Origin of the sequence: Streptomyces lomondensis (genome assembly GCF_014651035.1) — a bacterium.
Lineage (GTDB): Bacteria > Actinomycetota > Actinomycetes > Streptomycetales > Streptomycetaceae > Streptomyces > Streptomyces lomondensis.
The window spans coordinates 515161-572831 of sequence record NZ_BMWC01000001.1 but is presented as its reverse complement, the minus strand read 5'-3'; the positions used below and the strand labels follow the sequence as shown (position 1 = coordinate 572831).

The following is a 57671-nucleotide window of genomic DNA, read 5'->3' as shown; positions in this document are numbered from 1 at the left end:
CGTTACGGGTGGACGATGCGCCCTTCTTGTGTGCCATCTCTCCTCAGTCCCTTACTTCGCAGCCGCGGGGATCTCAGTGACCTTGATCGCCGTGTACTGCTGGCGGTGGCCCTGACGACGGCGGTAACCGGTCTTGTTCTTGTAGCGCAGAATGTCGATCTTCTGGCCCTTGTGGTGGTCCACGACCTCGGCCTGGACCTTGATGCCGGCCAGCACCCACGGGTCGCTGGTCACGGCGTCGCCGTCGACAACGAGCAGGGTCGAGAGCTCGACCGTGTCGCCAACCTTGGCAGTGGAAATCTTGTCAACCTCAACGATGTCGCCGACAGCAACCTTGTGCTGGCGACCACCGCTGCGCACGATGGCGTACACGCGGAACTCACTCTCTCGCTCGGGAAACGGCACCCCCGCAGGCCAGCCGCCCGACAGAGCGGGCGGCCTCTCCTGGGCGCCCGGCGCCCGGAGGATGAGGTTTACGGGGATGTGGCGTGCCAGTCGACACGCCGACGGTCAAGGTTACGGGGCCGCGACCGAGGGGGTCAAACCGAGCCGGGCCCCTGACCTGTGCGCCCGGTCACGCCGGGCGCAGTCCGGGGCGTACGCGTGGGTCGCGCACGCCCCGGCAGGCGTCGTACGGGTCAGTCCTCGTCGGTGGAGGCCGAGACGGAGGAGAGCGTCTGCTCGGCCGCCGCGGTCTTCTTCGACGTGGTCTTCTTGGCGGCCGTCTTGGTGGTCTTCGCCGCCTTCTTGGCCGTCGTCTTCTTGGCCGCGGTCTTCTTCGCCGCGGTCTTCTTGGTGGCGGCCTTCTTCGCCGTGGCCTTCTTGGCCGTCTTGCGGGCCGTCTTCTTGGCCGGGGCCGACTCCTCGGAGGCCTCGCCCGCCTCGGCGGCCGGAGCACCGTCCTGCGAAGGCTCCTCCGGGGCGGCCGACGGGACGACCACGACGGCCGCCTCCTCGGACGCGGTGGGCGCGGTGGGCTTGCGCACGGCACGGCGCCGCGGACGGGCCGGGGCGGCGCTCTCGGCGGGCGCCTCGGCAGCCTCGGCCTGCTCGGCCCTGACCTCGGCCTGCTCGGCCGGAGCCTCCTCGGGCTTCGGCTCGGACACCGCGGGCGCGGTCTCGGAAACCGTCACCACAGCCGCCTCCGCCCCCGCCGGGGAACCGGCCGGCGCGGTGACCTTGCGCGTCGCCCGCCGACGGCCACGGCCCTTGGGCGCGGCCTCCTCGGCGGCCGGGGCCCCGTCGCCGGCGGCGGCGCGGGCCGCGGCCTCGACCACCGGGTCCTCGACGGCCATCGGCTCGGCCTGCGCCTGGGCGGCCGGCTCCGGCTGCACCGGACGGGCCACCTCCTGCGCGACCGTGACGTCCTGAGCCGTGGGCACCTCGGCCTGCTCGGCCCTGTCCCTGCGCTGCTCGGCCGCCTCACCGCGCGGCGCACCCGCCGGAGCCGACGCCCGCCGGCTCGCCCGGCGCCGCGTCCGCCCGCGGGTGGCCGCGGCCTCCGCCTCGGCGGCGCTGCTGTACAGCTCCTCGTCGGGCTCGAAGGCCGGCTCGGGCAGTGCGATCGGCTCGGCGATCTCGGCGCCGACCTCGGCCTCGGTCTCGGCCTCCTGCTCGGCGGTCTCGACGGCGGCCTCGTGCACGTGCGGCTGCTCGGCGGCACCGGCACGCGCCCGCTTCTTGCGCTTGCCGCCGCCACCGACCGAGGTCGGCTGCTCCATGTGCACGATGACACCGCGGCCGTTGCAGTGGACGCAGGTCTCGGAGAAGGACTCCAGCAGGCCCTGCCCGACCCGCTTGCGGGTCATCTGCACGAGCCCCAGCGAGGTCACCTCGGCGACCTGGTGCTTCGTACGGTCCCGGCCCAGGCATTCGAGCAGGCGCCGCAGCACCAGGTCACGGTTGGACTCCAGCACCATGTCGATGAAGTCGATGACGATGATGCCGCCGAGGTCGCGCAGCCGCAGCTGGCGCACGATCTCCTCGGCCGCCTCCAGGTTGTTCCTGGTGACGGTCTCCTCGAGGTTGCCGCCCTGGCCGGTGAACTTGCCGGTGTTGACGTCGACGACGACCATCGCCTCGGTCCGGTCGATCACCAGCGAACCGCCGCTGGGCAGCCAGACCTTGCGGTCCAGCGCCTTGGCGAGCTGCTCGTCGATCCGGTACGTGGCGAAGACGTCGACCTCGCTGGTCCACTTCTGGAGCCGCTCGGCGAGGTCCGGCGCGACGTGCGAGACGTACCCGTGGATCGTCGACCACGCCTCGTCGCCGCTGACGACGACCTTGGAGAAGTCCTCGTTGAAGATGTCGCGCACGACCCGGACGGTCATGTCCGGCTCGCCGTACAGCAGCGTCGGCGCGTTGCCGTTCTTGGCCTTCTTCTGGATGTCCTCCCACTGCCCCTGCAGCCGTTCGACGTCCCGGCGCAGCTCGTCCTCGCTCGCACCCTCGGCGGCGGTGCGCACGATGACGCCCGCGTCCTCGGGGACGATCTTCTTGAGGATCGTCTTCAGCCGCGCCCGCTCGGTGTCGGGCAGCTTGCGGCTGATGCCGGTCATCGAGCCCTCGGGCACGTACACGAGGTAGCGGCCGGGCAGGGAGACCTGGCTGGTCAGACGGGCGCCCTTGTGCCCGATGGGGTCCTTCGTCACCTGGACGAGCACGGACTGGCCGGACTTCAGGGCGGACTCGATGCGGCGCGGCCCGTGGGCCATGCCGAGCGCCTCGAAGTTGACCTCACCGGCGTACAGCACCGCGTTGCGGCCCTTGCCGATGTCGATGAAGGCGGCCTCCATCGACGGCAGCACGTTCTGCACCTTGCCGAGGTAGACGTTGCCGACGTACGAGGTCGCCTGCTCCTTGTTGACGTAGTGCTCGACGAGCACGTCGTCCTCGAGGACGCCGATCTGCGTCCGGTCGCCGTTCTGCCGGACGACCATCACGCGCTCGACGGCCTCGCGCCGGGCGAGGAACTCGGCCTCGGTGATGATCGGCACGCGGCGGCGGCCCTGCTCGCGGCCTTCCCGGCGGCGCTGCTTCTTGGCCTCCAGACGGGTCGAGCCCTTGATGGACTGCACCTCGTCGGACGGCTCGGCACCCTTTTCCCGCAGGGGACGGGGCTCGCGGACCTTGACGACCGTGCGCTCCGGGTCGTCTTCGGAGGGCTCGGCCTCGGCGGCGGTGTCACCGGCGCGGCGCCGGCGGCGACGGCGCCGGCGGCTGCTGCTGGAGCCGCCACCGGCCGACTCGTCACGGTCGTCGGCCTCCTCGGCCTCCTCCCGGTCCTCTTCGGTCTGCTCGGCGGTTTCCTCGGCGTCCTGCGCGGCGGCGACGTGCTCGGGCTCGCCGTCCGTGGCCTCGGCGTCGGACTCGGCGGACTCGCCGCGCCGACGGCGGCGGCCGCCCCGGCGACGGCGGCGGCGCGAGCCGGCCCCCTCGGACTCGTCGTGGTCGTCGCCCTCGGCCTGGTCCTCGGCGGACTCCTCGGCCTCCTCCTCCGTCTCGTCGACGGCGGTCTCGGCGGCGGGCGCCTCGGCCTGGGCCTCGGACTCCTCGGCGGCACCTCGGCGGCGGCGTCGGCGGCGCGACCCGGTGGGCTGCTCCTCGCGGACGTCCTCCGCCTGGGCGATCTCCTCCGGCTCTTCGGGCTCCTCGCCCCCGGCCGCCTCGGCGGCGGCCGCGGCAGCGGCCCGCTCGGGGGTCTGGAACTGGGGCTCGGTGAACACGGGCGCCTGGAACAGCGCGACCGCGGGCCGCGCCGGACGCGCCGACGGCTCGCTCTCCCCGGCGGTCGCACCGGCGGCGCGCTGCGCGCGCTGTGCGGACTTCGCTGGCTGAGCAGGCTGCGCGGGCTGTGCCGGCTCGGCGAAGCCACTGGCGGCCCTGCGGACGACCCGCCGGCGCCGACGCGGTGCGGCGTCCTCGGCGGGCTCCTCGGCCTGAGCGGCTTCGGCGGGGGCCTCGGGCGCGGAGGGCGCCTCGGCGGCGGCCTGAGCAGCGGGCGCCACGACCTCAGCGGCCCCAGCGGGCTTCTCGGTCACAGGGGCCTTCGTCTCCTCGGCGGCGATCCCTTCCGCAGCGTCCGCGGGCGCCGCGGCAGGCGCGGACGCCCGGCGCGAGGTACGCCGGCGAGCCCGGCGCGGAGCAGCGTCCTCGGAGGCGTCGGCGGCCTCGGCGGTCTCAGCGCTTTCACCGGCGACGGCCGGCTCGGCGCCGGTCGGCGCGGTCTCCACCGCCTCCGCCTCGGCCGGGGCCGCGGCGGGCGAGGTCACCGTGCGCGTCGCACGACGCCGGGAACGCCGGGGAGCGGCGTCCTCGGACGCCTCGGCGGGGGCGGAGACCTCGGCCTGCTCCGACGCCTCGGAGCCGGCCGGGGCACCAGTGGTCACCGGCACCACCGTCTCGGCGGCCTCGGCGGAGTCCGGAGAACCGGCGGGCGCCGCGGCGCGACGCACCACACGGCGCCGCTTGCGCCCGGCGGGCTCGGGCTCCTCGGCAGCGGCCTCGGAGGTCTCTGCCACCTCTGCGGCGGCTTCCTCCGCGGCGGCTTCCTCGGCCTCCTCCGGCTCGACGAGGTCGGCCGCGAGTTCACCGGGCTCAGCAGCCGGTATGGCCGGCGCGACGGTCTCCGCCGACGCGTCGGACGAGCCACCGGCGGGCGGACCGGCCGGGCGGGATGCGGCACGCCGCCGCCGGCGGGGCGGCAGGGTGTCGCTGGGAGTGTTCTGTTCGGAACCCTCGGTGGGTTCGGTCGGTTCGAGCATGCGGGCTTATCTCCCGTCAGGCTCCCGGGCGCCGCGCCTGGTCCGGCTGTGCCGGTGACGTCCGCGGCTCGCGCTGTGCGCGTCGCCGCCGTCCGGGGCGCGGGCGCCGCACGGGAGCTCTCTGTGTCCTGTCTCGCCGGTTCCGTACGCCGAATGCGTACGGCCTGGCGAAAGTCTTCTGGTCGGTACGCTGCCCGACCCAGGTGGCTCCCGAGTCCGAGGGCGGCGCTACGACGTCCGTCCCTACGCGGAACCTTCCTTACGCCGGCGCCGTCGCGGCGGCAGTCGCTTCGGCCGTTGAGTGGGCCTGAGCTGCCTCGCGGTCGGGCGCGAGCGGGTCGGTCACCGTGCCGGTCTCTTCATCGAACAGCCCCTGCGCCAGCCTGGTCACCGCTGCGGGGACCGGCGGCGCCAGGTCGGCCACGGCGCGGAGACCGGACAGGACGTCGTCGGGTCGTACGGCAGGCGTCACGTGCCGAACAACCAGCCGCAGTATCGCACAGGGCTGGTCGGTCGGCCTATCAGCCTGCGAACTGTGTGTTTCCGTGAGGTCGCCGCTCTCCAGGCTCACGACGGCGGAGCGGGCGTCGAAAGTACGGACGCCGTTCTTGGCGAGGCGCTGGACCTCGACCGTCTCGGCCGCGTTGAAGGCGTCCACCGCTCGGCGGGCCTCCTCCTGCGACACGCCGTCCAGCCGCAGCTCCCACACGGAAGCGGTCAGCCGGTCGGCGAGCCCCGAGGTGCGGGCCTCGACCGCCTCGATGATGTCGAGCCCGGCGGGCAGCGACTCGTCGAGAAGGGCCCTGAGCTGCTCCGGGTCGCGCTGCGCGGTGAGTGCGATCTCCAGGTACTCCGCCTCACTGCCCGTGCCGGTGGGTGCGGCATTGGCGTACGACACCTTCGGGTGCGGTGTGAAGCCCGCCGAGTAGGCCATCGGCACCTCGGCACGGCGCAACGCACGCTCGAAGGCGCGCTGGAAGTCACGGTGGCTGGTGAACCGGAGGCGGCCGCGCTTGGTGTAGCGCAGTCGGATGCGCTGCACCGCGGGTGCGGGCGGCGGGCCTTCGGGCTGTCGCTTGCCCAGTGTCGTTCAGTCCTTCGTGAGAGCGGTCGTACTGCTACCAAGAGTACGTGCCTCGCGGCCCGAAGGTTCCCTCCGGTCGAGCGGCCGAGGCTGCCGGGGCTCTCCGAAGAGCATCCGCCGGAAGTCGGCACGCGCCTGCCGTACGGACTCCCGGGCGGCGGCCAGCGCCTGCCGGGTGGCCCGTCCCACACTGCGGGCGGCCTCGGCAGCGGGCCGCAGGACGGTGTCGCGGACGACGTGTCCGACAGGCGTGAGCACGCTGCGGTACACCCACCGCACCGGTTCGACGAAGATCCACCGGAAGAGGGTGCCCAGGAACCGCCCGACGAAGAGTGAGATGTGCCCGGCGATCCGCCAGGCGTGCCCGAGGGCGTCCCCGATCTCCCGGCCGATGACGGCGAGGACCCGCCCGACCGGCGCGAGGATCCAGCGCCAGAGGGCGAGGGCGGGCAGCACGAGCAGGATCCGGGCGATCCAGTAGAGGGCGATGCCGACACCGGTGACGATCATGCGCACCAGCCACATGAGCCCCTCGCCGCACCAGAGGATCGCGCGTCCGACGGGCGCGAGCACCCACGTGTACAGCCACACGGCGGGGACGACGACGAGGTACCGCACGAGCCACGCCACGGCCGTGTACACGCCGACGCCGATAGCGGCGAGCACGGCGCCGAGCCCCTTCAGGACCCACATCACGGCGTGCCCGACGGGCGTGAGCAGATGCGCGTACACCCAGCCGAAGGCGGCCCCGACACCCCGCGCGACCCAGGCGATCGCGTGCCCCACCGGCGTCAGCACGTACCGGTACAGCCAGACCAGCGGCACGACGACGAGGACGTTCACGAGCCACCCCAGGGCCTGGCCCACCGGCACGACGACGTACCGCCACAGCCCCACGAACGGCCAGACGAACACGGCCCGGGCGAGCCACAGCAGCGCCCGCCCGAGCGGCCGGAACAGCACGTCGTTCAGGAACCGCCCGGCCACGACGAGCGCGTCCCACGCCATCCGCACGGGGACGACCAGCACGAGCACGACGATCCGCACGGGAATCCGGATCGCGACGGCGAGGCACCCCTCGGGCGCCGACGGCTCCCGCCCGACGGACGGCTCAGCCGGTCGCTTGCGCGGCTCGACGCGCGGCTCGGCACCCTCGCGGGGCGGTTTCTGCAGATCCATACCGTCGTAGACGCCTCAGCGGCCCGTTCGGATCCACCACGACTCACGCGCCCGTGACCCGGGCGTGCAGCAGCCGGGGCGACTCCTGGAAACCGCACCGGGCGTACGCGGGAATCGCCCGGGGGCTCGAGTGCACGGTCACCCGTTCGAGACCGAGTTCCCGGGCCCCGTCCAGCACCGCCCGGATGAGCCGCCCGCCCAGCCCGCCGTCACGCGCCTCGGGCACGACGTACACGCATTGCAGATCGCCGGAGGCCCGCCGCGGCGCCCGCGGTGTGGGCACCCGCTGCACCACGGCCAGCCAGGCCATGCCGATGACCACGGCCTCGTCGCGCACGAGCACCATGCAGCGGTGCGACCCGGCGTTCTCGCGCGCCCAGGCGACGAAGTGCCGGACGAAGTCCCCGCGTTCACCGACGGTCTCGCCGCCGCTCTCGACGAGCCACTCCCACCGAAGTGCCGCCACGGCGGCCAGTTCGCCGGGCCGGGCCGGACGGATGCTGATGTTCTCCATCAGGGCATTGTCAAGGCTGCCGGCCTACGACGGCTCCCCCAGCACACATTCCGAACTGGGGGAACCTGGCCGGGCCGGCCCCCCGGGGGAGCGTCACCGAACCGGCCTGTTCAGCGGGTCCCCCCGGGGGCCCACCTCTCACATCCCGGCTGTCACCTCAGTGCGCGTGCCCGCTCGGCGCGGGCGCCGCGTTCTTGACCGTCAGGGGCAGCAGCTTCTTGCCCGTCGGGCCGATCTGGATGTGCGTGTCCATCTGCGGGCACACCCCGCAGTCGAAGCACGGCGTCCACCGGCAGTCCTCGACCTCCGTCTCGTCGAGGGCGTCCTGCCAGTCCTCCCAGAGCCAGTCCTTGTCGAGGCCTGAGTCGAGGTGGTCCCAGGGGAGGACCTCCTCGTAGGTGCGCTCGCGGGTGGTGTACCAGTCGACGTCCACGCCGTACGGCGCGAGGGCCTTGTCGGCGCACGCCATCCAGCGGTCGTACGAGAAGTGCTCGCGCCAGCCGTCGAAGCGGCCGCCGTCGTCGTAGACCGCGCGGATGACCGCGCCGATGCGGCGGTCGCCCCGGGAGAGCAGGCCCTCGACGATGCCGGGCTTGCCGTCGTGGTAGCGGAAGCCGATGGAGCGGCCGTACTTCTTGTCGCCGCGGATCTTGTCGCGGAGCTTGGCCAGGCGGGCGTCCGTCTCCTCGGCGGAGAGCTGCGGGGCCCACTGGAAGGGCGTGTGCGGCTTGGGGACGAAGCCGCCGATCGAGACCGTGCAGCGGATGTCGTTGGACCGGGAGACCTCGCGGCCCTTGGCGATGACCTTCGTCGCCATGTCGGCGATCTGGAGGACATCGTCGTCGGTCTCCGTCGGCAGGCCGCACATGAAGTACAGCTTCACCTGGCGCCAGCCGTTGCCGTACGCCGTGGCGACCGTGCGGATCAGGTCCTCTTCCGAGACCATCTTGTTGATGACCTTGCGGATGCGCTCCGAGCCGCCCTCGGGGGCGAAGGTGAGGCCCGAGCGGCGGCCGTTCCGGGTCAGCTCGTTCGCCAGGTCGATGTTGAAGGCGTCCACACGGGTGGAAGGGAGCGAGAGGCCGATCTTGTCGTCCTCGTAGCGGTCCGCGAGGCCCTTGGCGATGTCGCCGATCTCCGAGTGGTCCGCCGACGACAGGGACAGCAGGCCGACCTCTTCGAAGCCGGTCGCCTTCAGGCCCTGCTCGACCATGTCGCCGATGCCCGTGATGGAGCGCTCGCGGACCGGGCGGGTGATCATGCCGGCCTGGCAGAAGCGGCAGCCGCGGGTGCAGCCGCGGAAGATCTCCACCGACATGCGCTCGTGGACCGTCTCCGCGAGGGGGACGAGGGGCTGCTTGGGGTACGGCCACTCGTCGAGGTCCATCACCGTGTGCTTGGAGACCCGCCACGGGACACCGCTGCGCTTCGGCACGACTCGGGCGATACGGCCGTCCGGCAGGTACTCGACGTCGTAGAAGCCGGGGACGTACACGCCGCCCGTCCTGGCCAGGCGGAAGAGGAGCTCCTCGCGGCCGCCGGGGCGGCCCTCGGCCTTCCAGGCGCGGATGATCGCGGTGATCTCCAGGACGGCCTGCTCGCCGTCGCCGATCACGGCGCAGTCGATGAAGTCCGCGATGGGCTCGGGGTTGAACGCGGCGTGGCCGCCGGCCAGGACGATCGGGGCGTCCGGGCCGCGGTCCTTGGACTCCAGCGGGATGCCGGCCAGGTCCAGGGCGGCCAGCATGTTCGTGTAGCCGAGCTCCGTGGAGAAGGACAGGCCGAGCACGTCGAACGCCTTCACCGGCCGGTGGCTGTCGACCGTGAACTGCGGGACGCCGTGCTCGCGCATCAGCTCCTCCAGGTCCGGCCAGACGCTGTAGGTGCGCTCGGCGAGGACGCCCTGCTGCTCGTTCAGGACCTCGTAGAGGATCATGACGCCCTGGTTGGGCAGGCCGACCTCGTACGCGTCCGGGTACATCAGCGCCCAGCGGACGTCGCAGGAGTCCCAGTCCTTGACCGTGGAGTTGAGCTCTCCGCCGACGTACTGGATCGGCTTCTGCACATGCGGGAGCAGAGCTTCGAGCTGCGGGAACACAGACTCGGCGGCATCGGCAGGCATCTCACGGAACCTTCGTGTGCTGGCAGGGGTGACCATCCAGACTAACGCGCCCGCGGCACCCCTCCGTACGCCCCGGGGCTCACAGGGCCCTCACCCCGCTCCTGATCCCGTCCCAGAACCCGGGCAGCTCGGCCTCCACGCGCGCGGCCCGCTGTTCCTCGCGCTCATGGAGCAGGCCGTAGGTGAAGGCGCTCTCCCCCGCCGCGTGGGCGACGGCGGACAGCTCGCGCAGGGCCTGCCGGGCCATCACGCTGTCCTGGTGCTCGCCGAGCAGGTTCTGGAGCGACTTCATGGACTTGACCATGTTCTTGGCCGGCTTGCCGAGGGCGGATTTGGCGGCTTCCGCTGCGTAGCGGGTGCGCTTGGCCTTCTTGCGGGCCTCGTGCAGCGCGACGTCCCGGTCGGTGCCGGGTTCCAGTTCCAGGGCCTGCCCGACCAGCCCGGCGACCTTGCGGAAGTCCTTCTTCACGGCCTTGGCGATCGTCTTGCCGGGTTTCTCGCCGGCCGGCTTCCGCAGCGGCGGGTGGGCGATCAGCGCGTCCAGGCTGTCGAGCAGGGCGAGGTAGCGGCGGGAGTCCAGGACGCCGATCAGCCGGCCGCGGGCCGTGCTGTGCTCGGCGCTCGACCAGCCGCGCAGGCGCTCCGCCACGGGGCCGCGGACCAGGCCGTCGGGCACCTCGTCGAGGGCCGCCGTCAGCCGTGCCGCCAGCACCTCGCGGTCGCGGTCCAGGCCCAGCTCCCCGGCCAGCCACTTCAGCTCGTCGGCCACCGGGTCGGTGACGGCCCGGTCGAGGATGTCCCCGAACGACTTGAAGGTGCTGCGCAGCCGCCGGGTGGCCACGCGCATGCGGTGCACGGCGTCCTCGGCGTCCCGGCGGACGGCCGGGTCGAACTCGACGATCGCGTCGCGCTGGGTGCTGACGTACGCGAGCACGTGGTCCCCGGCGGTCACCGGGTCCCCGGCGGCCGCGGTGGGACGTCGCTCCTCGGGCGCCGTCTCCGCCAGGGCCCGCGCCAGCTTGGACGCCGACCTCGACGGCCGTACGCCCGCCCTGCGCAGCCGCTTCTCCACCTTGTCGAGGAAGGCCGGGTCGCCCCCGTCGGCGAGCTCGACCTCCATCTCGGTCCACTGGGCCTCGCCCCCGCCGCCCGTGAGCCGCTCGGCGTGCACGGCGTCCACGCTGACCTCGGCGAGCAGCCGGCCCTCGGCGTCGACGAGGTGCCGTACGTCCCGCTCGGAGCGCAGCCGGACCACGGGCAGCAGCTCGCTGTCGCGGACCCGGGAGCGGACCAGCCCGGCGAGGTCGTCGGGCAGGGTGTCGGAGAGCGGGGCGTGGATCTCGTCGCGGACGCCCGGGGCGACCGGGAACTTCAGATGCCAGCCCGCGTCGGAGCCGCCGGTGCGGCGGCGCAGGGTGACGGACGACGCGGCGAGGCGTTCGTCGGCGGTGTCGTAGTAGGTGGCGTCGAGGTGGGCGACGCCCTTGTCCACGACGTCCGCGACACCGGCGACACCAGTCAGGTCGGGAAGCCCGCTGTCCTTCGACTCGTACTTGCGCTCGATCTCACGCTTGGTGTCCGCCATGACCCGAATCTAGTGGGCAGGGGGGCGGGGCGGCAGAGGTGCGCCCCGCCCGATGTTCACGCCGACATCGGTCTCTGCACCCGGATCGACTGCAACAGGCCGACCGCTATCCAGACGGCGAACATCGACGAACCGCCGTACGACACGAACGGCAGCGGCAGGCCGGTGACCGGCATGATGCCGAGCGTCATGCCGATGTTCTCGAACGTCTGGAAGGCGAACCAGGCGACGATCCCGGCGGCGACGATCGTGCCGTACAGGTCGGTGGTCTCGCGGGCGATCCGGCAGGCCCGCCACAGGACGATGCCGAGCAGCAGGATGATCAGGCCGCCGCCGAGGAAGCCGAGCTCCTCCCCTGCCACGGTGAAGACGAAGTCCGTCTGCTGCTCGGGCACGAACTGGCCGGTGGTCTGCGAGCCGTGGAAGAGGCCGGCGCCGGTCAGACCGCCGGAGCCGATGGCGATGCGGGCCTGGTTGGTGTTGTAGCCGACGCCCGCAGGGTCGAGTTCGGGGTTGGCGAAGGCGGCGAAGCGGGCGATCTGGTAGTCGTCGAGCACGCCGAGCTGCCAGACGGTGATCGCGCCGGCGGCTCCCGCGCCCAGCAGGCCGAAGACCCACCGGTTGGTGGCGCCGGAGGCGAGCAGCACACCGAGCACGATGATGACCATGACCATGACCGACCCGAGGTCGGGCATGAGCATCACGATCACCATGGGCACGGCGGCCAGGCCCAGTGCCTGCATGACCGTGCGGTGGTCGGGGTACTGCTTGTCGCCCGCGTCGACCCGGGCCGCCAGCAGCATCGCCATGCCCAGGATGATCGTGACCTTCACGAACTCCGAGGGCTGGAGGGAGAAGCCGCCGGGGAGTTTGATCCAGGAGTGGGCGCCGTTGATGGTGGAGCCGAGCGGGGTGAGCACCAGCAGGATCAGCAGGACCGAGAGGCCGTACAGGATCGGCACGGCCGTGCGCAGGCCGCGGTGGCCGAGCCAGATCGTGCCGGCCATCAGGGCGAGGCCGATGCCGGTGTTCAGCAGGTGCCGGACGAGGAAGTAGTACGGGTCGCCCTGGTTGAGCTCCGTGCGGTTGCGGGTCGCCGAGTAGACGAGGAGCGTGCCGAGCAGCGACAGGGCCGTCGCCGACAGCAGTATCGGCCAGTCGAGCCGCCGGGTGACCGAGTCACGGGCGAGGAGCCGCATCCAGCCGGTGCGCTCGGGCCCGTAGCCGGAGACCTGGAAGCTGTTCACACCGCCGGTCATGTCGGCAACCTCCGGCTTCCCCGCCGGCGCCGCCGCCTTCGGGTGTCACGGTTCTCCGGGGTCGGCGGGGGTGCCGTCGCCGGCTGGAGCGGGTCGGCCGGGGCGTTCGGGTCCTTCTTCTTCGCCTGCTGGTCCTTGGCCGGGTCCTTGGAGATCTTCGGGGAGGCGATGGTGCCGTCCGTCTTGACCTTCGGCAGGGCCTTCTCCGGCGTGGGCAGCAGCGCCTTCTTCGGGTCGATGTCGCCTTCCTCGGAGACGCCGTACAGCGCGTTGTAGATGTTGCGGACGGCGGGGCCCGAGGCGCCGGAGCCCGTACCACCCTGGGAGATCGTCATGACGATCGCGTAGTCCTTGGTGTACGTGGCGAACCAGGAGGTCGTCTGCTTGCCGTAGACCTCGGCCGTACCCGTCTTGGCGTGCATCGGGATCTTGTCCTGCGGCCAGCCGCCGAACCTCCAGGCGGCCGTACCGCGGGTGGCGACTCCCGCGAGGGCATCGCTTATCTCGCTGCGCGTCTTCTGGCTCATCGGCAGCTTGCCGTGCGCCTGGGGCTTGATCGGCGTGACGGTCTTGCCGTCGGCGCTGATGACGGCCTTGCCGACCGAGGGGGTGTACATCGTGCCGCCGTTGGAGATGGCGGCGTAGATGGTGGCCATCTGGATGGGCGTGACGAGCGTGTCGCCCTGGCCGATGGAGTAGTTGACGGAGTCACCGGCGCGCATGCGGTTGCCTTCGAGGCAGTTCTCGTAGGCGATCTTCTCGGCGTAGCTGCCGTTGCGCTTGCCGGTGCGGCACCAGGCGTCCTTGTTGGCCTTCCAGTAGTCCAGCTTCCACTTGCGGTCGGGGACGCGGCCGGTGACCTCGTTGGGCAGGTCGATGCCGGTCTCCTTGCCGAGGCCGAACTGGTGGGCGGTCTTGTAGAACCAGTCGTCGGGGTTCTTCTTGGGCTTGGTGCCGCCGTCCTTCTTCCACTCCTCGTGGGAGAGGCGGTAGAAGACCGTGTCGCAGGAGACCTCCAGGGCGCGGCCGAGGCTGATCGGGCCGTACCCCTTGGACTCGAAGTTCTTGAAGACCTGGCCGCCGATCGAGTACGAGCTGGAGCACTGGTAGGGGCCGTTGAAGGAGTAGCCGGCGTTGACCGCGGCGGCCGTCGGGATGACCTTGAAGATGGAGCCGGGTGCCGACTGGCCCTGGATCGCGCGGTTGAGCAGCGGGTAGTTGGACTTCTTGCCGGTGAGGCGCGCGTAGTCCTTGGCGGAGATGCCGCCCACCCAGGCGTTGGGGTCGTACGTCGGGTTCGAGGCCATGGCGACGACGCGGCCGGTCTTGGCCTCCATGACGACGACGGCGCCGGAGTCCGCCTTGTAGTTGGTGCCGGTGTTCCGGTCGTGCTGCTTGCGGGCCTCCTTCATGGCCTCGTTGAGCTGGTACTCGGCGATCCGCTGGACGCGGGCGTCGATGCTGGTGACGAGGTTGTCGCCGGGGTGGGCCGGGTCGGCCTCGGCCTGGCCGATGACGCGGCCGAGGTTGTCGACCTCGTAGCGCGTGACGCCGGCCTTGCCGCGCAGCTGCTTGTCGTACTGGCGCTCCAGGCCGGAGCGGCCGACCTGGTCGGAGCGCAGGTAGGGCGAGTTGGTGTTCTGCGCCTGCTTGATCTCCTCGTCGGTGACCGGCGAGAGGTAGCCGAGGACCTGGGCGGTGTTGGCCTTGCCCGGGCTCGGGTAGCGGCGCACGGCCTGCGGCTCGGCGGTGATGCCGGGGAAGTCCTCGGCGCGCTCGCGGATCTGGAGGGCCTGCTTGGGGGTGGCCTCGTCGGTGATGGGGATGGGCTGGTAGGGCGAGCCGTTCCAGCAGGGCTGGGGCGTCTTGGCGTCGCACAGCCGGACCTTCTCCTGGACCTCCTTGGGCGTCATGCCCAGGACTCCGGCGAGCTTGGTGAGGACTTCCTTGCCGTCGTCCGGCATCTTCAGCAGGTCCGTGCGGGAGGCGGAGACGACCAGTCGCGTCTCGTTGTCGGCGAGGGCCACCCCGCGCGCGTCCAGGATCGAGCCGCGGACGGCCGGCTGGACGACCTGCTGGACGTGGTTCCCGGACGCCTCCTTGGCGTAGGCCGCGCCCTCACGGATCTGCAGGTACCACAGGCGTCCGCCGAGGGTGAGGAGCAGGGAGAGGACGAGGACCTGGATGACGACGAGCCGGATCTGGACCCGTGGGTTCCGCCCGGTCTCGGGAATGTTGGTCACTGCGGCTGCCTCCCCCTCTCAGTGCGCGTTCGCGTGTGTGATGACGACGGATGATCGACGGGCGGTGACGAGTGATGAACGGTCGGCCCACGAGCCCGCGTTCCGACCGGACCGATCCGTTCGGGTGAATTTCCCTGCGTTCACAGCCGCTTGACCCCCTTGATGCGACCGGCCCGCGCCATCCGGGCCCGGGCCGCCTTCACCCGCAGGCCGTTGCGCTGGCTGCCGATCTTCAGGCCCGTGCCGCCCGAGAGCCAGCCGGAGGAGATGTCGGTGGCCTTGGCGGCGGAGTTGGTCTCGGCGAGCGGATCGTTCTCGGCGCGGCGGGCCAGGGCCATGATTCCCGGCACGACGAACGGGGCGAGCAGCAGGTCGTACAGGGCGGCCGTGAACAGCAGGCTGCCCAGGCCCACATGGCGGGCGGCGGTGTCACCGACGAGGGCGCCGACGCCGGCGTACAGCAGGGTGGAGCCGACCGCGGCGGCGACCACCACGACCATGGGGCCGGTGGCGGACTTCAGTTGGCCCGTCTCCGGCTTCACCAGGCCCGCGAGGTAGCCGATGACGCACAGCACGAGGGCGTACCGCCCGGCCGCGTGGTCGGCGGGCGGGGCCAGGTCGGCGAGCAGGCCCGCGCCGAAGCCGACGAGGGCGCCGCCGACATGCCCGTACACCAGCGCGAGGCCGAGGACGGTGAGCAGCATCAGGTCGGGTACCGCGCCGGGCAGATGGAGGCGGGCGAGGACGCTCACCTGGATCACCAGGGCGACGACGACCAGGGAGGAGGAGAGCAGGATCCGGTTGACGCGCATGAGGTGACAGCTCCTACTGCTCTTGCTGGTTCTGGCCGTCCGCGGGGGCCTCGGCGGACGGCGTCACGGTCACCGTCACCGTCGGCCTGGGGGTCGGCTTGGGCTTGGGCGGGAGCACGGTGTCGCGCGGGTCCTTCTTCGGGGCCTCGACGACGACGCCGACGATGTCGAGCTTGGTGAAGCTCGCGTACGGCGTGACGTAGAGGGTGCGGGTCAGGTCGCCGCCGGAGGGGTCGACGCGGGAGACCACGCCGACGGGCACGCCGGGCACGAACGGCCGGTCGGCCTGCGAGCCGAAGGTGACGAGGCGGTCGCCCTTCTTCACCTCGGCCTTGCCGTTGAGGAGTTCGACGCGCAGCGGGCGGTCGCCCTGCCCGGAGGCGAAGCCCAGTTCGTCGCTGTCCTCCATCCGGGTGCCGACCGTGAAGTCGGGGTCGCTGGCGAGCAGCACCGTCGCGGTGTTGGGCCCGACCGTGGTGACGCGCCCGACCAGCCCGTCCCCGTTCAGGACGGTCATGTCGCGCTTGATGCCGTCGTTGGCGCCGACGTCGATGGTGATGGTCCAGGAGAAGCCCTGCGCCGCTCCTATGGCGATGACCTCGGCGCCCTTGATGCCGTACTGGCCCTGCCCGGCGACCTTCAGCATCTTGTCGAGCTGCTTGAGGCGGCTGCGGGCGCGGTCGTCGCTGCCGAGCCGCGCCTTCAGGGCCGCGTTCTCCTCTTCCAGTACGGCGAGCCGGTCATGCCGCTCGCCGGAGTCACGGATGGCGGAGACCGCGTTGCCGACCGGGTCGACCGCGGCCGACACACCGCTCTCGATCGGGCCGAAGACCGTGGCCGCGGCCTGCCGGGCGCCGTCGACGGGCGAGTCCTCCCCACCGCGGATGTCCACCGTGATCAACGCGAACGCGATGGCGATCAGCAGCACCAGGAGCAGCCGGCTCTCTCGTGTGTCCCTCACGTGCGGCGGCCGTGCCCTTCCTCATCGGAATTCGGGAAGCCCCAGGGAAACCCGAGGGGCTGCTTTGTGGGAGCTTATGCATCTGTATCAACGATCCGCCGTACGAGAGGAGATCGTCCCGTACGGCGGAATCGAAGAGTTACGTCATCTGCGCGGCTGGGCGTCCAGCACCTGCTGGAGCGCCTCGAACTCCTCGACGCACTTACCGGAACCGAGCGCGACGCTGTCCAGGGGGTCCTCGGCGATGTGGATCGGCATGCCGGTCTCCCTGCGCAGCCGCTCGTCCAGACCCCGCAGCAGCGCTCCGCCGCCGGTCAGAACGATTCCTCGGTCCATGATGTCGCCGGACAGCTCCGGCGGGCACTTGTCGAGGGTGGTCTTGACGGCGTCGACGATGGCGTTGACCGGCTCCTCGATCGCCTTGCGGACTTCGGCCGCGGAGATGACGACGGTCTTCGGCAGCCCGGACACCAGGTCCCGGCCGCGGATTTCGGTGTGCTCGTCGGAGTCGAGGTCGTACGCCGAACCGATCGTGATCTTGATTTGTTCGGCCGTGCGTTCGCCCAGCAGGAGGGAGTACTCCTTCTTGATGTGCTGGATGATCGCGTTGTCCAGTTCGTCGCCCGCGACGCGGATGGACTGGGCGGTGACGATGCCGCCGAGGGAGATGACCGCGACCTCCGTCGTGCCGCCGCCGATGTCGACCACCATGTTGCCCGTGGCCTCGTGGACCGGCAGGCCGGAGCCGATGGCCGCGGCCATGGGCTCCTCGATGATGTGCACCTGGCGGGCGCCGGCCTGGGACGACGCCTCGATGACGGCACGGCGCTCGACGCCCGTGATGCCGGAGGGCACGCAGACGACGACCCGCGGACGAGCCAGATACCGCCGCTTGTGGATCTTCAGAATGAAGTAGCGGAGCATCCGCTCGGTGATCTCGAAGTCGGCGATCACGCCGTCCTTCAGCGGACGAACGGCAACGATGTTGCCGGGCGTGCGCCCGATCATCTTCTTCGCTTCGGCGCCGACCGCGAGGATGCCACCGGTGTTGGTGTTGATCGCGACAACGGACGGCTCGTTGAGTACGATCCCGCGACCCCTGACGTACACCAGCGTGTTGGCGGTCCCGAGGTCGACAGCCATGTCACGGCCGATGAACGACATTGAGTTCCCCATCAGGATTCGTCTGGCCTTCCCAGGAGCTTTTGAGGGCATTTCAGGTAGGCAAAGGTGGGTGCTGTGACGTGAAGGCTTCCATCGTAGACGCGCCTTCGCGAACACTGCGGGAGGGTCTCCGCCATTGTCAGCAGATGCCGTGCGGGTTCGCTTCTGGAGACGGGCGTTTGGGGAGCATCGTTCCCTCGATCGCCACGCATATGCCAGAAAAGTCCGGGGGCGGTGCCCCCAGACTTTGCTCGGCGTTCGCCCTTACGCGCGACCCGGGAAGAAAATCTTCACCTCGCGCTCGGCGGACTCCTCGGAGTCGGAGGCGTGGATCAGGTTCTCCCGGACGATCACGCCGTAGTCGCCGCGGATGGAACCGGGCGCCGCGGCGATCGGGTCGGTCGGGCCGGCCAACTGGCGCAGCCCCTCGATGACCCGCTCCCCCTCGACGATCATCGCCACGACCGGGCCGGAGGCCATGAACTCCACCAGCGGCTCGTAGAAGGGCTTGCCCTTGTGCTCGCCGTAGTGCTGCTCCAGCGTGTCCTGGTCCAGGGTGCGCAGTTCCAGCGCGGTGATCGCCCAGCCCGCCTTGCGCTCGATGCGGCTGATGATCTCGCCGGTCAGGCCGCGACGGACGGCGTCGGGCTTGAGGAGGACGAGGGTGCGCTGGCTCACGACGGGCTCCTTGTGCGTAAAGGTTTAGCGGTGAGACGAGGTTACCCGGCGTGTCGGGCCGCCTGTTACGCAGCGTCAGGTGAGGAGGAGCCGGCCTGGGCCGCGAATCTCGCCTTCGCCTCGTCCACCTTCCGCCCGTAGTGCACGGACGCCCACCACAGGGCCGCGAAGATCGCGCCCAGGAAGAACATGGTCGGCACGGCGAAGCCCGACGCGATGAGCGCGATCTGCAGCGCCCAGCCGAGCGCGACCCCGCCCGGGCGCGTCACCAGGCCGCACAGCAGCAGGCACAGGAACATGGCGATGCCGCTGACCGTCCACACGGTCGTCATGGACAGGTCGGGGTCCTTCATGGCGACCAGACCGGCGAATCCGATGACGAAGAACTCGCCGATCAGCGTCGAAGAACAGAGCGTACGCACGGGATCTCAGCCCTTCCCCAGGAGCAGTCGGGCCTCGCCGACGGTGATGACGGAACCGGTGACGAGCACACCGCCGCCCGCGAACTCGCCCTCCTCCTCGGCCAGCGTGATGGCGGCCTCCAGTGCGTCGGGCAGCCGCGGCTCGACCTGGACGCGCTCCTCGCCGAACACCTCGACGGCGATGCCGGCGAGTTCGTCGGCGTCCATCGCGCGGTGGCTGGAGTTCTGCGTGACGACGACCTCGGCGAACACCGGCTCGAAGGCCTCCAGCAGCCCCCGTACGTTCTTGTCGCCGCTCGCGCCGACCACGCCGATGAGGCGGCTGAACTGGAAGGCCTCCCCGATCGCCTCGGCCGCCGCGCGGGCGCCCGCCGGGTTGTGGGCGGCGTCCAGCACGACGGTCGGCGACCGCCGTACGACCTCCAGCCGGCCCGGGGAGGCGACGGCGGCGAAGGCCTTGCGGACCGTGTCCAGGTCCAGCGGATCGGGCCGCTGCGCGCCGACGCCGAAGAACGCCTCGACGGCGGCGAGCGCGACGGCCGCGTTGTGCGCCTGGTGCGCGCCGTGCAGCGGCAGGTACACCTCGGTGTACTCGCCGCCGAGCCCGCGCAGTGTCAGCAGCTGCCCGCCGACGGCCACCTGCCGGTCCACGACCCCGAACTCCAGGCCCTCCCGGGCCACGGTCGCGTCCACCTCGACGGCCTTCTTCAGCAGCACCTGCGCCGCCTCGACCGGCTGCTGCGCCAGGATGACGGTGGCGCCCTGCTTGATGATGCCGGCCTTCTCCGTGGCGATCTCGGCATGCGTGGTGCCGAGCCGGTCGGTGTGGTCGAGGTCGATGGGCGTGACGACGGCGACGTCACCGTCGATCACGTTCGTGGCGTCCCAGGAGCCACCCATGCCGACCTCGACGACGGCGACGTCGGCGGGCGCGTCGGCGAACGCCGCGTACGCCATGCCGGTGAGCACCTCGAAGAAGGACAGCCGGTACTCCTGCGCCGCGTCGACCATCTCCACGTACGGCTTGATGTCCTGGTACGTCTCGATGAACCGCTCGGGCGAGATGGGGGCGCCGTCCAGGCTGATGCGCTCGGTGATCGACTGCACGTGCGGCGAGGTGTAGCGGCCGGTGCGCAGCTCGAAGGCGCCGAGCAGGGCCTCGATCATGCGGGCCGTGGAGGTCTTGCCGTTCGTGCCCGTGATGTGGATCGACGGGTACGACCGCTGCGGCTCACCCAGGACGTCCATCAGCGCGGCGATGCGGCTGACCGAGGGCTCCAGCTTGGTCTCGCCCCAGCGCGTGGCGAGCTCCGCCTCGACCTCGCGCAGGGCCTTGTCCACCTCGGGGTCGGCGGGCCGGGTGGGGATGTCGGCGTCGGGCGGGCCGCCCTGGGTGCGCAGGGTTCGACTACCGGCTTCGATGATCGCGAGGTCGGGGTCGCGGTCGGTTTCGGCCGCGATGATCTCGTCGAAGTCGTTGAGGGGGTCGGGCTGGTCGTCGCTGTGGTCTGGAGGGAGCTCGCTCACGGGGCCAGTCTACGGAGCGGGGGTGACAACGGTGGGGGGTGGTTTGTGTCGTCCGGTGTCTGCGGGCCGGTGGGGGCCGGTCGCGCAGTTCCCCGCGCCCCTGGGGGCGTCGCCCCTGAGCTACGTCTGAGGCCCCCGGGCCTGACAGCACCGGGGGCCTCACACACCGTACGAACCCTTAACCCTGCGGCAGCCTCTCCAGCTGCGCCTGAATCCGGGCGATGTCCTCCTCCGCCTTGGTGAGGCGGGTGCGGATCTTGTCCACGACGTGGTCGGGGGCCTTCGCCAGGAACGCCTCGTTGCCGAGCTTGGCGTTGGCCTGCGCCTTCTCCTTCTCCGCCGCCGCGAGGTCCTTCGCGAGGCGCTTGCGCTCCGCCGCCACGTCGATCGTGCCGGAGAGGTCGAGGGCGACCTCGGCGCCGGCGACCGGGAGGGTCGCGGTGGCCGTGAAGCCGTCGCCCTCGGGCTGGAGGCGCAGGAGCTGGCGGATGGCCGCCTCATGGGGCGCGAACCGCGTGCCGTCCAGGGTCAGCCGGGCCGGGACCCGCTGGCCGGGCTGGAGGCCCTGGTCGGCGCGGAAGCGGCGGACCTCGGTGATGACCGACTGGAGGCTCTCGATCTCGCGCTCGGCGTCGGCGTCCCGGAAGCCACTGTCCTTCGGCCACTCGGCGATGACGACCGACTCGCCGCCGGTGAGCGTGGTCCACAGGGTCTCGGTGACGAACGGGACCACCGGGTGCAGCAGCTTCAGCGTGACGTCGAGGACCTCGCCGAGGACGCGCTTGCTGACCTCGGCCGCCTCGCCGCCCGCCTGGAACGTCGTCTTGGACAGCTCGACGTACCAGTCGAAGACCTCGTCCCACGCGAAGTGGAACAGGGCGTCGGAGAGCTTCGCGAACTGGTAGTCGTCGTAGAACGCGTCGACTTCGGCGACGACCGTGTTGAGGCGGGAGAGGATCCAGCGGTCCGTCGAGGACATCCTCGACGGCTCCGGCAGCGGGCCCTCGACCGTCGCGCCGTTCATCAGCGCGAAGCGCGTCGCGTTCCAGATCTTGTTGGCGAAGTTGCGCGAGCCCTGGACCCAGTCCTCACCGATCGGGACGTCGACGCCCGGGTTGGCGCCGCGGGCGAGGGTGAAGCGGAGCGCGTCGCTGCCGTACTTGTCCATCCAGTCCAGCGGGTTGACCGCGTTGCCGAAGGACTTCGACATCTTCTTGCCGAACTGGTCGCGGACCATGCCGTGCAGGGCGATGGTGTGGAACGGCGGGGTGCCGTCCATCGCGTACAGGCCGAACATCATCATCCGGGCGACCCAGAAGAAGAGGATGTCGTAGCCGGTGACCAGGACCGAGTTCGGATAGAACTTCGCGAGCGCATCGGTCTGCTCGGGCCAGCCGAGCGTGGAGAACGGCCACAGGCCGGAGGAGAACCAGGTGTCGAGGACGTCGGTGTCCTGACGCCAGCCCTCGCCGCTCGGCGGCTCCTCGTCGGGGCCGACGCAGACGACCTCGCCGTTCGGGCCGTACCAGACCGGGATGCGGTGGCCCCACCACAACTGCCGCGAGATGCACCAGTCGTGGAGGTTGTCGACCCAGTCGAAGTAGCGCTTCTCCATCTCCTGCGGGTGGATCTTGACCCGGCCGTCGCGGACCGCGTCACCGGCGGCCTTCGCGAGCGGCCCGACCTTGACCCACCACTGCATGGACAGCCGCGGCTCAATGGTGGTCTTGCAGCGCGAGCAGTGGCCGACGGAGTGGACGTACGGCCGCTTCTCGGCGACGATCCGCCCTTCGGCGCGCAGGGCCGCGACGATCGCCGACCGCGCTTCCAGCCGGTCCAGGCCCTGGAAGGGGCCGTGGGCGGTGATCACCGCGTGCTCGTCCATGATCGTCAGGGCCGGGAGGTCGTGGCGCTGGCCGATCTCGAAGTCGTTCGGGTCGTGGGCCGGGGTGACCTTGACGGCACCCGTGCCGAACTCCGGGTCGACGTGCTCGTCCGCGACGACCGGGATGGAGCGGTCGGTCAACGGCAGCTTGACCAGCTTGCCGATCAGGTGCTGGTACCGCTCGTCCTCGGGGTGCACGGCGACGGCCGTGTCACCGAGCATGGTCTCGGCGCGGGTCGTGGCGACCACGATGGTGTCGTCCCCGTCGCCGTACTTCATGGAGACGAGCTCGCCGTCGTCGTCCTGGTACTCGACCTCGATGTCCGAGATGGCGGTCAGGCATCGGGGGCACCAGTTGATGATGCGCTCGGCGCGGTAGATCAGCTCGTCGTCGTAGAGCCGCTTGAAGATGGTCTGGACGGCCTGGGACAGGCCCTCGTCCATCGTGAAGCGCTCGCGCGACCAGGCGACGCCGTCGCCCAACCGCCGCATCTGGCCGCTGATCTGCCCGCCGGACTCGCCCTTCCACTGCCAGACCCGCTCGACGAAGGCCTCGCGGCCCAGGTCGTGCCGGGACTTGCCCTCCTTGGCGAGCTCCCGCTCGACGACGTTCTGCGTGGCGATACCGGCGTGGTCCATGCCCGGCTGCCACAGCGTCTCGAAGCCCTGCATCCGCTTACGGCGGGTCAGGGCGTCGATGAGGGTGTGCTCGAAGGCGTGCCCGAGGTGCAGGCTGCCCGTGACGTTCGGCGGCGGGATGACGATGGTGTACGGCGGCTTGTCGCTCTTCTCGTCGGCCTCGAAGTAACCCCGCTCTACCCAGCGCTCGTACAGCGGCCCCTCTACGTCGGCCGGCGCGTACTGGGTCGGCAGGTCGGTGCTGGGCGCTGGTGGCTGCTGCTGAGCGTTCTCGGTCACGGGGGTCAGTTTAGAGGTGTCACTACCCCGTCCCGAAACGCGTTTCGTTTGTAACGGTGGGGGGCCCGATGCCATGCACACGGCGGGTCTGCGCCAGGATGTCTCGAACGCACAAGCATCTGGAGGGGAACCCAGAACATGAGTTACAACCAGCCGGGCCCGTACGGCGGGCAGCCCCAGCAGCCCGGACCGTACGGCCAGCCCGGTCCGTACGGCCAGCCGCCGCAGGCTCCGCAGCCCGGCTACGGCTACCCCCAGCAGGCCCCTCCGCCCCAGCCCGGCTACGGCTACCCGCAGCAGCCCCCGCAGGGCGTCCCGCCCCAGCCGGGCCCCTACGGCCAGCAGCCGCAGCCGCCGTACGGCCAGGCCCCGTACGGCATGCCGCCCCAGCCCCCGGCTCCGGGCGGCGGCAAGAAGAAGACCGGCATCATCATCGGCGCCGTGGCGCTCGTGGCGGCGGTCGGCGTGGGCGCGTACTTCGTGATCGGCGGGGGCGGCGGCGGCTTGGAGGACGACGGGCCGCACAAGCTCACGACGCCGGCGACGGTGCTCAGCGACTACAAGCGCACCACGAAGGACGGGTCGACCGTCGGCGCCGACTCGACGTCGGAGCTGGAGAAGAGCGGCGTCAAGAACGCCAAGACCGCGGCGGGCCTCTACTCCACGGTGGACCTGAGCGACTACGACCCCGACGATCCGTCGTCGGCGGCAAAGATGGCGACGGCCAAGACCCTGTCGGTGGCCGGTGCCTACGGCGAGATCTCCGACCCGGAGGCGACCCTGGACCTGTTCTTCGCCAACTTCAAGAAGTCGGCCGAGAAGGAATCCACCACCGGGTCCGGCAAACCCGAGCTGGTCGGCGAGCCCGAGGAGGCCGACCTCGACGGCGCGGCCATGAAGTGCCAGTCGGTCAAGGGGCAGGACCAGCTGACCAAGCAGGAGAAGACCAACTGGTTCTGCGCGTGGGCCGACTACAGCACCATCGCCATCGTGTCGCCGGGCGACGCGGCGCAGGGCGTCACCAAGGACGTGGCGATCGACCTCACCACAAAGGTCCGTGAGGAAGTGCGCGTCAAGGCCTGACGCCGGTAACGAGGAAGGCGCCCAGCAGCAGTGCTGGGCGCCTTCGCGCAGTTGGTGACTAGGCCGTCTTCTGCTCGCCCGGCCCGCGCCCCCGCGCATCCCGCGGGATCAGTGTCGGGTTGACGTTCGACTGGACGACGTCCGCCGTGATGACGACCCGGGCCACGTCCTTGCGGGACGGGACCTCGTACATCACGCCCTGGAGGACCTCCTCCATGATGGCCCTCAGGCCACGCGCGCCGGTCTGGCGGAGGATGGCCTGGTCGGCGATGGCTTCCAGGGCCTCGCGCTCGAAGTCCAGCTCCACGCCGTCGAGTTCGAAGAGGCGCTGGTACTGCTTGACGAGCGCGTTGCGCGGCTCGACGAGGATCTGGAGCAGGGCCTCGCGGTCCAGGTTGTGGACCGAGGTGATGACCGGCAGGCGGCCGATGAACTCGGGGATCATGCCGAACTTGACCAGGTCCTCCGGCATGACCTCCTGGAACTGGTCCTTGGACTCCATCTCGCGCTTGGAGCGGATCTGCGCGCCGAAGCCGATGCCCTTGGCGCCGGCCCGGGACTCGATGATCTTCTCCAGTCCGGCGAAGGCACCGCCCACGATGAACAGCACGTTCGTCGTGTCGATCTGGATGAACTCCTGGTGGGGGTGCTTGCGCCCGCCCTGCGGCGGCACCGAGGCCGTGGTGCCCTCCAGGATCTTCAGCAGGGCCTGCTGGACGCCCTCGCCCGAGACGTCGCGCGTGATCGAGGGGTTTTCACTCTTCCGCGCGACCTTATCGATCTCGTCGATGTAGATGATCCCGGTCTCGGCCTTCTTGACGTCGTAGTCGGCCGCCTGGATCAGCTTGAGCAGGATGTTCTCGACGTCCTCGCCGACGTATCCCGCCTCCGTCAGGGCCGTGGCGTCGGCGATCGCGAAGGGGACGTTCAGCATGCGCGCGAGGGTCTGCGCGAGGAGGGTCTTGCCGGAACCCGTGGGGCCGAGGAGGAGGATGTTGGACTTCGCCAGCTCGATGGCATCGTCCCGGCCGTTCGCCCCGCCGTTCTCACCGGCCTGGACTCGTTTGTAGTGGTTGTACACCGCGACCGAGAGGGCCTTCTTGGCGGCCTCCTGGCCGACCACGTACCCCTCGAGGAACTCGTAGATCTCGCGGGGCTTCGGGAGCTCCTCCCAGCGGACCTCGCTGGTCTCCGCCAGTTCTTCTTCGATGATCTCGTTGCAGAGGTCGATGCACTCGTCGCAGATGTACACACCGGGCCCTGCGATGAGCTTCTTGACCTGCTTCTGGCTCTTGCCGCAGAACGAGCACTTGAGCAGATCGCCGCCGTCACCGATGCGTGCCACGGTGTGCTTCCCCTTCGCCTGGGAGACTCCTGGACGCCGACGTCCAAGCGGACTCCTGGTGCTGCCTTATGTCCGACGGTACCTTGCCGGGCCCCCCGTTCGGGCCCCCCTTGGCGCGGTTCACTTTGACGTGGACCGTGCCAAACCGTGCCAAGGGGCGGCAGACGATACAGCCTGTCGCCTCAGCGCAGGCTCGAGTTGTCCATCTTCCGGGTGGTGATGATCTGGTCGATCAGGCCGTAGCTGAGCGCGTCCTCGGCCGTGAGGATCTTGTCGCGCTCGATGTCCTCGCGGATCTTCTCGATCGCCTGGGTCGAGTGCTTGGCCAGCATCTCCTCCAGCTGCGTACGCATCCGGAGGATCTCGTTGGCGGCGATCTCCAGGTCGGACACCTGGCCGCGGCCGGTCTCGCTGTACGGCTGGTGGATCAGCACGCGCGCGTTCGGCAGGGCCATGCGCTTGCCCGGGGTGCCGGCGGCCAGCAGGACGGCGGCGGCGGAGGCCGCCTGGCCCATGCAGACCGTCTGGATGTCCGGCTTCACGTACTGCATCGTGTCGTAGATCGCAGTGAGCGCCGTGAAGGAGCCGCCGGGGCTGTTGATGTAGACCGAGATGTCACGGTCGGGGTCCATCGACTCCAGGCACAGCAGCTGCGCCATGACGTCGTTGGCGGAGGCGTCGTCGATCTGGACGCCGAGGAAGATCACGCGCTCCTCGAAGAGCTTCGCGTACGGGTCGTACTCGCGGATGCCCTGGGAGGTGCGCTCGACGAAGCGCGGGATGACATAGCGGGACTCGGCCGCAGGGCCGGTGTAGCGGCCCTGCGAGGCGCTCATGTCCTGCACGGCCTGCGTACGGTCGTAGATCCCGCTGCCGGGGAATGCGTTCACGGTGTCTCCTGAAAGGGGCTGAGGCGGTCGGCTGGGGCTGCTGGGGCGCCGCCGGGCCCGCGAGGGCCGGGCGGGGTCCTACGGGGCTTGTGGAGCCTCGTGGGACCGCTCAGGCCCCGGTGCCGCCGCCGCCCGGCATACCGGCGGCCGTGGCGATCACGTCGTCGATGAGGCCGTACTCCTTGGCCTCGAAGGCGTCGAACCAGCGGTCGCGGTCCGAGTCGCGGGTGATCTGCTCGACCGTCTGGCCCGTGTGCTGGGCGGTGAGCTCGGCCATGCGCTTCTTGGTGTGCAGCAGCCGCTCGGCGTGGATCTTGATGTCCGAGGCCGAGCCGGCCAGGCCGGCGGAGGGCTGGTGGATCAAAATCTCGGCGTTCGGCAGCGCGAAGCGCTTGCCAGGGGTGCCCGCGCTGAGCAGGAACTGGCCCATCGAGGCCGCGAGGCCCATGGCGATCGTCACCACGTCGTTCTTGATGTACTGCATGGTGTCGTAGATCGCCATGCCGGCCGTGATCGAACCGCCGGGGCTGTTGATGTAGAGGTAGATGTCCTTGTCGGGGTCCGAGGCAAGGAGCAGCAGCTGTGCGGTGATCTTGTTGGCGATGTCGTCGTCGACCGGCTGGCCGAGGAAGATGATCCGCTCGTTGAGCAGCCGGTTGTAGACCTGGTCGCCGAGGCCACCACCGATGGAAGGCTCGCCGGCGGCTGAAGGCATCAGATTCGTCACGTATCCACCTGCTCGTCTTACGACGGCGCCGGGCCGTCTCACGTTTCCCTGCGGGGCGGGAGCCGTATCGGAGACTCCACTGCCCTGGTATTCATGGACCCTAACGCGCGGGTCCCGTCGGGGAATCCCGGAGATGGGGGTGTTCGCCGGGGGCGTAGCGCTGCGCGGCTTCGGCGGGGTCGTTCCGTCCGTCGGCGGCTGCGGGTGCGTCGTGGTCGCTCGCGCAGTTCCCCGCGCCCCTGGGGTGCGCTGCCCTCGCAGGCGGCAAGAAGGCCCCGGGGCGTGCCCCAGGGCCTTCTCACGAATCTGCCGATGCCGGGGCTCAGCCCTCGGTCTTCTCCTCGGCGGAGGCCTCCGTGGCCTCGGTCTCGGTGTCCTCGTCCTCTTCGTCGTCGAGGTCGATGATCTCGCCGTTGGTGTCCTTGACCGTGGCCTTCTCGACCACGACGGCCAGGGCCTTGCCGCGGGCGACCTCGCCGACCAGGAGCGGGACCTGGCCGCCCTCGACGACGGCCTGGGCGAACTGGTCGGGGGACATGCCGGAGGAGGCCGCGCGGCGCATGAGGTGCTCGGTGAGCTCCTCCTGGTTGACGTTGAGCTTCTCCTGCTTGACGAGCTCGTCGAGCACGAACTGGGTCTTGATGCCCTTGATCGCGGCCTCACGGGTCTCGGTATCGAACTCCTCCTCGCTCTTGCCCTGGATCTCCAGGTACTTCGCGAGGTCGAGGCCCATCTGGCCGAGCTGGTGGTGCTCCAGGTTGTGCTTGCGGGTGTTGATCTCGTCCTCGAGCAGCTTCTCGGGGACGGGCACCTCGACGAGCTCCAGCAGCTTCTCCAGGACGCGCTCCTGGGCCTGCGTGGCCTGGTCGTACTGCTTCATGTTCTCCAGGCGCTTGCGGCTGTCGGCGCGCAGCTCCTCGAGGGTGTCGAACTCGGAGGCGAGCTGCGCGAACTCGTCGTCCAGCTCGGGCAGTTCACGCTTGGCGACCTGGGTGACCTTGACGGTGACCTCGGCCTCCTTGCCGGCCGCCGAGCCGCCCTTCAGCTCGGAGGTGAAGGTGGCCTCGCCACCGGCCTCCAGGCCCTTCACGGCGTCGTCGATGCCGTCCAGCAGCTCACCGGAGCCGATGGTGTAGGAGACGCCGTTGGCGACGCCGTCCTCCAGGACCTCGCCGTCGACCTTGGCCTCCAGGTCGATCGTCACGACGTCGCCGTCCTCGGCGGCACGCTCGACCGGGGCGGTGGAGGCGAAGCGCTCGCGCAGCTCCTCGACGGCCTTGTCGACGTCCTCGTCGGTGACCTCGACCGCGTCGACCTCGACCTCGATGCCGGAGTAGTCCGGGATCTCGATGGCCGGGCGGATGTCGACCTCGGCGGTGAAGTTCAGCGTCTCGCCGTCCTTCAGCTCGGTGATGTCGACCTCGGGCTGGCCCAGCGGGCTGAGCTCGGCCTCGTTGACCGCGTCGGTGTAGAACTTCGGCAGCGCGTCGTTGACGGCCTCCTCCAGCACCGCACCGCGGCCGAACCGCTGGTCGATGACCCGGGCCGGGACCTTGCCCTTGCGGAAGCCCTTCACCGTGACCTGCTGGTTGATCTTCTTGTACGCCGCGTCGAGGCTGTCCTTGAGCTCCTCGAAGGGCACCTCGACAGTGAGCCGAACCCGAGTCGGGTTCAGGGTCTCCACGGCGCTCTTCACGGTTCGGTCTCCTTGTGGCTGACTTCTTGGTTTCTGCCGGGGCCAGAACGGCCCGGCGGATTTCGCCGCCCGGAGGACTTCAGACGATGAGACACACGGGCGTGCAGCTTGCATAGTAACGGCAGCGACTACACCGCCCAAAGGCGATCACCCCGAGCGATCGGCAGACGATCACACGAGGTGGTCGGGTGGCTGGTCGGGGTGGCGGGATTTGAACCCACGGCCTTCCGCTCCCAAAGCGGACGCGCTACCAAGCTGCGCCACACCCCGTCTGGTGCGACACGTAGGGTACATGCCGACAGGTGGTGTGGCCGCCGCTTTTCCGCAGGGCCCGCGCGGCGTCGGCCCGGGCGGGAATGCGGTGTGCGGCGGACGGGGCCGACCCGCTACGATGCCTTCAGTGCCGCGGTCACCCGACCTGCGGCGCGCGCTGTGCGGGCGTAGCTCAATGGTAGAGCACTAGTCTTCCAAACTAGCTACGCGGGTTCGATTCCCGTCGCCCGCTCTGTACGGCTCGGGCCCGGTTCTGTGGAACCGGGCCCGAGGTGTTTTTCGGGGTTTTCCGAGGTCACAGGTCGCGGACGTCCACCGTGTAGACGGAGCGGATGCCGTAGGGGACGTACAGGGCGTCGCCGACCAGGACGAGCGGGGCGCCCGCGGTGACGAACATGCTGTTGGCGCGACCGCCGTCGTCGCGGCCGGAGCGGGTGCCCTCGATCTTGCCGGTACGCGCGTTCAGGGCGGCGAGGCGGCCGCTGGGAGACGCCAGGTACACATGGGTGGGGGAGGCGGCCGGAGGACCCTGCTGCTCCACGGAGGAGTTCGATTCCCACAGCGTCCGGCCGGTTCGCAGGGAGACCGCGCGGACGCCTCCGCTGGCCCGCGTGAAGTAGACGGTGCCGCGCACCAGGTACGCCTCGGCGTCCTTGGGGCGGGGCTGCGCGAGCCGTCGCAGGGTGAGCTCGTGCGAGGAGGCGTCGATCAGGGTCAGCCCGCGGTCCGTGTCGAGGGCGTCCGCGAGCACGAGTCGCCCGTCGTGCTGGCCGAGCACGTGCGCGGTGCCCTCGACCCCGACGGTCCAGCGGGCTTTCCCGGTGGCCGGGTCGATCTGGGAGACAGTGGTGCGGCCGGTCTTCCCCTCGTCCTGCACGGTCGCGCAGACGAGGTAGGCACGGTCGGCCGCGGAGTGCAACAGGCAGTCCGGGAGATCCGGCTTCGACCGCGTCCAGCGGACGTCGCCGGTCTTCGCGTCGAGCAGGGCGTACTGGTCGCCCTGGGCGCCGTAGAAGGTGATGACACCCTGGGGAACGGCCGTGGCCGCGCCCTGCGTACTGTCGGGGACGGCCGCCATCTCGCCGGTGCCGGTGGGCCTCCGCCAGAGCACCTTGCCGGTGTCGGCGGCCAGGGCGTGGACCGTGTAGGTGCTCCGGATGCCGTTGGCACTGTCCTGCTCGTCGGCCTCGTAGCCGTAGACACGGCCGTCGCCGGTCCCGATGAGCGCGCCCGCGTCGCCCGAGGCGCCGTTCGGCGTGCGGTCGACGGGCCGGGACCAGGTGTTGCGGCCGTCCGCGAGATCGAAGCGGGTCGCCATGAGGCCGGCGCCGGCACACACCAGGGACCTGTCGATCGCGGCGCAGCCCGTGAGAGAGCTGTCGGGGCCGCCCAGGACGCGCTCGCTGCCCAGCGGGGCCTCGGCCGTGCTCGCCCAGGGCTTCCAGCCCTCGGGGAGATCGCTGCCGGCGGCGGCCGAGGGGGCGGGGTCCCTGTCACGGGTCAGAGCGAGGGTGCTGGTGCCGACCGCGGCGAGTACGGCCACCACTGCCGCCGAGACGAGCAGCAGGCGGCGCTTGGCGCGGAGGGGAGGACGCTCGGCCCCGGGTGACGGCGTTCCGGCCGGGACATCCGACGGTTCGTTCCGCTCCGTCGGCGTTGCGTCGTACCGGGGACGCGGGTCCTCCCTCCGTTCGGCGTCCGGCTCGGCCGGCGGGTGGAGCAGGGCCGCGTTCCGGTCCGTGTCGGCCGCGTCCGGCCATGGCGTCAGCGCGGGCTCGGTCGGGCGGGCGCCCGGCCAGGGGCGTGCCGGACGGGGCAGGTCGGTGCCGGGGGGTGCGCCCTCGCGAAGCAGGGTGAACAGGTCGTCCGCCGTGGGGCGGGACTTCCGGTGCTTCTCCAGGCAGGGGCGGATGACGGGGAGCAGTTCGGCCGGGACGCCGGAGAGGTTCGGCTCGCCCTCGACGACGCGGAGGGCCGTCTCGTAGGGGCTCGGGCTGTCGAACGGGCCGCGCCGGGTGGCGGCGTAGGTGAGGACCGAGCCGAGGGAGAAGATGTCGGCGGCCGGGCCGACGTCCTGTGGGGAGGCGAACTGCTCCGGTGACATGAACGGCGGGGTGCCCATGACGCGGCCGGTCTGGGTGAGGGCGTCGGAGGCGGCGAACTCGGCGGCGCGGGAGATGCCGAAGTCGATGACGCGGGGGCCGTCCTCGGCGAGCATCACGTTGGCCGGCTTCAGGTCGCGGTGGACGACTCCGGCGCGGTGGATGTCGCGCAGCGCCTCGGCGAGGCCGGCGGCGAGTTCGCGCAGGCGGGGCGGCGGGAGGGGGCCGTGCTCGCGGACGTGGGTGCCGAGGTCCGAGCCGGGTATGTAGAGCGTGGCCATCCAGGGGCGCGGGGCGTCGGCGTCCGCGTCCACGACAGGGGCCGTGAAGGCACCGCTGACCTGGCGGGCGGCGGCCACCTCGCGGCGGAAACGGGTGCGGAACTCGTCGTCGTCGGCGTACTGGCCGTGCACCACCTTGACCGCGAGGCGCCGGCCGGAGGCCGAGCGGGCCAGGTAGACGACACCCATGCCGCCGGAGCCGAGGCGGTCCTCGATGCGGTAGCCGCCCACCTCCGCGGGGTCAGAGTCGCGCAGCGCCATCCCCGTACGTTCCCCCCGTCACGCACTGTCCCGTTGTCGGGAAGAGCGTATCCGCACGCTCCTCAGGTCCGGCCCGGGAGGTGTGCTCCCGCGGCGCGGTCAGAAGCTGATGGAGTTGATGGTCTCCGCTATCGAGTTGAGGAATCGCTGGATGTCGTCGGCCATACCGGTCGAGGCGAGGAAGAAGCCGAAGAGGACGGCCACGATCGCGGGGCCTGCCTTGAGAGATCCCCCTCTCAGCAACACCACAAGGATGATCGCCAACAGCAGCACCACAGACAGTGAAATGGCCACAACTGATCACACCCTCGGTCGGTTCGCTCTCCCGGCCCGGGGACGCGACCCCGCGCACCCCGCCAGAACCATCGTGCCACCAACACGGCCGGGCTATGCGGCCGGTGACGCATCGACCGCACCCCTGTCGTACTGCTGTCGTACGGACCCGCGTGCTCCGCTCGCGGGCAGGGAGCCGACGGCAGGGACTCGTACGGCAATTCGACGGACCACCCGCGCAGGGAATTCAGCCGAATCGTTTCCGTCTCCACACAATGCGTTCGCAGCTATTTCGAATTGTTGCCACAGACTCACCAACGACCCTGTGGAGAGGGCTCGAAGAGCCCGGAAGCGGACATTCCGCCGGAGTCGCCTGCTGGTCTTATGCGCGGCTTAATCCGGAAGTATCCCGACATGCAGGGCGCACCCGAGAGCACAATCCGCTGCCGGACAGTGTGTTGGTCATCACGTCGACAGAGACGTCAACTACCCGAAATCCGGGGTACCCAGAGCGAATAGCCAGGAATCAGGTCCGGCGTTTTACGAATAGCCGCAGAGAACGCTAGGGTGCCTCAGATGTTCCACGCCGCCTCGTCCCCCGCAAGCGCAGCGAGGTCCCGGATCGTCTCCCCGAGTTCCTGGCGGGAGGGTCTGTGACGAACTCACTGCGACCGAACGGCGACCGCAAGGCGCCACTTCCCCAGGACCGGTCACCGGCCGACGGAGTGCCGAGCCCGCGCTCGCCGCAGAGCCCGCAGAAGAAGCAGAACGGCAAGCAGCGCGACGCGTTCTTCGACAACGCCAAGTACCTCGCGATCGTGCTGGTGGCCATGGGCCACGCATGGGAGCCGCTCAAGGGCGACAGCCGGACACTCGAGGCCGCGTACCAGGTCGTCTACGCGTTCCACATGCCGGCGTTCATCATCATCTCCGGCTACTTCTCGCGCAGTTTCGACATGCGGCCCGACCGGCTCAGGCGCCTGATCACCGGCGTGGCCGTGCCGTACATCGTCTTCGAGACGGCCTACCCGCTCTTCAAGCGGTGGATCGACAACGATCCGCACCAGGAGATCAGCCTGCTCGACCCCTGGTACCTGACCTGGTTCCTGTGCGCGCTGTTCATCTGGCGGATGACCACCCCCATCTGGAAGATGGTGCGCTGGCCGCTGCCGCTCGCCCTGGGGCTCGCCATGCTGGCGACCGTCACCCCGGAGATCGGCGACGACCTCGACCTCCAGCGTGTCCTGCAGTTCCTGCCGTTCTTCGTGCTGGGCCTGCTGATGAAGCCCGAGCACTTCCACATGGTGCGCCGCCGTTCGGTGCGGATCGCCTCGGTGCCCGTGTTCGCGGCCGCGCTGGCGTTCAGCTGGTGGGCGGTGCCGCGGATGAACACCGCGTGGTTCTACCACCGCGACGCCGCGCAGGAGCTGGGCGCGCCGTGGTGGACCGGACCGGTCATGGTGCTCGCCATGTTCGGCTGCTCCCTGGTGCTGACCGCCTGCTTCTTCGCCTGGGTGCCGCGCCGCCACATGTGGTTCACCGCCCTCGGCGCCGGCACGCTCTACGGCTACCTGCTGCACGGCTTCCTGGTGAAGGCCGGCGACTACCAGGGCTGGTTCGAGGCGGCCTGGTTGCACCAGCCGGCCGGTGAGATCCTCGTGACCGTCCTCGCGGCCGCCGTCGTGACGGTGCTGTGCACCAAGCCGGTGCAGCGCGTGTTCCGGTTCGCGATGGAGCCGAAGATGGACTGGGCCTTCAAGCGGGACGCGGCCGAGCTCGCCCGCGAGCGCCAGAGCGCCGAGCGGCGCGAGCGCGAGAAGGTCAACGCCTGACCGCTGGAGCGGAACTCACCTGACGAGACCGAGAAGTGCGCGCATCCGCGCGTACTTCTCGGTCAGTCGTGTGCGGGTGGCCTCGTCGAGGACCGCGAGGCGTGCCGGGTCCGCGTTGTGCGCCAGGTCCGCCTCCTTCACCAGCAGCGCGCCGGGCGTGGCGAGGATCCGCGCGGCGTACGCCTCGGGCGGCTCCCCCGCCCGCTTGGTGACCGCGAGGACGATGTCCTTCGTACGGCTGCTCAGCGCGGCCTCGCGCAGCCACTCCGGCGGGAGGGCGTCGTCCTCGACGGCGTCGTGCAGCCAGGCCGCCGCGATCTGCTCCTCGTCGCCGCCCCGCGCCCGTACGCCCTCCGCGACGGCCCGCAGATGCTCGGCGTACGGCCGTCCCGCCTTGTCGGTCTGGCCGGCGTGCGCGGCACGGGCGACGGCCTCGACCTCGGCCAGGGTCAGCGGGGTCCGGTGCGTCTCGGTCACGGCTCCAGTGTCTCTCCGCGCAGCGCCGCCCGGGCCGGCAGGGTGACCGCGGTCAGGCCGAGGAGGAGGATCGCGGCGGCGAACGAGCCGTACACCAGCGGGGGTATGTACGGCCCCTGGCCCGTCAGGCCCCTCATCATCGGGACGAGCGTGGCCAGGGCGATCGCCGTGCCGAGCGCGATGCCCGCGACGGCGACGAGGAGGGCCTCCCAGCGGACCATGCGCAGCACCTGGCGGCGGGTGGAGCCGAGCAGGCGGAGCGTGCCGAGTTCGCCGCGTCGGTCCAGGACCGTCATGACCAGTGTGTTCACGGCGGCGACGGCCGCGAAGCCACCGAGGACGGCCGCCATGACCGTGTTCGCCCAGGCGTTGAGCTCGCGGTCGAGGGACAGGGCGGTGGTGTGGTCGGCGCGGTCGAGGACACGGCCGAGCGGTGCGAGGGCCTCGGCCTTACCCCCCTTGACCCACAGTTCGGTGTCGAAGGCCGAGGTGACGTGGCGGGCCAGGTCGGCGCGGCTGAGGGTGACCTGCGACAGGCCCATGCCGCGTCCGTACGTCGCCGTCACCAGGGGGTCGGCCCGGGTGCCGTCGGGCAGGTGGATGCGGACGCGGTCGCCGACCCGGACGCCGGCGTTGTCGGCGACGGAGGCGTCCAGGGCGATCTCGCCCGGCTTCAGGGACAGCCGGCCGCGCTCGACGTCCAGGTCCTGTACGGCGGTCAGGTCGCGGGCGGTGCCTGTGACGCCCTGGGCGGAGACGGGTGTCAGCACGCCCGTAGCCGGGACGAGGACGGAGGTCTTCAGCAGGCCGACGGCGGCGGTGACGCCGGGGATGCGCCCGGCCCGGTGGACGGCGTCCGGGGGCAGGACACCCTCGTCGGCGGTGACGATGTGGTCGGCCGCGATGCCCGCCCGCTGCTGCTCCGCAGTGGCCCTCTCCTCGCTGGTGTGCAGGAAGACCAGCACGGAGGAGAACGCCATGGCGAGCACGATCGGGGTGATCGCGGAGGCCAGACGCCGGGCGTTCGTACGCGAGTTGGCGGCGGCCAGGGCCGCGGGGGCTCCGGCGCCGCGCAGCGGGAGCCCGAACAGGGCGGCGCAGGCGCGGGCGACGAGCGGGCCCAGCAGTGCGACGGCCAGCATGAACAGCATGACGACGCCGAGGGCGGCGTTGGCCGCGTCCTCGCCGGTCGCCGAGGCGGCCAGGCCCGCGCACACGAAGCCGCCGGCCGCCGCGGCCACGCCGAGCGGCGTGCGGATCCAGCCCGGGTGGAGCCGCTCCACGGACGCCTCGCTCAGCGCCTGGCCGGGCTTGATGCGGGAGCTGCGGTGCGCGGCGACGTATCCGGCGAGCAGCGCGGTGACCAGGACCGTGCCGGCCGTGACGACGAGCGGGATCCAGGAGACGGCGAGGTCGACGGCCTCGGGGACGGCGCCCTTGTCCTTGAGTTGGCCGAACCACCAGGCGGCCAGGGCGATTCCGGGGAGGCAGCCGAGCGCGCCGGCGACCGGGGCGACGAGCAGGGCCTCGGTGGCGATGGTGCGGCGGACCTGGCGCGGGGTGGTGCCGATGGCGCGCAGCAGGGCGAACTCGCGGGCCCGGCGGCCGACGGCGAGGGCGACGGTGCCGGCCGCGGTGAAGACGGCGACCATGGTGGCGACGCCGCCGAAGGAGCCGCCGATGCCGGTGAGGACTTCCTTCGCCTCGGTGAGGGCGGGGTTCTCCACGGTGCCCCGGTCGTCGCCGGTGTGGACCTCGGCCGTTCCGCCCAGGGCGTGGGCGACCCGGGATGCGAGGGTCGCGGTGCTGACGCCGGGGTCGGGGAGGACGGCGATGGTGTCGATGCGGTGAGGGTGACCACAGACGCGGACGGCTTCGGTGTCGGCGAACCAGACGGTGGGCTTCGTGGTGTCCTTCGCGGCGATGGTTCCGGAGACGCGGTAGGTGCGGGGGCCGTCCGGGGTGGTGAGGGTGAGGCTGGTGCCGACGGTGGCCTCGGTGCTGCCGGCAAGGACGACCTCGCCGGGGGCGGGGGCACGGCCGGCGGTGAGGCGTTCGCCGGTGAAGGCCGTGGAGCCCCAGCCGTGGGCGGTGAGCGCGCCCTCGGGGGCGAGCACCGGGAAGGTGACGTCGGGGATCGCCGCGCGGGCGCCGGGGACCGCGGCGGCCTTCGCGACCAGGGAGTCGTCGAGGCGGGCCCGGTCCGGCACCGCGTCGCTCTCGTCCGGCTTCCCGACCCGCTGCTCGGCGGCGGCCACGACGGGGGCGTGCGCGTAGCGCTGGGGCGGGACCGTGGCGCGCACGCCCGTCTCCAGGAGGATGCCGCAGGCCGACACGATCGTCGCCGCCAGCACGAGGGCGACGAACGTGCCGACGAACGCGGCGGGGCGGAAGCGGAGGGCCGCGCGGGCGAGGCCGTTGGGGGCGAGCATCAGGCTGCCGCTTCCGTGCGGGCGCGCGGGCCGGCCAGGGACGTCATGCGGGCGGCGATGCGGTCGGCGTGGGCGCGGTAGGGCGGGGCCCCGCGCTCACGCCCGGCGGCGAGACGATCCGGGCGGAGGTGGTCAGGGTGGCCAGGGGCGAGACGGGGCCCGTCGATGGCGTCGCGGTCGAGGTGGTCGATGATTTCGCCGTCGGTGAGGAACAGGACGCGGTCCGCCCAGGCCGCGGCCGCCGGGTCGTGGGTGACCATGACGACCGTGGCGCCCTGGGTGTCGACGGCCTGGCGGAGCAGGGTGAGGATCTCGGTGGCCGTGGTGGTGTCCAGGGCGCCCGTCGGTTCGTCCGCGAAGACCACGTCGGGGCGGGTGACCAGGGCGCGGGCGATGGCCACGCGCTGCTGCTGGCCGCCGGATAGCTGGCCGGGCCGGCGGCGGGCCTTGTCGGCCAGGCCGACCTGCGCCAGCACCTCGGCGGCGCGGCGGCGGTCGGGGCGGTGGCCGGCCAGGCGCATCGGCAGGACGACGTTCTGCTCGACCGTGAGGGAGGGCAGCAGGTTGAAGGCCTGGAAGACGAAGCCGACGCGGGTGCGGCGCAGGGCGGTGAGCTTGTTCTCCTTCATGCCGGTGATCTCCGTGCCGCCCAGGCGGACCGCGCCTGCCGTGGGGCGGTCGAGGCCGGCCGCGCACTGAAGGAACGTGGACTTGCCGGAGCCCGAGGGGCCCATCACGGCGGTGTAACTGCCGTGATGAAGGGTGAGGTCGATGCCGCGCAGGGCGTGCACGGCGGTGCGGCCGCGGCCGTAGCGCTTGCGGACGCCGTGCAGTTCTACGGCCCAGTCGCCTGCCATGTCTGTCCTTCCGGATCCGGGACGTTCGCGCACCGTTCGCCGGTGGTGTGTCGAACGTACGGAACCGGAGGGTCGCCGGACCATGAGGACGACCGCCGAACCTACCTGAGGAAAACCCCACCTCAGCGGGTGGCGGCAGCCGTCGGGCCCTCTCGGCAGATCAGCAGCAGGGCCCGGTCGTCGTTGACGTCCTTGGCCACGGCCTCGATGAGGTGCCAGGCGGCGCCGTGGAAGCCGCCGGCGACGTAACGGTCGGCCTCGCCGGTGAGGCGGTCGATGCCCTCGACGATGTCGCGGTCGGCGGTCTCCACCAGGCCGTCCGTGAACAGCATCAGCACGTCACCGGGCCGCAGCGAGCCCTTCACCGGGTCGAACTGGGCGCCGTCGTACACGCCGAGGAGCGGGCCCTCGGCCGCCTTCTCCTCCCAGCGGCCGCTGCCGGCGCTGAGCTGGAGGCCCGGCGGGTGGCCGGCGGAGTAGAGCTCGTAGTCGCCGGAGTCCAGGTCGAGGACGAGGTGGATGGAGGTGGCGAAGCCCTCGTCCCAGTCCTGGCGCAGCAGGTAGCCGTTGGCCGCGGGGAGGAAGGCGTGCGGGGGCAGCGAGCCCAGCAGGCCGCCGAACGCGCCGGACAGCAGCAGCGCGCGGGAGCCCGCGTCCATGCCCTTGCCGGAGACGTCGGTGAGGACGACCTCGAGCGTACGGCCGCCGTTGGTGCGCGCCGCCACCACGAAGTCGCCCGAGAAGGACTGGCCGCCCGCCGGGCGCAGGGCCATCTCCCGGTGCCAGCCGTCCGGCAGGCCGGGCAGCTTGCTCTGCACCCGGATGCGTTCCCTCAGGTCGAACAGCATGGTGCCGCCGCGCCGCCAGGGGACGCCGACCCGGTTGCGGAACTGGGCCAGCAGCAGCCCGAAGAAACCGCAGGCCGCGACGACGAGCACCACGCCCGGGGTGACCCGGGAGGGCCCCTCCGTGTACGGGCCCAGCCGCACCGACTCCACGATCAGCGCCGTGGCCGACGCCGCGTACAGGCCGAGCAGGCTCGCCGGGCGCAGCAGCAGGCCGCCCACGACGACCGGCATGACCAGAGCGGCCGGGGAGAACCACACCGGGTTCACGAGCGTGGCCGCCGCGATCAGCGGGACCGTCAGGAGCAGGCCGACCAGGGCGATCCAGTCCGAGCCGTCACCGCGGAAGTAGTCGACGGCGGCTCGGCGCACGCCGACGCGGGCCCGGTGCCACTGCTTCTTCAACCGGGCCGTGAACGTCTCGGCTTCCGCGCGCCGCTCTCGTCCTGATGCCATTAGTTCGGGACCCTATCCATCGGACCAGCCCCTTGGCACGGGAGGTCCCACTTGTCCCCCGTCCGAGGGCCGACTTCACAGTGAACTTCACAGCGCGCCGCCCCGCCGCCGCCCGGGAGAAATTCCGTCGCCCCTCCCGTATCGCCCTGGTAGGCATGGTCCATGGCGACTGACACGACCGGTTCTTCGGCCGGCCCTCGGGTACTGGTGCAGGACGATTGGGACAAGTGGTACGACACCCTGCTCCGGGGGTTTGGCGGGGTGCCGGAGGCCGCCGAGGAACGGGAGTTGTGGAACTCGCTGACCGAGTTCGACCGTTCACTCGGTGTCTGGGAGGGGGACGCGTGCGTGGGGACGGCCGGGGCGTTCAGCTTCCGGGTCACCGTGCCCGGCGGCGCGTCGGTGCCGGCCGCGGGCGTCACCATGGTCAGCGTGGCCGCCACGCATCGGCGGCGCGGGGTTCTGACGTCGATGATGCGGCGGCAGCTGGACGACGTCCGCGCCCTGGGCGAGCCGCTGGCCGTGCTCACGGCGTCCGAGCCGGCGATCTACGGCCGGTTCGGATACGGCGCCGCCACCTTCCACTTGAACGCCGAGATCGACACGAGTCGGGTACGGCTGTCGGTACCGCCCGGCACCGACGACATACGCGTGCGGTACGCGGTGCCCGCTGATGTCCTCGACGCCTGCGAGGCGGTGTGTGCCCGGCTGGTTCCGACGCGGCCCGGGATGCTCGCCCGGCTGCCCGGCTGGGAGCGGCTCGGGCTGCTCGACCCGGAGAGCGCGCGGGACGGGGCGTCGCCGCTTCAGTGCGTCGTCGCCGAGCGGGACGGGGAGACGGTCGGGTACGCGCGGTACCGCGTCAAGCCGAGCTGGGAGACCGCCGGGCCCAACGGCTCGGTGATTCTCCAGGACTTGGCCGCGCTGGACCCCGCGGCGGACGCGGCGCTCTGGCGGTTCCTGTTCGGTATCGACCTGACGTCGACGCTGGTGGTGAAGGGGCGGCCGGTGGACGACGCGTGGCAGTACCTGGTGTCCGACATGCGGCGGTGCCGGCCGTGGCTGCGGGACTCGCTGTACCTCCGGCCGGTGGACGTGGGGGCCGCGCTGGAGGCGCGGACGTATCGGGCGCCGGTGGATGTGGTGTTCGAGGTGGAGGACGCGTTCTGCCCCTGGAACGCCGGGCGTTGGCGGCTCAGCGGGGACGCGAAGGGGGCGTCCTGCGAGCGTACGGCGGACGCGGCGGATCTCGCCTTGTCGGTACGGGAGTTGGGGGCGGCGTATCTCGGGGGCGTGTCGCTGACGGCGTTGGCGGCGGCGGGGCGTGTGCGGGAGGTGCGGCGGGGGGCGTTGGCGGAGGCCTCGATGGGGTTCGGGAGCGATGTGGCTCCGTGGTTGCAGCACGGGTTCTGACGCCTGGGGGTTTCAGGGAGGTGCTTCGTCAGGGCGGGGTCAGGTGCGCTGGCAGGTCGGGCACCAGAAGAGGTTGCGGGCGGCGAGGTCGGCGGTGCGGATCTCGCCGCCGCAGATGTGGCAGGGCTGGTTGGCCCTGCGGTAGACGTACACCTCGCCGCCGTGGTCGTCCATGCGGGGCGGTCGGCCCATCGCTTCCGGGGTGTGTTCCGGGCTGACGGTGTCGATGCGGTTGTTGCGGACGCCCTCGCGCATGAGCTCGACCAGGTCGGTCCAGATCGCGTGCCACTCGGTGGGAGTGATGTCCTTGCCGGGGCGGTACGGGTCGATGCGGTGCCGGAAGAGGACCTCCGCGCGGTAGACGTTTCCGACGCCGGCGATGACCTTCTGGTCCATGAGGAGGGCGGCGATCGTCGTACGGCTGCGGGTGATGCGGCGGTATGCGGTGTCCGGGTCGGCGTCGTCGCGGAGGGGGTCGGGGCCGAGGCGGTCGTGTATCGCCTGCTTCTCCGGGGGTGTGATCAGGGCGCAGGTCGTGGGGCCGCGGAGGTCGACATACGTGGTGTCGTCGGCGAGGCGAAGGCGGACGGTGTCGGTGGGTGGGGGTTCGGGGGCCGGGCCGAAGGTGACCTTGCCGAAGAGGCCGAGATGGATGTGGACCCAGTCGCTGTCGCGGAAGCCGAGGAAGAGGTGTTTGCCGTGGGCTTCCGTGTGGGTGAGTTCCGTGCCGGTGAGGAGGGTGGCGGCGGTGGTGAACTTGCCCTGGGGGCTGGTGGCTCGGGGGGTGGTGCCGAGGAAGGCGGCGGCGTAGTCCTGGGCCAGGCGGTGGATGGTGTGGCCTTCCGGCATCCGGGTCTCCCTGGGGTTGTGTCGTGGTTGCCGTGGGTGGGGGCGGGGTTTTGCCCACCCACCCGCCCGACTCGGTCCGTTCAAGAGGCTGGGCTCGAAAGGCCTCGGGGCTCCGCCCCGGGCCCCGCTTTGCCCACCCACCCGCCCGAAGCGGTTCGTCAAAGGGACAGGTCGAAAGGATCGGGGCTCCGCCCCGGACCCCGGCGGGGACTACGTCCCCTGCACCCCTCTCGGGGCTCCGCCCCGGACCCGGAGGGTACTGGCCTCCTGCGTCCCGTGCCCTCAGTGGCAGGAGACCGTACCCGCCTAACGCTTCGTACTGTCCCTGTGTCCCGTGCCCCCCTTGCAGGGCCACCCTGCCGCCCCGCCTCGGGGGCTGCGCCTCATGGACCCCTCGCCGGGGTCGGGGGCTCCCCCGGACTCGCACGATGGCCCCGTGGGGCTGGGCGCGGAACGCGCGTCGGGGCGGCAGCTGAACGCGCGTACGGCTGGATGCTGAACGCATGCCGCGCCCCGGCGCAGGGCGCGCGTCGAGCTCAAGCGCCCGGCACGCACCGAGCTCAAGAGCAAGGCGCCACACCGGGCACACGCCGAGCTCAGGCGCAGGGCGCGCGCGTCGGGCACCCGCCGATATCAGGCGCGGGGCGCGCGCCGGGCTCAGGACCAGGGCGCGCTTCGGACTCAGGCCGCCCAAAGCGCGCGTCGGGCCCCTGGCCTCCCAAAGCGCGCGTCCCAGGCCGCCAAGCGCGCCTCGGCCCAGGCCGCCCAAACCGTGCCTCGGGCCCAGGCCACTCAAACCGCGCGTCAGACCTCTGGCCGCCCAGACGCGCGTCGAGCTCCGGCCAGGCGCACATAGAAGTCGGACATAGGCCGCATACCGGGCTCGGGGTTGGGGTGCGTGCGTCAGGCGGAATCGGTACCGGAGGGGACGCCAGGTGCAAGTGAAGTCCCGCGCCCCGCGCAGTGCCCCGCAGCTCCCGGCCCCCGGCCCTCGGCTCCAGGCCCCGACCCTTGCCCCTCGGCCTGCCCCTGAGCCCGGGAGCGTTACGGCTGCGGGTGGTGCGGCGGGATCGGCGGGAGGGTGCCCGTCGTTTCGTACGTCGCGAGCATGTCGATGCGGCGAACGTGACGTTCGTCACCGGAGAACGGCGTGTTGAGGAACGTCTCGACGAACTTCGTCGCCTCGTCCTGCGTGTGCATGCGCGCACCCACGGCGACCACGTTGGCGTTGTTGTGCTGGCGGCCGAGCGCCGCCGTCTCCTCGCTCCAGGCGAGGGCCGCGCGGACGCCCTTGACCTTGTTCGCGGCGATCTGCTCGCCGTTGCCGGAACCGCCGATGACGATGCCGAGGGCGTCGGGGTCCGCGGCCGTCCGCTCCGCGGCGCGGAGGCAGAAGGGCGGGTAGTCGTCCTGGGCGTCGTAGATGTGGGGGCCGCAGTCGACGGGGTCGTGACCCGCCTCCTTCAGCCACTCGACGAGGTGGTTCTTCAGTTCGTAGCCGGCATGGTCCGAGCCGAGGTACACGCGCATGGGATGAGTGTGACACGGGTGTTTCGGGGAAGGCGCGCGGGGTGGCGCTCATGAAAACGAGAGGCGAATATGAGCCGCATTACGGAAGCTCAGGAAAACCTCAAGTAACAATCTGGATTCAAAGGTTCTCCTAAACGTTCGCCTCCGATTCACTGGACCGGCTCGTACGCCGCTCGTACGGGCTCCCGTACACCGCCGTCCTGCCGCGACACACCCCGTTCGTACGGCTCGTGCGGTCCGTACGGAAGTACAGCTCCCCGGCGCAAAGGAAATCCGTTCCATGACCTCGCAGCCGACGATGAAGACGACCGAAAACGACCGCGGAGGGACCGGAGACCCCGGAGAACCCGGGGCGCACGGCTCCGGGCTCCAGGCCGGGCTCAAGAACCGGCATCTGTCGATGATCGCCATCGGCGGTGTCATCGGGGCGGGCCTGTTCGTCGGGTCCAGCTCCGGTATCGCCACCGCCGGGCCCGGCATCCTGCTGTCGTACGCCCTCGTCGGCACGCTCGTGGTGCTGGTGATGCGCATGCTCGGTGAGATGTCGGCCGCCAACCCGACCTCCGGGTCGTTCTCCGCGCACGCCGACCGGGCCCTCGGGCCCTGGGCCGGGTTCTCCATCGGCTGGCTGTACTGGTTCTTCTGGGTGGTCGTGCTCGCGGTCGAGGCGACCGCCGGTGCCGTGATCCTGGAGGGCTGGATACCCGCCGTACCCCAGTGGGGGTGGGCGCTCATCGTGATGGTGGTGCTGACCGCCACCAACCTGGTCTCCGTCGGCTCCTACGGCGAGTTCGAGTTCTGGTTCGCGGGGATCAAGGTCGTCGCCATCGCCGCGTTCATCGTCATCGGCGGGCTCGCCGTCTTCGGGCTGCTCCCCGGTGTGGACAGCGAGCAGGCCGGTCTGAGCAACCTCACCGAGCACGGCGGCTTCCTGCCCAACGGGGCCGGGGCGATCCTCACCGGTGTGCTGCTGGTCGTCTTCTCCTTCATGGGCAGCGAGATCGCGACCCTCGCGGCCGGTGAGTCGGAGAACCCGCGCCAGGCCGTCACCAAGGCCACCAACAGCATCATCTGGCGTGTCGCCGTCTTCTACCTCGGCTCGATCTTCGTCGTGGTGGCCCTGCTGCCGTGGGACAGCAAGTCCATCACCAAGGACGGCTCCTACGTCGCGGCGCTCGACTCCCTCGGCATTCCGCACGCGGGCCAGATCATGAACTTCATCGTGCTGACCTCGGTGCTGTCCTGTCTCAACTCCGGCCTGTACACCGCCTCCCGCATGGCCTTCTCGCTCGGCCAGCGCGGGGACGCGCCCAAGGGCTTCGCCCGTACGACCGCCAACGGCGTGCCGCGGACGGCGATCCTCGCGTCCGTCGCGTTCGGCTTCGTCGCCGTCTTCTTCAACTACAAGTTCCCGGACTCCGTCTTCCTCTTCCTCGTGAACTCCAGTGGCGCGGTCGCCCTGTTCGTGTGGCTGGTGATCTGCTTCTCCCAGCTGCGGATGCGGAAGATCATCAAGGCGGAGGCGCCGGAGAAGCTCGTCGTGAAGATGTGGCTGTACCCGTATCTGACCTGGGCGACGGCCGCGTTGATCGTGTTCATCCTCGGTTACATGCTCACCGACACCGAGCACGACGGGCGCTCGACCATCCTGCTGTCGCTGCTCGTCGCGGCGGTGGTGCTCGTCATCGCCTTCGTGAAGGAGAAGGTGCGGGGGCGGCAGCGGGCCGCTGAGGCCGCCGAGACGCGCGATGAGGTCTCGGCCGGCTGAGCCTTCGGGCGCTCGCCGTTCGCGGTGAAGGGTGGGCCTGCGGTGCGTGTTGCTCTCCGGCACGCACCGCAGGCCCTTTTCGTTGTCCTACAGCACCGTGAAGCTGTCCTTGACCTTCTCGTACGTGCGCAGGGCCGCCGGTTCGATACCGGCGTCGTACCAGGTGTTGACCTGGTACGACTTGCCTTTCACGTTGAAGCCGAGCAGGCGGGCGTGCCAGTGGACGCCCTCCAGCGTGAAGGTGTACTCCCAGACCACCGCCGGGTGACCGCGGAACGTCGTCTCCTCCAGGCGGATCTTGCGGTAGTCCTGGCCCTGGTGGGCGTTGCGCTCCGAGGTCTCCCAGGTCTCCAGCAGGTCGCCGCGGGCCAGGGCGGACTTGCCGACCAGTTCCTGTGTGCCGTCCGGGGAGGTGTAGTGCACCTCCGCGCCCGTCTTCACGTCCCGCCGCCAGCCGTCGGGGGTCGCCCAGGCGAACCCGCCGGCCTCCCGGTGCGTGCCGGGCGGCAGGCTCTGCGGCCTGGAGGTGCCCTCCACGGAGGGTGAGGGGGTGGAGGCCGTGGTGGGAGGCGCGGAGGTCGAGGAGCCCGCGCGGGTGTCGTCGTCGCCCGGGGAGCCGGGTGATGTCGCCAGCATGATCCCTGCGACGGCACCGGCGGTGGCGAGGGTGACTGCCGTGGCGACGAACACCGTACGGCGACGGCCCGCGCGGGAGCCGGCAGCGGCGGGGCCGGGTAGGTCGCCCTGCGGCACAGGGGTGGGCGTGGGTGTCGGTGCGGGGTGGGGGCGGTGCTCGGTCGGGGCCTGTGCGCGGGTGAGGGAAACGGGGCTCGGGCGGTGGGTGGTGGTGGGACGACCTTCGGGACGGCCCTCGGAACGGTGCTCGGAACGGCCTTCGGGACGGCCCTCGGAACGGGCCGCGTTCGGCTGCGCCTTCGCGGTGGCTTCCGTGCTGGTGGGGGTGGAGGTGGCTGAGGCCGTGGTGCGTTTGAGTGCCGCTGAGGTCGTGGTGGGGATGGATCCCGCTGCGGTCGTGGGGGTGGATCCCGCTGACGCCGAGGTCGGTGTGGCTCCCGCCGAGGCCGTGGGCGTGGCTCCCGCCGAGGCCGTGGTGGGTGTGGGTGCCGCTGAGGTCGTGGTCGGGCTGGGTCCCGCTGAGGCCGCGGGGGAGGATCCGGCCGGTGGCGTGGTGGGTGTGGATCCCGCCGGTCCCGTAGTCGGCGTCGGCTCGCGGGGGTCCCGCGGAGCCCTGGGGCGAGGGGGCGCCGGCGTCCCTGCCCGCCCCACCGGCACCGTCGGCGTCGCGGCCGGGAACGCGACCGGTTCCAGGGCCGTTGCCAGGTCGTCGAGGTCCGGGCGGGCCGACGGGTCCTTTTCCAGGAGGGACGTCAGGATGCCGCGCAACGGGCCGGGCCCGGCGGGGAGTTCGGGTTCCTCGTACAGGACCGCGTGCAGGGTCGCCAGCGTGGTGGCGCGGGAGAAGGGGGAGCGGCCGCCCAGGGCCGCGCAGAGGGTCGCGCCGAGGGACCAGACGTCGGACGGCGGGCCCTGCGGGCGGCCGGAGACGCGCTCGGGGGCCATGTAGTCGGGCGAGCCGACCAGCATCCCGACCATGGTGAGCGCCTTGGCGTCCTGGATCGCGGCGATACCGAAGTCCGTGAGGACGACACGCCGTCCCCCGCCGGGGCCGTCGCCGTCGCCCCGGGTTGGTGCGGCCGGTCCGCGCGCGTTCTCCACCAGGACGTTCCCGGGCTTGATGTCCCGGTGCAGGACACCCCGTGCGTGGACCTGCCGCAGCGCCGCGACCAGGCCGAGCCCGATCCGGGCCGTCTCGCAGGGGCCGAGGGGGCCGTCCTGCGCGAGGATCCGTTCGAGGGAGCGGCCCGCCACCAACTCCATGACGATCCACAGGCGTTCGCCCTCGTCGACGACGTCGTAGACCCGTACGACGTTGGGGTGGTCGATCCGGGCCGTGGCCCTGGCCTCGCGCAGGGTGCGTTCGCGGCGCGTCCTGCTGTCCTCCGCGTCGTGGCCGTCGATCCGCATTTCCTTGACGGCGACCTGCCGGTCGAGTATTTCGTCAGCGGCTCGCCACACCCGCCCCATTCCCCCCTGACCGATACTCTCGACCAGCCGATAGCGCCCCGTCACCAATATCCCTGGAACACCGCCGCCGTTCGCATTTCCCGGCAATTCGCTGCACCCCCTCCACAACGCCGCGACCGCCTCCAGTGAAACACAACGGTCACACTTCGCGCCGCACCAGGATAGTGCGGGGAAATCTTGTGGTACCTCTTTCAGTGCTGCGAATTCAGGCGCAGCCCAGGGGGACGCAAGGGGGCGAACATGAGTTCTCGTCGCACGGCGGGGGTCACGGGATCGCTGGTCGTGGCATCTTTCTCGGCGGTGGTGATCCTGTCCGGCACCGCCGCCGCGGAAGACGAAGGACCGGCAAGCGGCAAGGGGGGAAAGGTCGTTGACGAGGCACCGGCGGGAGTGAAGCTGACGACACTGCTGCCGGAGAAGATCTCGGTCGACAACGGGTCCGAAAAGACGGCCATTACCGCCACCGTGAAGAACGAGGGAAGCAAGGACAGCGGGAAGATCAGGCTTTGGGTCGTCGGTTTCGACGGGCTCACGGTCAAGAACGTCCAGGGTTGTTCCCCGATAGCCGAGAACAATCTTCCGGAGGGTTCGAACAGCGGTTTCACCTGCCCGATCGACAATCTCGCGGCCGGTAAGTCGAAGTCGTACGCCGTCGACGCGACGTACGACCTGGGCAAGACCGGGAAGATCTGTCTGCCCGTCCAGACCGGCGACGGGAAGAAGACGTTCTGGCAGCAGGGCCCGGTGCCGTTCGGCACGACCAACCCGTCGCCGGACGCCCCGGCCACGCCCCTGCTGCTCGGTACGGACAACAAGCCGGTGTCCCCGGGCGGCAAGGAGCTGCCGAAGACGGGTCCGGCGCGTGATCTGCTGCCGCTGGGCGCGGCCGGTGCCTCGCTGCTCGCGGCGGGCGCGGCCGGACTGTGGTGGTCGCAGCGGCGGCGGCCGGTGCCGCGGGAGGGCTGAACGCCCGAGAAACCCGCCGGGGATGACACCCGAGAAGCCCGCCGGGGATGACGCCCGAAGAAGCCCGCCGGGGATGACGCCCGAGAAGCCCGCCGGGGATGCACCCCGGCGGGCCTCTCGTTCAGAGAACGCGGGGCGGCTAGCGCTTGTTCGCGAACTTCCAGGCCGTCGGCAGCGCGCCCATCGCCAGCGCCGCCTTCAGCGCGTCGCCGATCAGGAACGGCGTGAGGCCGGCCGCGATCGCGGCGGTGGCGGACATGCCGGTGGCGAGGGCCAGGTAGGGCACGCCGACGGCGTAGATGATCGCCTCGCCCACCAGCATCGTGCCCGCCATGCGCAGCGCCGAGCGGTCGGCGCCGCGGCGGGCCAGGGCGCCGACGACGGTGGCGGCGAGGATCATGCCGAGGATGTAGCCGAAGGAGGGGGCGACGCCGGAGGAGCCGCCCGCGAACCACGGCACGCCGGCGAGGCCCGCCAGCGCGTACAGCGCCAGCGCGAGCAGGCCGCGGCCGGCGCCGAGGGAGGTGCCGACGAGCAGCGCGGCGAAGGTCTGGCCGGTCACCGGCACCGGGGAGCCCGGCACGGGCACCGAGATCTGGGCGGCGAGACCGGTGAGCGCGGCACCGCCGAGCACGAGGGCCACGTCCCGGACACGGGAGGCGGGGAGCAGGTCGGCGAGGACCTGTCCGGTGCGAACGGGTGTGGCGGCAGCGGTGCTCATGGGGACTCCGCGAGGGTGAGGGCCGGTCGGGACACGGTGACGCTATCCCAGCGCGCTCGCCCGGTTCACCGTCAGCGCTCGACAAAGGCGCGAAGGCGCGCTTGGTGGGCTCCGGACAAAGGGTGAGGGTTACACCGAGTACGGCGTGACGCCGGTCACGGAGGCAGCGAGGGTTCGGTCACGCCGCCCGCGGACAACCGGACTGTAGGGTTTCGCCAAATGCCTCCAGGCGGGGTGCCGCGCGGCTTCCGTGACGGATGCCCACCCTCCGCTTCCGGGATCTCACGGGGCGCGTTCCGCGCGTCCGCATGCTGGACAACCCTCCCTCCCGGATGAGGGGACCGCCCAGACTGGCGGCGTTTTTGCCCTCTCCCGCCTCTCACGCATTGGACGAGCCGCGCCCATGCCCAGCACCACCACCGGGACGCCGCCCCGCACGGACGACGTCTCCCTGTCCCACGGCCTGAAGCAGCGCCACCTGTCGATGATCGCCCTCGGCGGGGTGATCGGCGCCGGTCTGTTCGTCGGCTCCGGCGCCGGTATCGCCGCGGCCGGTCCGTCGATCGTGGTCGCCTACGCCCTCTCCGGCCTCCTCGTGATGCTGGTGATGCGCATGCTCGGCGAGATGTCGGCCGCGTATCCGTCGTCCGGCTCGTTCTCGGCGCACGCGGAGCGCGCGATCGGCCCCTGGGCCGGGTTCACCGCCGGCTGGTCCTTCTGGGTGCTGCTGTGCACGGCCGTCGGCCTGGAGGGCATCGGTGCCGCGAAGATCGTCAGCGGCTGGCTGCCGGGCACGCCGGAGTGGGCGTGGGTGGCACTGTTCATGGTCGTCTTCTGCGGCACGAACCTCGCGGCCGTGAAGAACTTCGGCGAGTTCGAGTTCTGGTTCGCGGCCCTGAAGGTCGGCGCGATCACCCTGTTCCTGGCGCTCGGCGTCCTGGCGATCCTCGGGATCCTGCCCGGCACGGACTCGCCCGGCGCCTCGCACCTCACCGACTTCCTCCCCAACGGCGGCGAGGGCCTGGTCATCGGCCTGCTCGCGTCGGTCTTCGCCTACGGCGGCCTGGAGACGGTCACCATCGCGGCGGCCGAGTCGGAGAACCCGGTCCAGGGCGTGGCGAGGGCGGTGCGCACGGCGATGTGGCGGATCGCGCTGTTCTACGTCGGCTCGATGGCGGTCATCGTCACGCTGGTGCCGTGGGACTCGAAGGCGGTCGTCGAGAAGGGCCCGTACGTCGCCGCCCTGGACGAGCTCGGCATCCCGGGCGCCGGGCAGCTGATGAACGTGGTCGTGCTGGTGGCCCTGCTGTCGGCGATGAACGCCAACATCTACGGCGCCTCGCGCATCGCCTACTCGCTGGTGGAGCGCGGCCAGGGCCCGAAGGGGCTGGGCCGGGTCTCGGGCGGGGTGCCGCGGATCGCCGTGCTGGCGTCCTGCGTCTTCGGGTTCCTGTGCGTGCTGCTGAGCTACTGGCGGCCGAACGACGTCTTCCCCTGGCTGCTGAACATGATCGGCGCGGTGATCCTGGTCGTCTGGATCTTCATCGCCGTCTCGCAGCTGCGGCTGCGCCGCCGGCTGGAGCGCGAGGAGCCGGGGAAGCTGGCCGTGCGGATGTGGGCGTTCCCGTGGCTGACGTGGGTCGCGCTGGCCGGTATGGCCGCCGTCTTCGTCCTGATGGCCCGGGAGCCGGACACGCGGGTGCAGTTGTACTCGACGGGCGGGATGACGCTGGCCCTGGCGGCCGTCGGATTCGCCTGGCAGAAGGCGCGCGCCCGGCATTAGGAACCTCACGGTGAAAAGGCCCCCGCGACACACGCGGGGGCCTTTTCGCGTGCCCCGGGCACCCATCGGCCACTCTTGCTGCTAGCGTGCAGTTGCAAGGCTATTGCAATAAGAGGTTCGGAGGGGACCCCGCCCATGCCCGTCTACACGCTGCCCGACCTGCCCTACGACTACTCCGCGCTCGCCCCCGTGATCAGCCCCGAGATCATCGAGCTGCACCACGACAAGCACCACGCGGCCTATGTGAAAGGCGCCAACGACACGCTGGAGCAGCTCGCGGAGGCGCGGGACAAGGAGTCGTGGGGGTCGATCAACGGCCTGGAGAAGAACCTGGCCTTCCACCTCTCCGGGCACATCCTGCACAGCATCTACTGGCAGAACATGACCGGCCCGAAGGACGGCGGCGGTGAGCCGCTGGCGCAGGACGGCGTGGGTGAGCTGGCCGACGCGATCACCGAGTCCTTCGGTTCCTTCGCGCACTTCAAGGCGCAGCTGTCCAAGGCCGCCGCGACCACGCAGGGTTCGGGCTGGGGCGTGCTCGCCTACGAGCCGCTGAGCGGCCGGCTGATCGTCGAGCAGGTCTACGACCACCAGGGCAACGTCGGCCAGGGCGCCACCCCGATCCTGGTCTTCGACGCCTGGGAGCACGCCTTCTACCTCCAGTACCGCAACCAGAAGGTCGACTTCATCGAGGCGATGTGGCAGGTCGTCAACTGGCAGGATGTCGCCCGTCGTTACGAGGCCGCGAAGTCCCGGGCGGATGTGCTGCTGCTGGCCCCCTGAGGCCGCCCCGTGAAGCGTCCTGCCTCGTGATCGTCTTCTCACCCTTCACGTACGGCAGGCGGAAAGAAGGAACCCCCGCGAGGACGTGACTCGCGGGGGTTTCCCGTGCTCGGGGGCGTCAGGGCTTGCGGCCCAACCCGCCGTGCTGGCCGATCGGTTCCGTCGGTTCGCCCGGCTCGGGGTGCCACAGCGGGACCGACACCACGCCCGGTTCCACCAGCTCCAGGCCCTCGAAGAACGCTTCGATCTGCTCCACCGGCCGCAGGAAGTACGGGACCGCGCCCGTCTCGTTGTAGGCGTCCTGGGCCTGCTCGTAGGCCGGGTCCGTGCCACGGGAGCCCTCGTTGAGGGAGAGGTAGCTGCCGGAGGGCAGGCCGGCCAGGAGGCGGCGGACCAGCTCGCGGGCCTCGTCGTAGTCGGCGACATGGCCCAGGATGCCGCTGAGGATCAGGGCGGTGGGGCGGGTGAGGTCGAGCGTCTCGCCGGCGGCGGCGAGGATCTGCTCCGGCTCGTAGAGGCTGATGGGCTCGTACGCCGTCGCGCCCTCGGGCGTGGAGGTGAGCAGGGCGCGGGCGTGCGCGAGGACCAGCGGGTCGTTGTCGACGTAGACGATCCGCGACTCGGGGGCCAGGCGCTGGGCGACCTCGTGGGTGTTGTCGACGGTCGGCAGGCCGGTGCCGACGTCGAGGAACTGCCGTACGCCCGCTTCCTGGACGAGGTGGCGGATGCTGCGGCCGAGGAAGGCGCGGCTGCTGCGGGCGATGGTGACGATGCCGGGGAAGACGGCGGTGTAGGCGTCACCGGCCGCCTCGTCCACCGGGTAGTTGTCCTTGCCGCCGAGCCAGTAGTTCCAGATCCGGGCCGAGTGCGGCACCGACGTGTCGATCTGCGTCATGGGCCCATAGTGCTACGGCATGTCCGGCTCGCACGGCACATTGAGTGAGAGGAGTGCGGCGGAACCGTCGCGGTTCACGCGCAGTTCGCTGATCGCCGCGTTCCGCAACCGCGGGAGCACTCTGCGGTACTCACGGGCCGGGATCGACAGCAGCGTGCACAGCACCAGGCGCAGCAGGGTGTTGTGGGCGACGACCAGGACACGCCCGCCGGAATGGGCGGCGGCGATGCGGCGCAGGGCGTCGGCGCCGCGGGCCGCTGCAGCCGCCGGGTCCTCGGCGCCCGGGAAGGGGTTCGCGACCGGGTCGGCGCGGAAGGCGGCGGCCCGCTCGGGCTCCTCGGCCTCGAACTCGGCGAGCGTCCGGCCCTCGACCACGCCGAAGTCGCATTCCGCCAGGCCGGGTTCGCGCCGCGGGGTGAGGCCCAGGGCGCGGCAGGCGGGCTCGGCGGTGGCGACGGCCCGGGACAGCGGGGACGTCCAGATCGCGTCGACGGGGTGGGCGGCCGCCCACCGGCCGAGGGCCTCGGCCTGGGCGCGGCCGGTGTCGGTGAGGGCGATGTCGCTGATCCCGGCGTAGCGGTTCTCGGCGTGCCAGACGGTCTGTCCGTGGCGGGCCAGCAGGAGGGTGGTGGTCATGGGCCGGTCCGTTCGCGTGCGGTCGGGCGGTCGGTGCGCTGCGGCACCCGGGTGGTCTGCTCGCCGGTGCGGGGTCGCACCTGGGTCCTGGTCATGACTTCCCAGTGTCCAGGTGCAGGCGGGCCCGGGCGTGGTCCGCGACCGGGGCGGGCAGCCAGCCGCGTTCCCGCAGGGCGTCGACGAGGCGCGCGTACGGCTCGGCGAAGGCCGCCGTGCGGTCGGGGCGGGGTTCGACGACGGTCCGGACGCGGACCATGCGCTCGGCGACGTCCGCCAGCGACTCGGCGCCGGACACCCCGTACGCGGCCAGCGCTGCCATGCCCAGGGCGGGTTCGGTCTGCTCGGGGACGCGGGCCGGGCGGCCCAGGATGTCGGCGCGCAGCTGATTCCAGTACGGGCTGCGCGCGCCGCCGCCCGTGAAGGTGAGCGGGCCGTCGAGGGGGGCGCCGAGGTGGTGCAGGTAGTCCAGGCACAGGCGTTCCGCGAAGCCGACGCCCTGGAGCAGCGCGGCCCACCGCTCGGCGTCGTCCGCGGGGTCGCCGAGGAGCAGAGACGTGGCCTCCGGTGCCCGGAACGGGAACCGCTCCCCCGGGGAAACGAGGGGATAGGCGACCGCGCCGGCCGGCTCGAACGCCCTGGCCCGTTCGTCCATCCCGGCGGGGTCGGCGTCCGGGAAGTGCGCCGCGAGGGCACCGGCGCCCACGCTCGACGCCCCGCCGGGCAGCCAGGTGCCGTCGGGCGCGCGGTGGTTGTAGACCACGCCGGTGGGGTCCCGGACCGGGTCGCGGGCCGCTCCCTTGAGCACGAGCGTGGTGCCGAGCACCGAGTTCCAGGCGCCGGGCCGCAGGGCGCCCGAGGCGATCTGGGCCGCGCAGCCGTCCGTCATCCCGGCGAGCACCGGGGTGCCGGCGGGGATGCCGGTGGCGTCGGCGGCGGCCGGGGAGACCTCACCCAGGCGGGTGCCGGGAGGTACGACGTCAGGCAGAAGCCCATCCGGAAGCCCGAGTCGGGCCGGCGCGGCCTCTGGCCAGGTGTCGTGCTCCAGGTCGTAGCCCGTCTTGAGGGCGTGGCTGGAGTCGGCGGGGGGCGGTGCGCCGGTGAGGCGGGTGACGATCAGGTCGGGCTGGTGGCTGAGCCGGAGGCCGGGGCCGTACTCCCCCACCAGCCACAGCGCCTTCGGCAGCGCCCAGGTGTCCTGGACCGCGAGCCCCGCCTCCCGCGCCCGGGCGGCCTCCGCCTTCGCGCGCCCGTCGTCGTACATCAGCGCGGGGCTCACGGGACGGCCCGAGCCGTCCGTCAGCAGCACCGTGCCGGACGTGCCGCACACCGCGAGTCCGCCCACCGGCGTGCCGGGGGGCGCGGAGCCGAGCGCGGCCCGGGACGCCGTGCACAGCGCCTGCCACCACCGCACCGGATCCTGCTCGTGCCGCACCCCCTCGCGCCGCCCGGACAGCGGGGCCGAGCCGCTGCCGAGGACCGTGCCGTCGGCGGTGACGAGCAGCACGCGGACGCTCTGCGTGCCCAGGTCCACGCCCAGCCAGCCCGCACCCTCGTCCGCCATCCGGAACCTCCCACGCCGTCGCAGCCGGATCTGTGAAGTTCTCACTGTGCCCCGATATTTTCCCGTGCGCGAGGGATTGACGCCCAACTTCAGCCGTTCCACCCTCTGTTGACGAGTCGACTCGACGTGTTAACCAGGCTCCACGCGGAGGTACGGATGGACACGCACGTGCACGACCGCCGGCGCTTCCTCGCCCTCGCCGCCGGGGCGGCGGCCGCCCCGCTCCTGACGGCCTGCGGCGCCGGTTTCGGCGGGAACGACAGCAAGAGCGACGGGTCCGCCGCCGACGACATCACCGGTTCCTTCGACTGGAAGCGGGAGCAGGGCACCACCGTCAAGGCGCTGCTCAACAAGCACCCGTACACGGACGCGCTCATCGCCGACCTGAAGTCCTTCACCGCGCGGACCGGCATCGAGGTCGAGTACGACGTCTTCCCCGAGGACAACTACTTCGACAAGCTCACCGTCGACCTGTCCAGCGGGCGTGCCTCCTACGACGTCTTCATGCTCGGCGCGTACATGGTGTGGCAGTACGGGCCGCCGGGCTGGCTGGAGGACCTCGGGCCCTGGATGCGCAACTCCTCGGCGACGGACGCCGAATGGGACCAGGCGGACTTCTTCCCGAACCTGCTCCAGGCCGACCAGTGGTCGCTGAAGGCGGGCGCGCCGCTCGGCCAGGGCGGGCAGTACGCGCTGCCGTGGGGCTGGGAGACCAACGTCGTCGCCTACAACACCGAGGTGTTCGGCAGACTCGGCCTGAAACCGGCCGAGTCCTTCGACGAGCTGACCGAACTCGCCGGCACCATCAAGCGCAAGGCGCCGGGCGCGGGCTTCGACGGCATGTACGGGATCGCCGTACGCGGGTCCCGCAGCTGGGCCACCATCCACCCCGGCTTCATGACGATGTACGCCCGCAACGGGCTGAAGGACTTCACGGTGGACGGCGGGAAGCTCACCCCCGCCATGAACAGCCCGGAGGCCGTCGCCTTCACCGAGGACTGGGCTCGGATGGTCAAGCGGGGCGGACCGCCGTCCTGGACGTCGTACACCTGGTACCAGTGCTCCAGCGATCTCGGCGCGAAGAAGGCCGGGATGCTGTTCGACGCCGACACGGCCGCCTACTTCCAGGCGGTCAAGGGCGCGAGCCCCGCGTCCGGGAAGATCGCCTTCCACCCGGGGCCGAAGGGGCCGGACGGGTCGCTCGCCACCAACATGTGGATCTGGTCGCTCGGCATGAACGCCAAGAGCAAGAAGAAGAGCGCCAGTTGGCTGTTCCTGCAGTGGGCGACCGGCAAGGAGCACCTGCGCAAGGGCGCGATCACGCACAACCACATCGACCCGGTGCGCAAGTCGGTCGCCGAGGACGCCGCGTACAAGGACAAGATGCGGCACCTGCCCGGCTTCCTGGAGACCTTCGAGACGGTCGTCGACCAGACGAAGATCCAGTTCACCCCGCAGGCGCAGTTCTTCGACGCGACGACCAGCTGGGCGGCGGCCCTCCAGGAGATCTACGGCGGCAAGGGCGCCAAGTCGGTGCTGGACGGGCTGGCGGACGACCTCGCCGGCAAGGTGGGCTAGCCATGCGGCTCGCGCTGCGCCCGTACCTCCTGATCGTCCCGGCCCTGCTGCTGACCTGCGCGATCCTCTACCCCTTCGGGCTCGGGCTGTACTACACGCTGTTCGACTTCTCGGCGAGCAAACCGCAACCGGACATGGTGCGGTTCGAGAACTACACGACCGTCTTCACGCAGGAGGCGTTCTGGAACTCGGCGTGGGTGACCGTGCTGTACGCGGTCGGGGCGGCGCTCGTGGAGACCGTGCTCGGGGTGGCCGTCGCCCTGCTGCTGCACCGCTCGACGCTGGTGGGCCGGGTGCTGGAGAAGATCCTGATCCTGCCGCTGATGATCGCCCCGGTCATCGCGGCGATCATCTGGAAGCTGATGCTCCAGCCGTCCGTGGGCGTCGTCAACTACCTGCTGCGGCCCTTCGGCCTGGGCGGGGTGCAGTGGACCGACACCCCCACGGGCGCGCTGCTGTCGTCGATCGCCGTGGACGTGTGGGTGTACACCCCGTTCGTGGCGATCCTCGCCCTCGCCGGTCTGCGGTCGCTGCCCACCTCCCCGTTCGAGGCGGCGGCCGTGGACGGCGCGGGGTGGTGGTACACGTTCCGGCGGCTGACGCTGCCGATGCTGTGGCCGTACGTGCTGGTCGCGGTGATCTTCCGGTTCATGGACTCGCTGAAGGTGTTCGACATCATCTACGCCCTGACGGAGGGCGGGCCGGGCGACTCGACCGTCGTCCTCCAGATCCGGGCGTACCTGGAGGCCATCCGCTTCCAGCGGTACTCCTTCGGGATCTCCTACACGATCGTGCTGTGGGCGGTGGTGTATCTGGCCGCGATGGTGCTGGTGAAGCACCTGGGGAAGATCCAGCGGAAGGCCGCGGAGGTCACCACATGAGGAAACGCCTGCTGGGCTGGCTCGCGGACGCCGCCCTCGTCCTCTACTTCGTCTTCGCGCTGTTCCCCATCGCCTGGATGGTGATCCTGTCGCTGAAGCCGGCGGACCAGCTCTTCTCCACCTACTTCTCCTTCTCCCCGACCCTCGACGGCTACCGGACGGTCCTCGGCGACAGCGAGGGCATCCCGTTCGTGCGGTTCTTCGTCAACAGCCTGGTGGTGTCGGTGGGGGCGGTCGTGCTGTCGCTGGTGGTGGGGCTGCCGGCGGCGTACGCCTCGGCGCGGTGGCGGTTCAGGGGCTCGGAGAACCTGATGTTCACGCTGCTGTCGTTCCGCTTCGCGCCCGAACTGACCGTGATCATCCCGCTGTTCGTGCTGTACCAGAAGCTCGGGCTGTTCGACACGTACGTCGGCATGGTGTGGGTGCTCCAGCTGGTCACGCTGCCGCTGATCGTGTGGATCATGCGGTCGTACTTCGCCGACCTCACGCCCGAGCTGGAGCAGGCGGCCCTGCTGGACGGCTACACCCGCAAGCAGGCGTTCTTCAAGGTGGCCCTGCCGCTGGTCAAGCCGGGCATCGCGGCCGTGTCGCTGCTGGCGTTCATCTTCGCCTGGAACAACTTCGTCTTCCCGCTGATCCTCACCTCCAACGAGGCACAGACGGTGACCGTGGGCGCCCTGTCCTTCCTCGGCGGGGACCGGCCCAAGTACAACCTGACGGCCGCCGCCGCGCTCGTCTCCGTCGTCCCGCCGCTGCTGCTGGCGCTGACGATCCAGCGGTATCTGGTGCGGGGCCTGTCGTTCGGGGCGGTGAAGTCATGATCCGGCTGAGCGGGATACGGAAGGCGTACGGCAGGACCGTCGCGCTCGACGGACTGGACCTGGAGGTCCGCGAGGGCGAGTTCTTCTCCCTGCTGGGCCCGTCCGGCGCGGGCAAGACCACGACGTTGAAGACCATCGCCGGGCTCGAACAGCCCGACGCCGGCACGGTCGTGCTCGACGGCCGGGACATGAAGGGCGTGGAGCCGTACGACCGGGGTGTGGCGATGTGCTTCGAGAGCTACGCCCTCTACCCGCACCGCTCGGCCTACGACAACCTGGCCTCGCCGCTGCGCTCGCCCCGGCACCGGCTGCCCGCCGCCGAGGCCCGGCAGCGGATCGGCGCCATCGCCGAACTGCTCGGCATCTCGGGGTTGCTGGACCGGCCCGTGGGCCGGCTGTCCAACGGGCAGCGGCAGCGTGTCGCCCTCGGCCGG

45 protein-coding genes and 2 tRNA genes (2 of these 47 only partly in view) are annotated in these 57671 nt (G+C 71.1%); 12 read left to right on the top strand and 35 right to left on the bottom strand.

What is annotated here, in order from left to right; all coding sequences use genetic code 11:
• The 17 genes from rpmA to IE255_RS02400 form a co-directional block, all read right to left on the bottom strand.
• Nucleotides 1–37, bottom strand: partial view of a 50S ribosomal protein L27 gene (gene rpmA / locus IE255_RS02480; protein ID WP_010041940.1) — the 5' end (the start) only. The gene continues 218 nt to the left of window position 1, outside the view; the window shows 37 of its 255 coding nt (coding positions 1–37); its start codon is at nt 35–37; the stop codon falls past the left edge of the window.
• Nucleotides 38–51: 14 nt separating this feature from the next.
• Nucleotides 52–372 carry a 50S ribosomal protein L21 gene (gene rplU, locus IE255_RS02475; RefSeq protein WP_004931419.1) on the bottom strand — a complete coding sequence of 107 codons (321 nt, stop codon included), beginning with the start codon at nt 370–372 and terminating at the stop codon, nt 52–54.
• Nucleotides 373–638: 266 nt separating this feature from the next.
• Complete coding sequence (locus IE255_RS02470; protein ID WP_190048419.1) at nt 639–4763, bottom strand: Rne/Rng family ribonuclease; 4125 nt, start codon at nt 4761–4763, stop codon at nt 639–641.
• 259 nt (nt 4764–5022) lie between these two features.
• Nucleotides 5023–5805 (bottom strand): TIGR03936 family radical SAM-associated protein, encoded by a 783-nt coding sequence (locus IE255_RS02465; RefSeq protein WP_190048418.1) that lies wholly within the window; start codon nt 5803–5805, stop codon nt 5023–5025.
• A 48-nt stretch (nt 5806–5853) separates the two neighbouring features.
• Entirely contained in the window at nt 5854–7026 is a 1173-nt protein-coding gene (locus IE255_RS02460) for a phage tail tape measure protein (protein WP_190048417.1), read from the bottom strand.
• A 43-nt stretch (nt 7027–7069) separates the two neighbouring features.
• Nucleotides 7070–7540, bottom strand: coding sequence for a GNAT family N-acetyltransferase (locus tag IE255_RS02455; RefSeq protein WP_190048416.1), 471 nt, complete (start codon nt 7538–7540; stop codon nt 7070–7072).
• A 157-nt stretch (nt 7541–7697) separates the two neighbouring features.
• Nucleotides 7698–9662, bottom strand: a complete 1965-nt coding sequence (locus IE255_RS02450) for a TIGR03960 family B12-binding radical SAM protein (RefSeq protein WP_190048415.1) — start codon at nt 9660–9662, stop codon at nt 7698–7700.
• A gap of 79 nt (nt 9663–9741) precedes the next feature.
• Entirely contained in the window at nt 9742–11247 is a 1506-nt protein-coding gene (locus IE255_RS02445; protein WP_190048414.1) for a CYTH and CHAD domain-containing protein, read from the bottom strand.
• 56 nt (nt 11248–11303) lie between these two features.
• The gene (rodA, locus tag IE255_RS02440; RefSeq protein WP_190048413.1) at nt 11304–12506 is read right to left on the bottom strand and encodes a rod shape-determining protein RodA; all 1203 of its coding nucleotides are present in this window, start codon (nt 12504–12506) and stop codon (nt 11304–11306) included.
• A complete protein-coding gene (gene mrdA, locus IE255_RS02435; protein WP_190048412.1) occupies nt 12503–14749 on the bottom strand; it encodes a penicillin-binding protein 2 in 2247 nt (748 codons plus the stop codon). Before mrdA ends, rodA begins: the two co-directional genes overlap by 4 nt.
• Before the next feature lie 140 nt (nt 14750–14889).
• On the bottom strand, nt 14890–15561 hold the full coding sequence (gene mreD / locus IE255_RS02430; protein WP_190048411.1) for a rod shape-determining protein MreD: 672 nt from the start codon (nt 15559–15561) through the stop codon (nt 14890–14892).
• Nucleotides 15562–15574: 13 nt separating this feature from the next.
• A complete protein-coding gene (mreC, locus tag IE255_RS02425; protein WP_190048410.1) occupies nt 15575–16522 on the bottom strand; it encodes a rod shape-determining protein MreC in 948 nt (315 codons plus the stop codon).
• A 144-nt stretch (nt 16523–16666) separates the two neighbouring features.
• Nucleotides 16667–17686 (bottom strand): rod shape-determining protein, encoded by a 1020-nt coding sequence (locus IE255_RS02420; RefSeq protein WP_004001297.1) that lies wholly within the window; start codon nt 17684–17686, stop codon nt 16667–16669.
• A gap of 264 nt (nt 17687–17950) precedes the next feature.
• Entirely contained in the window at nt 17951–18364 is a 414-nt protein-coding gene (gene ndk / locus IE255_RS02415) for a nucleoside-diphosphate kinase (protein WP_114252470.1), read from the bottom strand.
• Between the two features lie 65 nt (nt 18365–18429).
• A complete protein-coding gene (locus tag IE255_RS02410) occupies nt 18430–18786 on the bottom strand; it encodes a DUF4233 domain-containing protein (RefSeq protein ID WP_190048409.1) in 357 nt (118 codons plus the stop codon).
• A 6-nt stretch (nt 18787–18792) separates the two neighbouring features.
• Nucleotides 18793–20313, bottom strand: coding sequence for a bifunctional tetrahydrofolate synthase/dihydrofolate synthase (folC, locus tag IE255_RS02405; protein ID WP_190048408.1), 1521 nt, complete (start codon nt 20311–20313; stop codon nt 18793–18795).
• 178 nt (nt 20314–20491) lie between these two features.
• Nucleotides 20492–23116, bottom strand: coding sequence for a valine--tRNA ligase (locus IE255_RS02400; protein ID WP_190048407.1), 2625 nt, complete (start codon nt 23114–23116; stop codon nt 20492–20494).
• A gap of 138 nt (nt 23117–23254) precedes the next feature.
• Here IE255_RS02400 and IE255_RS02395 point away from each other — a divergent pair, with 138 nt between their 5' ends.
• Nucleotides 23255–24199, top strand: coding sequence for a hypothetical protein (locus tag IE255_RS02395; protein WP_190048406.1), 945 nt, complete (start codon nt 23255–23257; stop codon nt 24197–24199).
• Between the two features lie 58 nt (nt 24200–24257).
• On the opposite strand, the gene clpX is transcribed toward IE255_RS02395, so the two are convergent.
• From clpX to IE255_RS02370, 5 genes are all read right to left on the bottom strand, one after another.
• Nucleotides 24258–25544, bottom strand: a complete 1287-nt coding sequence (clpX, locus tag IE255_RS02390; protein ID WP_010041898.1) for an ATP-dependent Clp protease ATP-binding subunit ClpX — start codon at nt 25542–25544, stop codon at nt 24258–24260.
• 182 nt (nt 25545–25726) lie between these two features.
• Nucleotides 25727–26434, bottom strand: coding sequence for an ATP-dependent Clp protease proteolytic subunit (locus IE255_RS02385; RefSeq protein WP_308280885.1), 708 nt, complete (start codon nt 26432–26434; stop codon nt 25727–25729).
• A 109-nt stretch (nt 26435–26543) separates the two neighbouring features.
• Nucleotides 26544–27149 (bottom strand): ATP-dependent Clp protease proteolytic subunit, encoded by a 606-nt coding sequence (locus IE255_RS02380; protein WP_031114129.1) that lies wholly within the window; start codon nt 27147–27149, stop codon nt 26544–26546.
• A gap of 334 nt (nt 27150–27483) precedes the next feature.
• Nucleotides 27484–28857: a trigger factor gene (gene tig / locus IE255_RS02375; RefSeq protein WP_190048405.1), complete on the bottom strand. Its 1374-nt coding sequence runs from the start codon at nt 28855–28857 to the stop codon at nt 27484–27486.
• Nucleotides 28858–29050: 193 nt separating this feature from the next.
• Nucleotides 29051–29127 (bottom strand) — tRNA-Pro (locus IE255_RS02370).
• Between the two features lie 164 nt (nt 29128–29291).
• Here IE255_RS02370 and IE255_RS02365 point away from each other — a divergent pair.
• Nucleotides 29292–29362, top strand: a tRNA-Gly gene (locus IE255_RS02365).
• Between the two features lie 63 nt (nt 29363–29425).
• On the opposite strand, the gene IE255_RS02360 is transcribed toward IE255_RS02365, so the two are convergent.
• On the bottom strand, nt 29426–31774 hold the full coding sequence (locus IE255_RS02360) for a serine/threonine-protein kinase (RefSeq protein WP_190048404.1): 2349 nt from the start codon (nt 31772–31774) through the stop codon (nt 29426–29428).
• Nucleotides 31775–31873: 99 nt separating this feature from the next.
• Nucleotides 31874–32068, bottom strand: a complete 195-nt coding sequence (locus tag IE255_RS02355; protein WP_190048403.1) for a hypothetical protein — start codon at nt 32066–32068, stop codon at nt 31874–31876.
• Nucleotides 32069–32772: 704 nt separating this feature from the next.
• Between IE255_RS02355 and IE255_RS02350 the strand changes: the two genes are divergently transcribed.
• Nucleotides 32773–33879 carry an acyltransferase family protein gene (locus tag IE255_RS02350; protein WP_372487569.1) on the top strand — a complete coding sequence of 369 codons (1107 nt, stop codon included), beginning with the start codon at nt 32773–32775 and terminating at the stop codon, nt 33877–33879.
• 15 nt (nt 33880–33894) lie between these two features.
• On the opposite strand, the gene IE255_RS02345 is transcribed toward IE255_RS02350, so the two are convergent.
• The 4 genes from IE255_RS02345 to IE255_RS02330 form a co-directional block, all read right to left on the bottom strand.
• Nucleotides 33895–34356 (bottom strand): HD domain-containing protein, encoded by a 462-nt coding sequence (locus IE255_RS02345; RefSeq protein WP_190048401.1) that lies wholly within the window; start codon nt 34354–34356, stop codon nt 33895–33897.
• On the bottom strand, nt 34353–36788 hold the full coding sequence (locus IE255_RS02340) for an FtsX-like permease family protein (protein ID WP_190048400.1): 2436 nt from the start codon (nt 36786–36788) through the stop codon (nt 34353–34355). The genes IE255_RS02345 and IE255_RS02340 overlap by 4 nt, the downstream gene beginning before the upstream one ends.
• The gene (locus IE255_RS02335; protein WP_229906256.1) at nt 36788–37645 is read right to left on the bottom strand and encodes an ABC transporter ATP-binding protein; all 858 of its coding nucleotides are present in this window, start codon (nt 37643–37645) and stop codon (nt 36788–36790) included. The genes IE255_RS02340 and IE255_RS02335 overlap by 1 nt, the downstream gene beginning before the upstream one ends.
• Before the next feature lie 122 nt (nt 37646–37767).
• On the bottom strand, nt 37768–38946 hold the full coding sequence (locus IE255_RS02330) for a PP2C family protein-serine/threonine phosphatase (RefSeq protein ID WP_190048399.1): 1179 nt from the start codon (nt 38944–38946) through the stop codon (nt 37768–37770).
• A 162-nt stretch (nt 38947–39108) separates the two neighbouring features.
• On the opposite strand from IE255_RS02330, the gene IE255_RS02325 reads away from it, so the two are divergent.
• Nucleotides 39109–40359, top strand: a complete 1251-nt coding sequence (locus IE255_RS02325; RefSeq protein ID WP_190048398.1) for a GNAT family N-acetyltransferase — start codon at nt 39109–39111, stop codon at nt 40357–40359.
• 39 nt (nt 40360–40398) lie between these two features.
• Here IE255_RS02325 and IE255_RS02320 read toward each other — a convergent pair whose 3' ends face one another.
• On the bottom strand, nt 40399–41208 hold the full coding sequence (locus IE255_RS02320; protein WP_190048397.1) for an Fpg/Nei family DNA glycosylase: 810 nt from the start codon (nt 41206–41208) through the stop codon (nt 40399–40401).
• Between the two features lie 1044 nt (nt 41209–42252).
• Nucleotides 42253–42738 carry a ribose-5-phosphate isomerase gene (locus IE255_RS02315; protein ID WP_190048396.1) on the bottom strand — a complete coding sequence of 162 codons (486 nt, stop codon included), beginning with the start codon at nt 42736–42738 and terminating at the stop codon, nt 42253–42255.
• Between the two features lie 280 nt (nt 42739–43018).
• On the opposite strand from IE255_RS02315, the gene IE255_RS02310 reads away from it, so the two are divergent.
• Complete coding sequence (locus IE255_RS02310; protein WP_190048395.1) at nt 43019–44506, top strand: amino acid permease; 1488 nt, start codon at nt 43019–43021, stop codon at nt 44504–44506.
• An 87-nt stretch (nt 44507–44593) separates the two neighbouring features.
• Here the strand turns inward: IE255_RS02310 and IE255_RS02305 are convergent, their stop codons facing one another.
• Nucleotides 44594–46612, bottom strand: a complete 2019-nt coding sequence (locus IE255_RS02305) for a serine/threonine-protein kinase (RefSeq protein WP_229906307.1) — start codon at nt 46610–46612, stop codon at nt 44594–44596.
• A gap of 240 nt (nt 46613–46852) precedes the next feature.
• Between IE255_RS02305 and IE255_RS02300 the strand changes: the two genes are divergently transcribed.
• Nucleotides 46853–47578: an LPXTG cell wall anchor domain-containing protein gene (locus tag IE255_RS02300; protein ID WP_190048393.1), complete on the top strand. Its 726-nt coding sequence runs from the start codon at nt 46853–46855 to the stop codon at nt 47576–47578.
• 139 nt (nt 47579–47717) lie between these two features.
• On the opposite strand, the gene IE255_RS02295 is transcribed toward IE255_RS02300, so the two are convergent.
• Complete coding sequence (locus IE255_RS02295; RefSeq protein WP_190048392.1) at nt 47718–48299, bottom strand: biotin transporter BioY; 582 nt, start codon at nt 48297–48299, stop codon at nt 47718–47720.
• Between the two features lie 403 nt (nt 48300–48702).
• On the opposite strand from IE255_RS02295, the gene IE255_RS02290 reads away from it, so the two are divergent.
• Complete coding sequence (locus tag IE255_RS02290) at nt 48703–50082, top strand: amino acid permease (RefSeq protein ID WP_190048391.1); 1380 nt, start codon at nt 48703–48705, stop codon at nt 50080–50082.
• Nucleotides 50083–50217: 135 nt separating this feature from the next.
• The gene (locus IE255_RS02285; RefSeq protein WP_190048390.1) at nt 50218–50865 is read left to right on the top strand and encodes a superoxide dismutase; all 648 of its coding nucleotides are present in this window, start codon (nt 50218–50220) and stop codon (nt 50863–50865) included.
• A gap of 118 nt (nt 50866–50983) precedes the next feature.
• On the opposite strand, the gene IE255_RS02280 is transcribed toward IE255_RS02285, so the two are convergent.
• From IE255_RS02280 to IE255_RS02270, 3 genes are all read right to left on the bottom strand, one after another.
• Entirely contained in the window at nt 50984–51760 is a 777-nt protein-coding gene (locus tag IE255_RS02280) for an SAM-dependent methyltransferase (protein ID WP_190048389.1), read from the bottom strand.
• Between the two features lie 12 nt (nt 51761–51772).
• On the bottom strand, nt 51773–52396 hold the full coding sequence (locus tag IE255_RS02275; protein WP_190048388.1) for a histidine phosphatase family protein: 624 nt from the start codon (nt 52394–52396) through the stop codon (nt 51773–51775).
• A gap of 91 nt (nt 52397–52487) precedes the next feature.
• The gene (locus tag IE255_RS02270) at nt 52488–53957 is read right to left on the bottom strand and encodes an FGGY-family carbohydrate kinase (RefSeq protein ID WP_190048387.1); all 1470 of its coding nucleotides are present in this window, start codon (nt 53955–53957) and stop codon (nt 52488–52490) included.
• Between the two features lie 156 nt (nt 53958–54113).
• Here IE255_RS02270 and IE255_RS02265 point away from each other — a divergent pair, with 156 nt between their 5' ends.
• The 4 genes in view from IE255_RS02265 to IE255_RS02250 are tightly spaced (at most 2 nt apart) and all read left to right on the top strand, a layout consistent with a single transcriptional unit that may run on beyond the window.
• Entirely contained in the window at nt 54114–55535 is a 1422-nt protein-coding gene (locus IE255_RS02265; protein ID WP_190048386.1) for an ABC transporter substrate-binding protein, read from the top strand.
• Between the two features lie 2 nt (nt 55536–55537).
• Nucleotides 55538–56416: a carbohydrate ABC transporter permease gene (locus IE255_RS02260; RefSeq protein ID WP_190048385.1), complete on the top strand. Its 879-nt coding sequence runs from the start codon at nt 55538–55540 to the stop codon at nt 56414–56416.
• Nucleotides 56413–57237, top strand: coding sequence for a carbohydrate ABC transporter permease (locus tag IE255_RS02255; RefSeq protein WP_190048384.1), 825 nt, complete (start codon nt 56413–56415; stop codon nt 57235–57237). Before IE255_RS02260 ends, IE255_RS02255 begins: the two co-directional genes overlap by 4 nt.
• Nucleotides 57234–57671, top strand: partial view of an ABC transporter ATP-binding protein gene (locus tag IE255_RS02250; RefSeq protein ID WP_190048383.1) — the start only. 654 nt of this gene lie beyond the right edge of the window; the window shows 438 of its 1092 coding nt (coding positions 1–438); its start codon is at nt 57234–57236; the stop codon falls past the right edge of the window. The genes IE255_RS02255 and IE255_RS02250 overlap by 4 nt, the downstream gene beginning before the upstream one ends.

What these genes read in the sequence shown, in the direction of transcription:
- IE255_RS02470 (WP_190048419.1), bottom strand. Translation starts at nt 4,763, where the DNA reads ATGCTCGAACCGACCGAACCCACCGAGGGTTCCGAACAGAACACTCCC.
- IE255_RS02460 (WP_190048417.1), bottom strand. Translation starts at nt 7,026, where the DNA reads ATGGATCTGCAGAAACCGCCCCGCGAGGGTGCCGAGCCGCGCGTCGAG.
- IE255_RS02455 (WP_190048416.1), bottom strand. Translation starts at nt 7,540, where the DNA reads ATGGAGAACATCAGCATCCGTCCGGCCCGGCCCGGCGAACTGGCCGCC.
- IE255_RS02450 (WP_190048415.1), bottom strand. Translation starts at nt 9,662, where the DNA reads ATGCCTGCCGATGCCGCCGAGTCTGTGTTCCCGCAGCTCGAAGCTCTG.
- IE255_RS02445 (WP_190048414.1), bottom strand. Translation starts at nt 11,247, where the DNA reads ATGGCGGACACCAAGCGTGAGATCGAGCGCAAGTACGAGTCGAAGGAC.
- rodA (WP_190048413.1), bottom strand. Translation starts at nt 12,506, where the DNA reads ATGACCGGCGGTGTGAACAGCTTCCAGGTCTCCGGCTACGGGCCCGAG.
- mreD (WP_190048411.1), bottom strand. Translation starts at nt 15,561, where the DNA reads ATGCGCGTCAACCGGATCCTGCTCTCCTCCTCCCTGGTCGTCGTCGCC.
- IE255_RS02420 (WP_004001297.1), bottom strand. Translation starts at nt 17,686, where the DNA reads ATGTCGTTCATCGGCCGTGACATGGCTGTCGACCTCGGGACCGCCAAC.
- IE255_RS02395 (WP_190048406.1), top strand. Translation starts at nt 23,255, where the DNA reads ATGAGTTACAACCAGCCGGGCCCGTACGGCGGGCAGCCCCAGCAGCCC.
- IE255_RS02380 (WP_031114129.1), bottom strand. Translation starts at nt 27,149, where the DNA reads ATGCCTTCAGCCGCCGGCGAGCCTTCCATCGGTGGTGGCCTCGGCGAC.
- IE255_RS02360 (WP_190048404.1), bottom strand. Translation starts at nt 31,774, where the DNA reads ATGGCGCTGCGCGACTCTGACCCCGCGGAGGTGGGCGGCTACCGCATC.
- IE255_RS02340 (WP_190048400.1), bottom strand. Translation starts at nt 36,788, where the DNA reads ATGCTCGCCCCCAACGGCCTCGCCCGCGCGGCCCTCCGCTTCCGCCCC.
- IE255_RS02335 (WP_229906256.1), bottom strand. Translation starts at nt 37,645, where the DNA reads ATGGCAGGCGACTGGGCCGTAGAACTGCACGGCGTCCGCAAGCGCTAC.
- IE255_RS02330 (WP_190048399.1), bottom strand. Translation starts at nt 38,946, where the DNA reads ATGGCATCAGGACGAGAGCGGCGCGCGGAAGCCGAGACGTTCACGGCC.
- IE255_RS02325 (WP_190048398.1), top strand. Translation starts at nt 39,109, where the DNA reads ATGGCGACTGACACGACCGGTTCTTCGGCCGGCCCTCGGGTACTGGTG.
- IE255_RS02320 (WP_190048397.1), bottom strand. Translation starts at nt 41,208, where the DNA reads ATGCCGGAAGGCCACACCATCCACCGCCTGGCCCAGGACTACGCCGCC.
- IE255_RS02315 (WP_190048396.1), bottom strand. Translation starts at nt 42,738, where the DNA reads ATGCGCGTGTACCTCGGCTCGGACCATGCCGGCTACGAACTGAAGAAC.
- IE255_RS02310 (WP_190048395.1), top strand. Translation starts at nt 43,019, where the DNA reads ATGACCTCGCAGCCGACGATGAAGACGACCGAAAACGACCGCGGAGGG.
- IE255_RS02305 (WP_229906307.1), bottom strand. Translation starts at nt 46,612, where the DNA reads ATGGGGCGGGTGTGGCGAGCCGCTGACGAAATACTCGACCGGCAGGTC.
- IE255_RS02300 (WP_190048393.1), top strand. Translation starts at nt 46,853, where the DNA reads ATGAGTTCTCGTCGCACGGCGGGGGTCACGGGATCGCTGGTCGTGGCA.
- IE255_RS02295 (WP_190048392.1), bottom strand. Translation starts at nt 48,299, where the DNA reads ATGAGCACCGCTGCCGCCACACCCGTTCGCACCGGACAGGTCCTCGCC.
- IE255_RS02290 (WP_190048391.1), top strand. Translation starts at nt 48,703, where the DNA reads ATGCCCAGCACCACCACCGGGACGCCGCCCCGCACGGACGACGTCTCC.
- IE255_RS02285 (WP_190048390.1), top strand. Translation starts at nt 50,218, where the DNA reads ATGCCCGTCTACACGCTGCCCGACCTGCCCTACGACTACTCCGCGCTC.
- IE255_RS02280 (WP_190048389.1), bottom strand. Translation starts at nt 51,760, where the DNA reads ATGACGCAGATCGACACGTCGGTGCCGCACTCGGCCCGGATCTGGAAC.
- IE255_RS02275 (WP_190048388.1), bottom strand. Translation starts at nt 52,396, where the DNA reads ATGACCACCACCCTCCTGCTGGCCCGCCACGGACAGACCGTCTGGCAC.
- IE255_RS02270 (WP_190048387.1), bottom strand. Translation starts at nt 53,957, where the DNA reads ATGGCGGACGAGGGTGCGGGCTGGCTGGGCGTGGACCTGGGCACGCAG.
- IE255_RS02265 (WP_190048386.1), top strand. Translation starts at nt 54,114, where the DNA reads ATGGACACGCACGTGCACGACCGCCGGCGCTTCCTCGCCCTCGCCGCC.
- IE255_RS02260 (WP_190048385.1), top strand. Translation starts at nt 55,538, where the DNA reads ATGCGGCTCGCGCTGCGCCCGTACCTCCTGATCGTCCCGGCCCTGCTG.
- IE255_RS02255 (WP_190048384.1), top strand. Translation starts at nt 56,413, where the DNA reads ATGAGGAAACGCCTGCTGGGCTGGCTCGCGGACGCCGCCCTCGTCCTC.